Below are 57,671 nucleotides of genomic sequence, written 5' to 3'. Positions count from 1 at the left end.
ACCACAAACATCACCGGATTGCGCACTTGCAAGCGTGGATCGAACTTGAGTACGGCGGCTTTGAGCGCTGGCCCAACAATCGCCCGATCAAACAACGAGCGGTTTTTAGGAAGTGTATGATTCATCGTTCTTGCCTTATAAACTCATCAATAAATGTTCAACGATCGGGCCAAGCGCCAAGGCGGGAATAAACGTCAGCGCTCCAACAATCAACACCACGCCAATCAACAAGCCAACAAACAAGGGCGTATGGGTTGGCAAGGTGCCAGCGCTTTGCGGAATCAGCTTTTTATTGGCCAACCCACCAGCAATCGCCAAGGTCGGCACAATCAGCCAGAAGCGCGAGACGAGCATAGCGATGCCAAGCCATGTGTTGTAGAACGGCGTGTTTGCTCCCAGGCCTGCGAAGGCGCTGCCATTGTTGTTGGCGGCAGAAGTTGCGGCATACAGCACTTCGCTAAATCCATGCGCGCCGCTATTGAACACAGTAGCTTTGCCAGCATCGCTGCTCACGGCAATCGCGGTTATCAACAAAGTTGTGACACACGGAATTAAGATAATCAGCGCGGCCATTTTCATCTCAAAGGCTTCGATTTTCTTGCCCAAATATTCAGGCGTGCGGCCAACCATCAAGCCAGCCACAAACACCGTGATGATTGCAAAAATCAGCATGCCATACAGGCCAGAGCCAACCCCGCCAAAAACCACCTCGCCAAGCTGCATCAAAACCATTGGCGCTAAACCACCAAGCGGCGTGTACGAATCGTGCATCGAATTGACCGAGCCATTGGAGGCGGCGGTAGTGACGGTCGCCCACAAGGCCGAATTGACGATGCCAAAGCGAGTTTCTTTGCCTTCCATATTGCCGCCCGCTTGCAGCGCCGAAGCGTTGTCGTCAACGCCGAGCTTTTGATAGAGCGGATTGCCAGCTTGTTCAGCGCCAACAGCCAGCGCCGTAAACCCAAGCAAAATAATCGTCATGGTGGCGAGAATTGCCCAGCCTTGGCGTTTATCGCCAACCATAATGCCGAAGGTGTAACAGAGCGCCGCTGGAATCAAAACAATGCTCAACAGTTCGAACAAGTTGCTGAGCGGCGTAGGATTTTCCAAGGGATGCGCCGAATTAACATTGAAAAAGCCACCGCCATTCGTGCCAAGTTGTTTGATGGCAATTTGCGAAGCGGCTGGGCCAAGCGCAATCGTTTGTTGGCTGATGGTTTGGCCATCGGCGTTGACAATTGGCTGAAGCAACTCAACCGTTTGCGAAGCATTGAACGTTTGAACCACGCCTTGCGACACCAAAACCAGCGAGAGCGTCAGCGCTAATGGCAACAAAATATAGAGCGTTGATCGCGTCAAATCGACCCAGAAATTGCCAATCGTGCTGCTCGAACGGCGCGTAATGCCACGAATCATGCCAATCAACACGGCCATGCCAGTGGCTGCTGAAACAAAATTCTGCACCGTCAGGCCCAGCATTTGGGTCAAATAACTCATCGTCATTTCGCCAGCATAGCCCTGCCAATTGGTGTTGCTCACAAAACTGGCAGCAGTATTGAAGGCCGAATCGGCGCTAATTGCTGGCAGTTGTTGCGGATTGAGCGGCAGCCAAGCTTGTATGCGTTGCAAGCCATAGAGCAGCAGCAAGCCTAATCCATTGAATCCGAGCAAGGCCACGGCGTAGTGTTTCCAGTTCATTTCGGTTTTTGCGTCGATGCCCAAGAGCCGATAGATCAAGCGCTCGATTGGGCCAAAAAACCGTTGCATAGGCGGCGTTTCGCCGTAAACCTTGGCCATATAGCGGCCCAATGGGATGACACAAGCCAAAAGCACCAGCAAAAAGCTGCCAATTTGAATGATGATATTGCTGATCATTAAAACACCTCGGGCTGCATCAACGCCCAAAAGAGATACATTACTAAACCAAGCGTTACGAGAGCCGCAATTAAATACAAGGTGCTCATTGCTTACTCCCCAAGGCGGCACACAGCCGCACAATTGCCCATGTCAAGAGCACAAATACTCCAATTAATCCCAGAAACCAAACATCCATAATGAACCTCAATCAAACGTGATTAACCTAGAACTATTCAACCAGAAAAGACCTCAAGCAGGCATCAAGATTGATCAAAACCAGATCAAGAAAGTATCAAGATGAATTCAAAAGGCAGAAGGCAAAAATCAGAAGGATGAAGGATGAATGTAAAAGGCAGAAGGCAAAAAGAACAAAGAGCATAGAACATAACCAAATTATGAAGGATGAGGGATGAAGGATGAAGGATGAAATCAAAAGGCAAAAGGATGAAGGCAAAAGAACAAAGAGCATAGAACATAACCAAATTATGAAGGATGAGGGATGAAGGATGAATGGCAAAAGTCAGAAGGAGAAATCAAAAGCAAAGGCAAAAGGAACTAGATTTTAACGCAGCGGCGCAGAGACCATGTGGCTATGGGCTATGTTTAATGGTTCATTAGGTTAACCACGGCTTGATCCCCTCACCCCAACCCCTCTCCCACGTGGCGGGCGAGGGGCTTTCATCCTGTGGTTCTGCCGCATGGCGTGGTGCACATGGGTGCTCCCCCCCCGCTCCCCACGTGGCGGGCGAGGGACTTTCATCCTGTGGTTCTGCCGCACGGCGTGGTGCACATGGGTGCTCCCCCTCGCCCGCGTTCTCGTGGGAGAGGGGGCTGGGGGGTGAGGGGACACGGTTGCCAATCCAATCAACCAGTACAGCTCTGGGCTATCGGAACATGCTTCGTGGAATTCGTGGCTAAAAAGCTTTATCGTTGCAAGCTTTGGCGAAAATCAATCTTCGCGATTCCCATCCTTCGTGCGCTTCGTGCCCTTCGTGGATAAACCAATGGGCTTGGTGTTTTCAGCACTGAGATTTTCGGGTATCATGGCAGCAGTTGAACCAACGAGGTATCCCCATGGCTGTTGTCAGTGTCAATGCTCAATCCAAAACTCAACGTAAATGGCTCCTGTTTTTCGCTCCGATAATTGGCATTATTGGGCTATGGCTGGCAAGCGGTTGGCTTGTGCCCAGCAATTTAGCCCCATTAACCAATAAACTGCAAGGCTTGGTTACGACCTTCCAAGGGATTTTTATTGAAGCCTTGCCCTTTTTGAGCGCAGGCGTGATTGTCTCGGTGTTAATTGGCGAGTTTGTGAAGCCCCAGCATTTGGCCAGTTTTGTGCCGCAAAATGCCTTTGGCGCTTCAATTTTTGGCTCGCTCTTGGGCTTACTGTTTCCGGTCTGCGAGTGTGGTGCGATTCCGACCAGTCGGCGCTTGTTGCGCAAAGGCGCACCGGCCCCGATGGGCATTGCCTTTGCCTTGGCGGCTCCGGTCGTCAATCCAGTTGTATTGATCTCAACCTCAATTGCCTTTGGCGATGTGCGCTGGGCCTTGGCTCGGGTTGGCTTTACGATTGTGATTGCCTTGACGATTGGCTTGATTATCGGCGCGGGAATTAAACGCGAGTCGATTCTCACGCCACTTTCGCTGACTGCCGACGATGATCACGACCATAGCCATTGCGATCACGATCATGGCACATGCGACCACACCCACGACCAACCAAAAGGCCGTTTGGCGGGCTTGATTGCCCATGGCAGCACCGAGTTTTTCGAGATGGCGCAATATTTGGTGATTGGCTCGTTGCTGGCGGCCACCATGCAAACCTTCATCCCCCAATCAGCATTATTAACCTTGAACGATAGTAGCATTGGCTTTTTTGCACCATTGGTCGGGATTGTGGTGCTGATGTTGGTGGCAGTGCTGCTTTCAGTTTGTTCAACCGTCGATGCCTTTTTGGCGCTTTCGTTCCTTGGCTTGTTCCATCCTGGCGCGGTCATGGCCTTCTTGGTCTTCGGCCCGATGATCGATATTAAAAGCACGTTGATGCTGACCTCAACCTTCCGGCGCTCGGCGGTGGTGGCGATGGTCGTGCTGGCAGCGTTATTTGCAATTATTGCTGGCTTGATCAGCTATGTTGTTTTGGTGTGAGGTGTTGAATGCAACGTCAAGTGCTTGAGCGTTGGCTCTCGATTGCGGTAATGTTTGGCTTGGGAGCCATGATTATTTTCAAATGGCAAACCAACCGCTTGAATTTGTATATTCATCCGCGCTATACTAGCTTGTTGGTAGCGACGGCAATTGTGTTGCTGCTGGCGGCGCTGGGCATGGCCCTGACCAAAGCGCCTGCTATACCCAAACGCATGTTGGCCTTGTTGACGATTCCGGTGGCCTTTGCCTTGTTGGTGCCTGCTCGTCCATTGGGGGCAAATTTAGTCTCTGGGAAGGCCTTAAATGCCAATTCAAGCGATAATTTGCTCGCCCGCTGGAAAACCAATTTATCCGATGATAGCAAAAGCTGGACGTTGCTTGAGTGGACGACCGCCGTGCGTCAGAGCGACCTTGCGGTGTTGCGCGATAAGCAAGCAGCCTTCGAGGGCTTTGTCTATCGCACTCCCGACTTGCCCGCCGATGAAGTGCTGGTTGGGCGCTACGTTGTTACCTGCTGCACCGCCGATGGCACCGCCTTGTCGTTGCGGGTGAAGGCCAGCAACGGCGCGGATTTTGCCAACGATCAATGGGTGCGAGTTGAAGGAACATTCGTGCCAGCTGAAATTAATGGCTCGATAGTACCCCAAATTGCAGGAACCCTAGTATCAATTGAGATGCCAAGTTCACCTTATTTATATCCATAAATTGCTGAGGAGTTTACGATGAAACCATGGCTTCGCCGAACGATCATTTTTTCAGGGATTAGCCTGTTGTTGGGCGCAATTTTCAAGGAATTTTCACAGCCACGCGGTTTGCGGGTTGGTGAAGGCAAAGTTTTGGGCGTTCCCTACAGCCTGCGCCTGCCAAACAGTAGCGATTTGCGCCAACGCTATTGGAATGCAGACGGCAGCCCAGTTGCTCCACCACTGCTTGGGGTTGGCTTTTATCCTAATATTCCAGCCTTGTTGCGCAAGTTGCAAAAGTAGGGGTTGGGGATAAGAACATAGAGCATAGAACATAGAGCATAGGAACTGGGGATTGGCCATCAGAATTGGTTGTTTAACGCAGAGGCGCAGAGGATGGCTATAGGCTTTGGGCTATTGGCTAGCGGAAGATTTTTCGTGCAATTCGCGGAATTCGTGGCGAAAAAAGCTTCGTGTGCTTCGCGGTTTCATACCTTCGTGCCCTTCGTGGATCAATTTTTGGAGATCGGTAGTTATGACCAGTGTTGCGATTATTGCCAATCCAGCCTCAAGTAAAGATATTCGGCGGGTGGTCAGCCATGCGTCAAGTGTCTCGAACAACGAAAAAACTAGCATTGTGCGGCGGGTGCTGCAAGGCTTGGCAGCTACGCCAATTGATGAAGTTTGGTATTTGCCCGACCATGCTGGAATTGTGCGCAACGCTGCAGAACGCCAACAATTGCCATTTGGCTTGCTGCCGTTCGAGGGCCAATGGCATGATCACGCCGATGATACAACCTTGGCTGCGCGCTTAGCCGAACAGCAAGGCATTGATTGTTTGATCACGCTTGGTGGCGATGGCACAGCTCGAGCTGCAATCAAAGGCGCGCGCTCGATCCCGATTTTGGCGCTTTCGACCGGCACCAACAATGCCTTTCCCCAAACAATTGAGCCAACCTTGGCTGGCTTGGCTGCTGGCAGCGTGGCATGTTTTGCACCTGATGCCATCAATCGCCATGCCTTGCTCGAAATTTATCGCAACCACGAATTGCTTGACATAGCGTTGGTTGATGTGGCCAGCGTTGCCGATAGTCTTGGCGGGCGGGCGGTGTGGGAAATTAGCAAAGTGCAACAGGTGGTTACCACGCGCTTAACCCCGGGCACGGTTGGGCTTTCGGCGATTGGTGGCCATGCTGGCATTGCGCCTGCCGAGGCTCAAGCGGTGCATGTGCTGCTTGGTGCTGGCCGCAGCATCAACGTGCCAATCGCGCCAGGGATGATTACGCCAGTGCCGATTGCTGAGCACAGCTATTTGCCCGCTGGGCAACGGATTGCGCTGCGTAGTGGCGCGATTGCGCTTGATGGCGAGCGCGAATGGATGGCGCGGGCTGGCGAAGATTGGCAGGTTGGGGTCATTGCCGAAGGCGTGATAACCGTTGATCTTGCTGCCGCCTTGGCTGCATTTGCCAAGCAGCAAGCGAGGTAAATTGTGGCCCGTTTAGATTTAGCCCTTGACGACATTGTGCAATTGCGCAAGCCCCATCCATGTGGCGGGTATCGCTGGCGAGTCACGCGTTTGGGAGCCGATATTGGCTTGCGCTGCATGACCTGTGAGCATAAAGTGATGTTGCCGCGTGCCACTGTCGAGCAACGCACCAAAGCCCATTTCGATGCCGAAGGTCAGCCCAAACCTGCACCAAGCACCGACAATGCCCCATAAATGTATGGGGCATTTATTTATTCTCGACCATAATATGTTTTTCGACTGGCTCATTGCCACAGGCAATAAATCCTTCTACTCCAAGCATTGGGATTCCTTTAATTTGCAGGATATGTAAGCCGTTTGTAATCGTTGTTGTATCCCAATCCCACATAAAGCCATGGGTTGGTAGATCAGGCTCGTGATTCAACCCATACTGTGCATTCCCCATATGTTTGCCATCAACCCACATTTCAACCCGTTCAATCATATTAGTATCATTAACTGTCATCCAACCACCAACTGGAAAAACTCCGCGAATTGTATCGCCATGTAATGGCCCATCGGTGCACCCAAACGGTGCTGGTAAAAGATATTCGCGAGTTGCTGCTTGCTCAACATTCAGGCCATTGGTTGACATATTACGGGTTACTAGATAGCTATATAAAGGAATTGTGCTGGTATGCGGTTGCTCCGAATCGAAAATCGCAATGCCGATCAAAATTTGGTCTTGGGGGGTAACATCTGGTGCAATCGTGTAGCTTTGGCACTGATTAGTCAGCTGAACGCTATAATCGCGAATTGGCTTTGGATTTGGGGCAATTTCAGCAGCTTCGATGTAGTAAGCCAAGGGTTTCTGTGGGTCGGTAGCACAAATTCTGGCAATAATTCGTCCATAGATAAATTTATTATTCTCGATAGAATCAGTCCACTCAAATGATAGATTTGTTCTGTCTAGAGCTACAGTAATTGGCGGCGGTGGAGTGATAGTTGGTTGGATGGTTGGCTGAATATGTTGCTCAAGCACATTAACTAGCCCTGCTTGACTATTATCGCCTTGAATAATATTGATGCCCGGCAACATGATGATCATTAATGGAAATACGATCGCGATTAGACTAATGACTGCAATACTTTGGTGGAAACGCTTACGATGGGGCTTGATTGGGCTATCAACGATGGTATTTGATGGTTGAATTGAAATATGTTGGCTATTGGTCGTGGTAGTTGTATTGAATTGATTTGATTCTGCTGTATTCTCAATAACTTCAATTTCCTCCTCAATGATGGTTGGGTTGGCCGTTGTTTGTTGTAACAATTGATTGATATGAGCCTGAACCTCGTTTGGTCGATGCTTAGCTTTTTGGCCTGCGCTCAACAACAATGCTGAGGTTTCGATTTCGGTTAATTTAAGCCATTTGGCAATCTTTAAAATGACCTCCTCTTCGTTTGGTGTATGCTCACCTCTGATCCATTTATAAAAGGTTGCTTTACTAATCTCTAGATTTGTATAGAAGGCCTTGTTTGATTTGCCACGCCAATAATGATTAAACAAGAGATTAAAAACCGTTGCAAAATCCTGATCCAAGAGCGAACTTGACCCCATGCGACCTCCTACGAGCCTCTAGACCACTATTGAGCCATTGCTAGACTTGATCTTAGACCAATGTTTAGACCTTTGTCAAAGCCAGATTTGATATAGATTGCATATACTTTTGCTTGATCGATCACGACTGGATTGCAGTCATTGCGCAATGACATCTTAGGAATTTAAGGAGATGTCAGATGGCTCGTTTTGCTGGGAGTATGCTTCGGAAGATCCTAACATATTGGGTATTTCAATGTATTTGGAAACACAATTGGGTATTGCAAACCCAACTGGGATTAATGCTGATTGGTTTATCGTTGCGCTTGTTGCGAATCAATACCAATGGGTTGCCAATTTCCGATCGCGAGTTGGAGGTTTTAGAACAAGTTTGGTATGAAAAAACTGATGAGGAGATTGCGGCAACCCTTGTCATTTCAGTCGCTACAGTGAAGCTCCATATCCATAATATTCTTACCAAGCTTGAGCGGCAAAGCCGTTATCAGGCGGCAATTATGGCCTATAAGCAAGGCTGGATTCCGCTGCACAAATCCAAAGATATATCCTGAGATTATTTTTTGAGCTGTAATTGTCTGTTAGACTGCGACTATCTTGAATCATACTTTAGACCTATGTACCTTCTATGCTGAGGAAAGGGGGGGCTTATTTCAATGTAATAATTTGTATTTTAACGAGAGTTTAATCTAGCGCATAATCGTTACCTAAGGAGGAATAGTAATGAAGTTTTTTAAGAACCGATCTTTATACTGGATTTTAGTAGTATTAATATTGATTCAATCGAATACTGTTAATCTTAACAATGCTGCAGCAAGAGATAAAAACACTATTGATATAGTACAGGATAACTATCAATTCAAATCTAATACGGACGCACCCATAGATAAGATCGTTGGTGGATCACCAGCCAACGCTGGTGAATTTCCATGGCAGGCACGCATTGCCCTAAATAATAATTTATATTGTGGAGGTTCCTTAATCTCTGTAGAATGGGTTATTACTGCTGCTCATTGCGTAAGCGAAAGCCAAAAACCATTCCTTAAAGTTGTTGTAGGTGATCATAATTGGCTAGTAGATGAAGGAAGTGAACAAATTCGATCAATTGACCAGATTATAATTCATCCAAACTATAATAAAACAAGCCATGATAGCGATGTTGCTTTGTTGAAACTAGCTAGTGCAATAAACCTTAATAGTCGTGTTGGGTTAATTCCAATTGTAAGGCCGATTGATGCAGATTTATACAACCCTGATGTTGTTGCAACTGTTACTGGTTGGGGAAGATTGTCTCAGGGAGGACTATTGCCTGATGTTCTTCATAAAGTTCAGGTACCAATCGTATCTAATGACATTTGTAATTCTCAAGACTCGTATAATAATGAAATTACTGTAAACATGGTTTGTGCTGGATATGCAACCGGTGGAAAGGATTCATGTCAGGGAGATAGCGGAGGCCCACTGATCGCTCAAAGGATGGGCATCTGGAAATTAACTGGTATTGTAAGTTGGGGGAATGGGTGTGCAAAGCCTAATAAATATGGTGTATATACACGCCTTCTGAATTATACAGATTGGATTAAGACTAATGCTGTGATAGTAGAGGGCTATATCGATGGGCCAGCCCCCAATGCCCAACTGACCAATCGGATTAAAATCAATGGTTGGGCCAAAAGTACCAATTCTACGATCAAGGAAGTCAATATCTATGGGCGTTTGGCTGGATCGAACCATTCATTTGTGCCATTGGCCAAAGCCAATTATGGCGAATATCGGCCTGATCCTGGGTTGACTGGGCCGTATGGCTGGTCGTGGGAGTGGGATACGACCCGTTATGGCAATGGCAACTATGAGTTAAAAGTTAAAGCAACCTCGCTTGATGGCAGCAGTACATGGTTGCTTGATTCAGCCAATCATTCAGAAACCCTGAGGGTAAGTGTTCAAAATAGCACCCATGCATGCCTTAAACCGCTGTATCGCTATTTCAATAGCTCAGTTTTACGTCATTTCTATACCCAACATTGGAGTGAGCTAGGCTTGGGCGATGTGAATTGGCGCTATGAACAAATTACTGGATTTGTTGCAGCTAGCGGCTGTTCGTTGCCAAGTGGCACGCCGCTCTATCGTTTGGCTCACAACACGCTGACCCCTAAACACATGTATGCCACCCAATACGAGCGTGATGTCTTGGTTTCGAGTGGGGAATATCACGACGAGGGTCGTGTTGGCTTAATCGCTCAACAGCCCCAAAGCCAATATGTGATGGCTTCGTTGCAACGCTTGTATCACTCGGGCCGCAATGATCATTTCTTTACAACCGATCAAACCGAGGTTAATTTAGCGCGTAATGAAGGCTATCAACTTGAAAACCCGGTTGGTCAGATTGTTACCGTGGCAAATGTTTATCCCAATCCGCCAACAGGCCTGAGTCCAAGCGGGACTACATTAAATAGCCTGAACGTGCAACTAACATGGAATGATGCTGGTGATCCTGATAATCACCCACGAGCCTCCCGTGATTATGTGGTAGAAATTCGGGCTACCAATAACTCGTGGTCGCAAAGCCGCTCATGGAATAGTGCGACAAACTGGTCGGTGGCAGTTCCTCAACCTGGAACGTATGCATGGAAGGTGCGTGCTGGTGATGGGCTTAGCCCAAGTGCTTGGTCGGCAGAACGTCAATTTACCGTGAGTAACAATGCGCAGGCAGGGCTGATGGTCAATCCTAATCCAATTCCTGCCTCAGCTTCATCATCAAGTGCCACAATTACGTGGGGTACTGGCAATAGCAATCAAGGACAATTATTTGTGTCGGAAAATGGTGGGCCTGATCGCTTGATGGCGCAAGGTCATTATGGTGTGGATAGCCCAGGGTGGTTTGCGCCTGGCTCTGAGTATCGCTTTCGTTTATATTCAGGCCTCAATCGTGAAACGCTGTTGCGCGAAGTTACGGTGCGCCGCGAACGAAGCTTGATTGCGAATCCAAGTAGTATTCCGGCGGGCGCGCAAGGGTTGCAACAAATTATGCTCTATTGGAGCACTGGCGATGGTAGTGAAGCTCAAGTCTATGTTTCAAAAGATGGTGGCGAAGATCGATTAATGTCGCAAGGCCCATATGGTAAGGCCGATCCTGCATGGATTGTACCTGGCTCGGTCTATCGTTTCCGTTTATATGCTGGCTTTAATCGGGCTACCTTATTGCGTGAAATTACTGTGCGCTAACGATTAAGAGTCTCCGAATCCTATGCCTCGTCAGCAATCAATTGCTGACGAGGCATAGGATTTTAAATTGGCTTAAATACTCATCAACCCCCAACATTGGATTGCCAGATTTCTAGTACAATAGTACCACCTGTGAAGGAGGTGGCGTATGCTTGAACGACCTTGTTGGCAGTGCCAAACTGGCAATAACCTCGATCAAACTCATTGCGTTGGCTGTGGGGCCGATTTGACGCAACCAACCGCAACAACCAGCCTTGCAACCAAGGCTCCAACCAGCTTAACCTCGCGCTTGCGTCAATCACCAATTTTGCGCAGCCCTGTGGCGAAGTCGGTCGCGCTTGGCTTGGCAGCATTGGCGGTCGATCTTGGCTCGAACTTGCTGAGCAAGCGCCAAAAGCCTGCTGCACCAACCACGGCCTTGGCAACTCGGCCATCAGCTGCACAGCGGGTCTTTTTGCGTCAACGCGAGTGGCAGGAGTTTGATGAACAGGGAACCTTGCGTCGCCATGTTGTGGAGCGTCTGATCATTCGCGATGAATAAGCCAATCTTTATCAAACTTGGCGGCTCGATGTTGACCGATAAAACCAGTGCCGAACGCTTGGCCGACCAAACGCTCAAGCAGGTTGTGACCGATTTATCTGCTTGGCGACAGGCCCATCCTACCCAGCCGATTTTGCTTGGCCATGGTGGTGGCTCGTTTGGCCATTATTGGGCTGAACGCTATCGCACGGCGCAAGGCATTATCGACGACCAAAGCTGGTGGGGCGTGGCTCGGGTGGCCGATGCGATGGCTAGGCTCAATCGGGCGGTGGTCGGCGCATGCCTTGATGCTGAATTGCCAGCGATTGGCATCCAGCCGATGGCCTCGGGCTTTGCCAATGCTGGCGAAATTCAAACGCTCGGTACGCAGCAAATCGCAACCCTGTTGGCTGCGGGAACGATTCCAGTGGTCTATGGTGATGTTTTGCTCGATAGCGTTCAAGGCTGTACAATCGCTTCGACCGAACGGATTTTTAGTGCCTTGGTGGGCACACTCCAACCAAGCCGAATCATTTTACTTGGCGAACAGGCCGTCTACGATGCCGATCCCCGCCAAAACGCCGCTGCCCAACCAATTTCTTTGATTAATCAGACAAACTACGCTACCATTATTGCTCGTCTCGGTGGCTCGCATGGCGTTGATGTCACCGGAGGTATGCGCAATAAGGTTGAAGCAATGTGGCAATTAGTCCAACACGCACCACAGCTCGAAATTTGGATTTGTGGTCCTCAACAGTTGCACTCTGCGTTATCAGGACAATTAAACGGCCCTGGCACAATCATCAAGCTCGATTAATGCCCTGCGTGCTGATCGCTATGATTTGCTATGCCTTTGGAGGTTTTTATGCAACGGCTTAAATTATTCACATGGTGTCTGTTTTTATTGGTTGGCTGTGGCCAAATTGCGGTCGAACCCAAGCCAGCTCCACCAGAATCGATCACCAGTGATGATTATGATGTTGCGGTGGTAAGCGTCGATTTCGACCCTGCCTTGCAAGGTTCGCGCTTGCCAATTAGCGATAAATATGCGGTTTTGGTTGCCTTGGAAAATCGCGGCCTGCTAACCGCCTATAATGTCAAAGTTAATGCGCGTTTGCGCCGCACGAGTGATGATATACTTATGCTGAGTGGTAGTAGAAGCGTCAATGAGTTGGCTCCTGGCCAAATCGTGGTCGTGCGGATCGAGCCTGAGGGAGCGATACCAGCCAATGCCGATGTCTATAGCCTGATTGTGCGCGCTGAACCACTTAGCCAAGAAACCCTTACCAGCAATAACACGCGCGAATTTACCATCCGCGTTGAGCCATAGCCCTGCGGGAGCACCTATGCGTCAACTATTACCCCAAAACCGTGCCATTTTGTCGCTGTTCGCTTTGCTTTTCGGTGGGTTGTTTGTCGGCATGCTGATGTCGGTCAAGCCCCAAGTGGCACTTTCGAGTAGTAGTAGTTCGCGCAATAGCTCGGCTAGCCTTAGTGTCGATCGCATTGGCACGCTGCGCGAGCATCAGCAAGAATTAAATGCTGAGCTTAGCCGCCTGCGCGATGAACAAGCAGATTTGCAAAAGCAATCGACCTCCAGCCAAAGCAACTTCGAGGAAATTCGCACTCAAATCGATCAGCAACAACAGCTTGCGGCCTTAGTTGCCATGCGCGGGCCTGGAGTTGTTGTAACCCTGAATGATAGCAATGCCAATTCGTTGCCTGATGAAGTTGCTGACGTGAATCGCTATATCATTCATCAGCAACAGCTCGTTACCTTGGTTGGCGTGCTCTGGAGCAATGGTGCTGAAGCGATTGCAATCAACGATCAACGGATCACGGATCAAACCTCAATTTACTGCGTTGGTTCAACAATTCTGATCAACCAAGAGTTGATGGCTCCGCCGTTTACGATTCGGGCCATTGGCGACCCCGCGAGTCTCGCCAATGCAGCCAGCAATTCTTCATTGCTCACCGATTTGTGGAGCCGCCAGCGCGAATATGGGATTGGCGTGGATGTCAAGCAAAAAGCCCAAGTCCAAGTGCCAGCCTACACCGGCCCCTTGGCCAACCGCCATATGGAGGTTGCGCCATGAAGTCGCTGCGGATTCGGCGCGGGATTTTGCGCCAAAGCCTGCTGACCTTGATGTGTATGTTGATTGGCTTTGCAGTCGTAACCCAACTCCGTACCTATGAAAATATTGCTAACGATGTGGTGAAGCTTTCGCCTGAGCAACGCGCCGAATTGATGATTAGCCTGATCGACCGCAATGCGGCGACCGAGCGCGAAATCAATGGCTTGCGCCAACAAAACGACGAGTATCGCCGCACCCAATCGAATGGTACCAGCACGCTCGATCAATTGGCTGGCGATTTAAATCGCTATAAATTGCATACTGGCGCGGTGCAAGTCCAAGGCGCTGGGGTCACCATTACGATTAATTATCCCTTGCGTGCTGCCGATGTGATTGCCTTGACCAACGAAGTGCGCAATGCCAGCGCTGAAGCAATTGCCATCAACGGACGGCGAATTATCGCCCGTACCCGCATCGAAGAAGATGATAACGCCGAATTGTATATTGATGGTGAAATTCAGCACACACCCTACACGATTCAAGCGATTGGTGACAAAGAAACCTTGATGGGCGCATTAAATCGGGTTGGTGGCCTGATTCGGATTTGGAACGAGATCGATGGCGTTGATATTATGATCGAGCAAACCAACGTGATTACCATGCCGCGCGTGAGCAACCAGCCTGAATTTCGCTATGCCCAACCAGCACCCAAAGACGGCCAATAGTTGGGCCATTTTGGGCCAAAATGAACTGCCATAGCCGCACATCCTTTGGTACAATAGTGCAAACATCATTGCACATCAAAGGAGATCGTTCGGAATGGTTCACCAAGCACAGGTCGTAATTATTGGGGCAGGCATCATTGGGGCTTCCGTTGCCTACCATCTTGCTGCGCGGGGCTGTACCGAGGTAGTGGTGTTAGAAAAAGAGTCGGTTGAGGTTACTGGCTCAACTGCTCGTTCTGCGGCTGGGGTTCGCCATCAGTTCTCATCACGCACCAATATCTTACTTTCCCAATATAGTATCGAACGCTACAAACATTTTACCGAAGAAATTGGCGGCCATGCCGAATTGCATCAACATGGCTATCTCTTTTTGTTTAATGATCATGCCGCATGGCAAGCCTATCAAGCAGTGATCGAGTTGCAACAGAGCCTCAATGTGCCCGTCGAGGTGCTGACACCAGAACAAGCGGCAGGCTACATTCCCGAATTAAACATTAGCGATCTTGTTGGCGCAACCTATTGCGCCGAAGATGGCTTTGTCGATCCGCATGGGATTGCCATGGGCTACTTGAATAAAGCCCGCGCCTTGGGCGTGAAGGTGCTGCGCGATGCACCAGCGCTCGGCTTTGAATTTGCCGATGATCAGGTCGTGGCGGTGCAAACTCCGCAAGGAACCATTCGCTGCAACTATGTCGTCAATGCTGCTGGCCCGTATGCTGGCGAAGTTGGCAAAACCGCTGGCTTTGAGATTCCGATCAAGCCCTATCGCCGCTGTATCTACGTTTCCGATCCATTTCCTGCCTTGCCCAAAGATATTCCGCTGACAATTGATGTTGGCACGGGAGCATACATTCGCAAAGAGCAAGATACGGTTTTGATGGGCTTGAGCAATCATAACGAGCCATCATCGCACGATACCACAGTTGATTGGGATTGGCTGGATACGGTCTTGGAAGCAATGCTTAATCGCTTTCCAATTTTGGAGCGCGCTGGTCTCTCCGAGCGCCAATCGTGGGCTGGCTCGTATGAAATTACGCCCGACCACCTGCCAATTCTCGGACGCATGCCCAATTGCCCCAACTGGCTGAATGCCGCTGGATTTAGCGGCCATGGCGTGATGCATGCTCCGGCAACGGGCTTGCTGATTGCCGAGGAAATTCTTGATGGCCGCGCTCACTCTATTGACATTGATGAGTTGCGGATCGAACGCTTTGCTGCTGGCGAATTGCACGCCGAACGCAATGTGATCTAGGGGTGTTTCAAGCCTGCGTCGTGCGTAGCGAGCGGCGCAGGCTTGCTGGAGTGGTGAGCAACGCCTATGCAGAGCATCGACAAACTTTTTGTAAACCGCGAGAAACAAACTGCTGGCTTTATTAAAATGCTCCAAGGCCAAACCCCCAAACGGATCATGATGATTGAGGCCAGCGGGGGGTTGGGCAAATCGTGGACTGTCGAATTTATGCGGGCTGAATGCCAACGGCAGGGCATTCCGAATGCTGAAATTGATTTTGCCGATAGTATCGTCTTTGATTTTTTGGCGTTGTTGCGGCGGGCACGCGATGGCTTCGGGGTTGCAGCCTTCAATCTCTTTACTCAGGCAATTAACGAGGTAACTCAGCCAACGGTGCGGATTGAAACTGGAGTTGCTAATACCAATGCAATTAATAATTTGCTTGGCCAAAGTAACACCTTCTCCGGCTCGAATGTGAATGTTGGCGAAGTTGTTGCTGGTAATGTAATCAAAGATAATTCGTTTGTGATTAATGCTGATAATGCGGTTGTGCGCCAAGCCTTGCAAGATCGTTTGAGCGGGGCTTTTTTTGAATGTTTGGCGGCGCTGACCAGCCAAGGCCCGCTCTGTTTTTTCTTCGATACCTACGATAAAGTGACGGTCGAAGCCGAGGCTTGGCTGATGGGCCAACTGCTGCCGCAGATTCGCGATGGCTTGATTAAAAACGTGGTCGTGGTAATCGCTGGGCGTTCAGTGCCAAAATTAGATAGTCAATGGGATCACTTGATTGCCCGAACTGGGTTAGATTTATTATCCGAGCCGCATGTGAAGGAATATTTGGTGCAGCGGCGTGGTCTCAGCGATGATCCAAATGTGATCAAAGCCTTGTTTCAAGGTAGCACTGGCCAACCCCAATTGCTCGCGATGTTAGCCGATAATATTCTGCGATCGCAAGCGAGCGGAGGCGACGATGACTGGCTCTGAACCCCATCAATGCCCCAGTTGCGAACAGCTTTTGCGGCCAACCAGCCTGTTTTGCCCACGCTGTGGCACGCCGACTATGCCAACCTTTAGCAATGCATTGCAACTCTCGATTACCCAAATTCTGGCCAGCATGAAGCCCGGCCAAGCAGAAGTGATGCGCCGCTGTGCGATTCCGCGCTGGTTTGATGCAGAAATTTTGGCGGTGCTGCGCGATCGTGACGATGGCAACAACGCTAATATTCTGCAACAAGTAGCCGAATATAGTTTTGTGCGCCAAATTGGTGAGGGTCGCTATGCTTTTATCGACGATGTGCGCCACTATTTGCTGGGCGATTGGCGCTTGCGCCCCGATGAATTGCGCCACATCCATGAACGCTTGTATAAATATTTTAAGCAGCGGGTGGAGTCAACCGTTGTCGAAAACCGTGCGACATGGCGACGTGAATTTGTATCCTATGATTTGATGCTGGCCTCGGCTATAACTACAAACCAGCACGATCCATCTGATAATGAGTCGGCTCTCGCTAAATATGTAAAAGCGCTTAAAAGTTTTCGTGATTTATTCGAAGAAGCATTCAATGCTCATCGCATGGCCGAAGCTGAGGCAATTTTGCTTGCTGCCGAGGAGCAAAGTAGCGTCCTAACTCCGTTGGTGCGCGATTGGCTGCTCTATTATCGTGGCAAGATGAATTTTGCCATGGTGCGGCTTGATGAGGCGATCGAGTGTTTTGAAATTTTGTTGAAGCGCGATGATCTCGATCCTGAGCTGCAAGTCTTGCTGGCGAATAGCTTGGGCGATGTGCAGGTTGAGGCTGGGCAGTGGTCGGCCTCAATTTTATCGTATCAAAAGGCCTTGGCAACGCCAAAAATCGCGCTAGCTCAACAGGCCGAAGCCCACCTTGGGATTGCCGATGCCTACAATGAAATTGCGGTCAGTGCTGGTGGTTGGCATCAACCACAGATTCAGAAATATCCGATTGCGCGCGCCTTGGCCAAGGTTTTTCAATCGATTGCGATTATTCCAATGTTTATTTTGGTCAGCATTTTGCGGCGTTTGGGGGCGGCTGTGCCTAAGCCATTGATTTTGCTGCGCTACCAAAATTGGTTGTTGGCGCGCATTTTTCGGGCTTCGCGCGAACAAACCATGGCCGCCTATGCTATCTTCCGTCAACAGGAAGATCAAGTGAACATGATTCGCTGTGAGATGCGCTTGATCGATATTGATGTGCTGTTTGGCAGCGTCGATGAAGCAATTGAATTGGCCAAGCAAAGCCTCGAACGGCCCGGCTGTGAAGAACCCTATCGCAAGGCGCGAGTGCAAGTGACGCTGGCGCGAGCCTTGATTGCGAAACACGATTTTGCGCAAGCAATCGCTATGCTTAATCAAGCCTTGACGGTGTTTCGGGCGGTTGATGATGGCCGTTGGGAGGCACGGGCGCTGACGACGCTTGGCCGAGCCTTGCAGGAAGCTGGTCAGCCAGATGAAGCGCTTAAAACCTATCAAGCAGGCTTGGCGCGAGCGCGAGGCATTGGCTCGGTGCTGAGTCGCGAACGCATTTTATACGAGCTGCGCACCTGGCGACGCTCGCAATTAACCTACCCCAGCGAAATTAGCACGATCTTGCGTGATGAGCCAACCCAACGCTTTGTGGCGCGCTTTCCGCGCTTTCTGCTGCCCTATTTGCAAGTTGGCCAAACTTTGCTGATTCCCTTGATTTTGGTCTTTGCGGCGATTGTCGCGCCCACGGTTGGCAATCAAACGATTGTCCAAGCGAGCAGTAATTTGGTCTTGCCTGCTGCTGATGTCTATATTTTTCCATGGTATCGGCTGATTATCTCGCCGTTGATTATGCTGGTGGCGACGGGCGTTGGCTATAGCGTGTTGGGCTTGATTGTGCTTTGGTATATGCCAATGACTCAGTTGCGCAATAATCAGCCAACCGTACACACGTTCACGCCCGATGAATTGATTCACTCCGATTCGTTTGGCCATGAATCGCATCGGATTAAATGGGCTGATGTGACCGAAATTATCACCGCTGATCGGCGGGTTTGGAAACGCCCATTGATGGTATTTTCGCGGAGTTTTGTGCGCTCGACGATGCAGCCATTGCTACGGGTTGATGGCATTACGGGCTGGTATAACAGCGTGATCTATTTGATTGAGAAACGTGCGCGGGAAGCTGGGGCACAAATTAGCTATCTAAGCGCCGATATTAGCTTGTTGCGCAGCGCTTGGGGCGTGGTGATTGGGCTTGGCACGCTGTTGTTGGGCCTGATCATTGCCAGTGTTAATGGCTGGATTCCGAATCTTGCAGAATTTTTGCCAGCAAGCTTCTACTCAATTCTTCAATTGCTTGGCTTTAGCGGGGTTTTGCTGATTGGCCCAACCATCTTCTGGACAGTGATTCGCCCGTTGCGGCTGGATAATGAATTTGCCTTGGATGAGCGCTTGCCAAGTTTGGCGGCGATGATTGGCTTGATCGTGATGGTGCTGTTTATCATCACCGATGGCGCGATTGTGCGGGTGCCAATTTTTAGCGTTTCGCTGTTTATTGCTGGGGTCTATGTCTTTAGCGAAGGCATTTACCAGCTTGGGGTACGGCGCGGCAAGGATCGGCGCTGGCGCACGGGGGTAACGATTGTTGGTTTTGGCTTGTGGCTGGGCGCAATGCTGATTGTACGCGAAACGGTGTGGCGCGAGTTTTATCATGCTCGTTCATATGCCTACGCCATTCAGGGCAACGAGGCGGCGGCGGCTGATGATCGCTTGCGTGAAGTGGCCCAAACCACAATTCTGTTTGAGCGGCCTATGGCTATAGAAGAAGCAGTGCTGGCTAGCCAAAGCAGCGATTGGGAGCAAGCCGACCAGCAATACACGGCAATTGTTAATAACCGCGACTACGATGCGCGAACGCAGGCCTTGGCCTACCACAACTGGGCCTTGACCGAGCTTGCCCGCTGCAAAAAAAATAGCTGTAACGAAGCAGAATTGGCACGCATTGCCCAGTTTGAGGCCACAGCAATTGAATTAATTGATCAAGCAATCACTCATCACAATGCGAATCCCGAAGAGCGGGCGGTGTTGCTTGAGGCCCAAGGCGCTGCTTATATCGAGGTTGGCCAAATTCCGGCGGCGATTCAAAAATTAACCGAGGCCTTGGCTAGCACCCGTGAACCCCAAGCCCAGCAACGTATTCGCGAGCTGTTGAATTCGCTGCAACGCTAAATTACTCAATTGCCAAGCGATAGCCAACCCCAGGTTCGGTCAATAAATAGCGTGGGCGAGCGGCATCAGCCTCCAGTTTATGCCGCAATTGGCCCATATACACCCGTAGATAATGGTTTTCTTCGGTATAGGCTGGCCCCCAAACCTCGCGTAAAAGCTGGCGATGGGTCAGTACTTTGCCTGCATGCTGTACCAACGTGGTCAGCAATTTATATTCGTTGGGTGTGAGATGGACTTCTTCTTCGGCCACAAACACCTGCCGCCGCACCAAATCGACGCGCAAGCTGCCAACCTGAAAGATTGGCTCACTTTTTTCGCCAGTTTGGTGGTGCAAATGGCGCAAGGCAACCCGTAAGCGCGCCAACAATTCGCCCATGCCAAACGGCTTGGTCAGGTAATCGTCAGCACCTGCATCGAGCGCGGCAATTTTATCGTCCTCGCGACCGCGTGCTGAAAGCACAATAATCGGCGTATTCGTCCATTCGCGCAAGCGCTTGGTGACCTGCAATCCATCCATATCGGGCAGGCCCAAATCTAAAATGATGATTGCTGGGCGTTGCATAGCCGCTTGCAATAAACCATCCTCGCCATTTTCCGCCTCGATCAGCGTGTAACCATGGCTTGGCAGCGAGGCGCGCAGAAAACGCCGAATTGGCGCTTCATCTTCAATCACTAAAACACTGATTGCGTTTGACATCAACCTTATTCCTCATGGATTTGCGGCGGTTGGCCGTCGATTGGCAGGGTGAAGGCGAAGATTGTGCCGCCTGCTGGGCGATTTTCAGCCCAAATTGTACCACCATGGGCTTCGATAATGCCGCGACAGATCGTTAGCCCCAGCCCAACCCCGCTGCTTGCTGAACGATTGGTTTGCAAGCGAACAAACTTTTCGAAGATCGTTTCCAGGGCACTGGCTGGAATTCCAGGCCCATGATCAGCAATCTGCACCTCGATCATCGCCACTTGTTGAATCGCTCGAATCTCGATTGGGCTACTGCTCGGAGTATATTTGAGGCAATTTTCGAGCAAATTGACCAACACTTGCTCGATTAACACGCTATCAAACGGTACAAAGGTTTGTTCTGGCACATCGATGCTAAGTGCACGTTGATCGATCTGCGGGCTTAAGCGCGCAAGGGCTGTGCCAATCACTTCTTCGAGCGCTTGCCATTCTTTATGCACCTGCACTGCGCCTGCTTCCAAACGCGTCATATCGAGTAAATTGCTGAGTAAGCGGTTGAGCCGTTCGCCTTCGTCGGCAATCATCTGAATGAGTTCGTGCTGCACTTGCTGATCAAACTGATTATTCTGATCAAGCAAGGTGCTGGCTGCGCCGCTAATTGCCGCCAATGGCGTGCGCAGATCGTGGGAAACTGAGCTGAGCAGTGAGTTGCGCATGCGCTCAGTTTCAATTTGCACGCTGGCGGCTTGCGCTTCTTCGGCAAGGTGAGCGCGTTCGATTGCGACGGTGGTTTGGTTGGCAAAGGTTTCGAGCAAATGGCCATGGCTTGGGTCGAGCAAACGGCGTGGTTGTTCTGGTTGCAAGGCTAATACGCCGACAATGCCGCGCGTGGCAACCAAGGGCAGATACATGGCTTGGGCGCTGGGCAAGGTGTCGCTGTGCATGCCCGCTTTTTGCTGATGATCATACACCCATTGGGCGGTGATGAGTTCGCGTTGGTCGTTGATAAAGCCCGCTTGTTGACCGACAATCGCCCGTACTTGGCCCTTGGCATTGGGCAGCAAAATCGCTGCTTGGCCTTCAAAGACGCTGCTAATATGCTGAACCGCAGTTTGCAGCAAATTATCCAAGCCGCGAATACTGGCAAATTCACGGGTCATGGCATACAGCGCGGCGGTGCGGCGCTCGCGTTGGCGGGCGGTTTCGGCCTGCGCCTGAATTTGCACCGTCAGCGTGCTAATGGTTAAGGCGACGACCAACATCACCAGAAAGGTCAACAGATATTGAACATCGGAGACGGCGAAGGTCAGATAGGGCTGTACAAAGAAAAAATCGAATGCTGCCACACTTAAAAGCGATGCACAGATCGCTGGCCCACGTCCGTAGCGCGCCGCCACCCAGGTTACACCCAGCAGATAGAGCATAATCAAATTCGATAATTCGAGATGCGGAAAAATACCCTGAGCTACGATCGTACACAGGCCAATAATGCCGATTGATTTGACATAATTTATTTTTGCTGGTTTCGATTGTTGGCTGGGCTGAGCTTGAGCACTATAGGTGTCGTCGTGTTCGCCGCTAATCACATAGACATCAATTTCACCGCTTTGGCGAATCAATTGATCGACGATTGAGCCAAACAGCAATTCGCGCCAACGCGGCTGAGCTGGCTTGCCAACGACGATTTTTGAAACATTGCGTTGACGCGCATAGCGTAGTATTTCCTCGCCCGGGTTGATGCCGCCAAGGGTCACAATTTGCGCACCCAAACTTTCGGCTAAGCGCAGGGTTGCGGTCACGCGGTCGCGATCGGCCTCACTTAGCCGCAGCTGTTTGGGCGTTTCAACGTAGGCCACAATCCACTCGGCGCGCAGATCGGTGGCCATGCGACGGGTTGCGCGCACCAAACGCTCGGAAAGCGGGCTTGGCCCAACTCCAACCAACAAGCGTTCACGAGTTGGCCAGGTTGTCGGAATCGCATGATCCGAGCGATAGCGCTGCATTTGGGCATCAACTCGATCCGCAGTGCGGCGTAGGGCCAGTTCACGCAGCGCAATTAAATTGCCTTTGCGAAAAAAATTGCGCGCCGCTTGGGCTGCTTGGCTGGCGATGTAAATTTTGCCTTCATTCAAGCGCCCAAGCAATTCATCAGGCGGCAGATCGATTAACTCAACTTCATCGGCGGATTCAAGCACTGCATCGGGCACAGTTTCGCGCACAATCACGCCAGTAACTTGGGCCACAAGATCGTTGAGGCTGGCCAGATGCTGCACATTGACGGTGGTATAGACATCAATCCCCGCATGCAACAGCTCGTCAATATCCTGCCAGCGTTTGGCATGACGCGAATTAGGCGGGTTGCTATGGGCCAATTCATCGACCAAAATCAAGCTTGGCTTGCGCGCCAAAGCCGCATCAAGATCAAATTCGCGCAGGGTTGTGCCGCGATATTCAACTTGCAAGGCTGGCAGCTGAGGCAAACCAACCAAGAGCGCATCGGTTTCGGCGCGGCCATGGGTTTCGATATAGCCAACCAGCACCTCAATCCCTTCGGCGTGGCGTTGTTGAGCGGCTTGAAGCATGGCATAGGTTTTACCAACGCCTGCTGCTGCCCCAAAAAAGACTTTTAACCGCCCACGTTGCGCTTGTTGGCTAGTATGTTGAATTCGTTCAAGCAGACGATCAGGGTTTGGGCGTTGATGTTCCATCGAAAAAAAGCCTTCGCTGTTGGTAGAAAATGTCAAGTTTTAAACGTTGGTTTGCGCTAAGCTGCCTCCATTGGTTTGATGATTTGATCAATCATCAAACCAATGGAGGTATGTGATGGATGGACTGAATAAACCACATTCACGCCGCAGGTTTCTCGCCAGTAGCTGCTTGGCAGCTGTTGCCGCAAGTAGCTTGTTGGGTAATCAAGCCCAAGCTGCGGCGGCCTCAAGTGCTAGCCCAACCATGCTTGAGCAAATGGTGTTGCCACCAAGCTCCAACATTAGCATTCGTTGTCTGCGTGCGCTGACCCTGCTCACGATGAGCGCTAAACTGGCAGATCAGGCATTTAGCGCCGAAGTCTATGCCATTGGCATCAAAGATTTTACAACCAATTTGCAAGCCTTGGTTGGTCGGGGCACAAGCGACCTTATGAGCTATCGGCCAAATCCTGACGAGAGCCTGCGAGCACGGCCACGGTGGTGTCCCAAGCGGCGTTTGCGGCTCTATGCTGGCAAATTCCAAGCCATGAGCCAATTCCTGAGGCTGGCGGCTTGCTCTTGGATCTGCTGCGTAGCCTCGACAGTTATAACATCGCTTTTTATTCCGATCAGCTTGAATTTTCCGAACTAAGCCAACAGTTGGCCTTGGCTGAATTGCAAACCCAAGCCCAACGCCTCGTTGATGGCCAAAGCATGGCTGGATTATACCCAGGCGATAATATTTGCCCGTGGTGGCCAATTCCAAGCCCAAATTGGTGGGTCGATTTGGCCGAGAATGGCTTGGCCGTGCCACCGATTCCTATTCCACCATGCGATGTACGCGAGCTTGCAATGAATCCGCAACGCGGCTTGCTGCAACTGGCGGTTGCCGAGCGTCATAGCGATAGCGAGCGTGGAGCCTTTCGGCTTGATACGTTGCGCCCATTCATTCATGATCAAGCCAACCAACTTGCTGCCTATGCTGGCACGCTGGCGGCTGGCGGAAGATATGGTTGATCTCCCGCCACCGTTGCCTTATTTTGAAACCGATAATCTGCTTGACGAGCTTGATGGCTTGGTCGATCGCCCACCACCGCAGCCCTATCGCTTGCAACTTGCCGACCAACCAGGCCATGCATATCGTTGGCGTGGCTTGTCATATTCGCAATCAGCAGCTGGCGGGGCGTTTACAGGCTGCCGCACTTAATCAAATCAACGATCTAGCCTACCAGATCTAAATTGTGATTCCTCAAGCCAAGCATGGCAGGTTTCAACGAAGCGCTGGGCCATGCTTGGGTTGGCGAGCCAATGCAGATGAATATAACTTGCCAGCAAATTGCCCGCCTGATAGCCCTCGTGGTGCTGGGCTTTGCCATCAGGCGCAATCACGCGATAGGCGGCCTTGCTTGGCTCGGGATTTTCCCAACGCGAATAATGAAATTCATGGCCGCGCACGTGGTTATTTGCACTAAACAAGGTATTATCGTGGCAGCTGCTGACGTTGCGATAGCCCAAACTAACTCGTTGTTGCATGCTGCTTGCGCCTGGCAATAAGCCAACCATCGGCCAGCATTCGCCTGCGTGGTCAACAATCGCTTCGGTCAAATACATTAACCCACCACACTCTGCATAAATTGGCATGTTGCTTGCATGAGCTTGACGTAATGCATCAAGCATCGCCTGATTTGTGCTCAACTCGGCAGCATACAGCTCAGGATAGCCACCGCTCAAAATAATTCCTGCACAACCAGCAGGCAATTGTTGATCGGTAATCGGGCTAAATAAGGCCACTTCGGCTCCCGCCGCTTGCAAACATTCGTGCAGCTCAGGGTAGATAAAACTAAACGCTGCATCATAGGCCACTGCAATCACTGGCCGCTGTGAATATTCAATTGTGGGCGTTGCTAATGGTTCAAGCTCGATTGCTGGCGCAGTGTGAGCCAATGCAAGCAAGCGATCAAGCTGGCAGGTGCTGCTTAATGTTGTCGCAACTGATTCAAGTGTTACCAAAATAGTCTGCTTAGCAGAATCAGCAGTAACGAGGCCAAGATGACGTTCAGGTAGCTTGAATTGGGCTTGACGCGGCAAATAGCCCAAGCATGGAATTCCAGTGTGTTGCTCAATCGCGCTGGCGCATAAATCGGCGTGGCGCGCGCTGCCAACTTTGTTCAACAACACCGCACCTATCTGCACCTGGGGATCGAAGTGCTGAAAGCCAGCGACTAAGGCTGCCGCACTGCGGGCCATGCCACCAGCATCAACCACTAAAACCACAGGTGCTTGCAACAAACGGGCAATATGCGCGGTGCTGCCTGTATCATCCAAGGCTCCATAGCCGTCGAACAGGCCCATCACGCCTTCAATAACCGCGAGATCGGCGTTGGCTGCGATGTGGCAAAAGTGGCGTTGCAATTGCTCAGCGCTGAATAACCACGCATCTAAATTGCGGCATTGGCGTTGAGCAACGAGGCTATGATGGCCTGGATCAATATAATCGGGGCCGCATTTGAAGGGCTGAATGCTTAAGCCACGCTGGCGCAGCGCCCCAATCAAGCCAGCAGTTAACAAAGTTTTGCCGCTGCCACTATGGGCGGCAGCAATAATCACACGCGCAGTCACACGCTGCTCCTATCCACAAAAAAACCAAGCATCAGCCAATGATGCTTGGTTGAACCAATGAATCGAATGGCTTTAGCTATGGGTTGCGGCTGCTTCCTCAGGCAATTGATTGCCAGCATCGTGAATCGCCTTGGTGGTGTTGGTCAAAAAGAGAATCACAATCCCACCAACAAACAAGACAATTAACGAGAGAATCGCTTGGCGATACGAGCCTGTTTCAGCCACCACCCGTGCAAAAATAAACGGCCCAATCCACGATGTGCCCCGCTCGGAGATTTCGTAAATGCCATAGAAGCCAGCTTCGCGGCCATGCGGAATCATACGCGAGAACAAAGCGCGCGAGAGTGATTGCGATCCACCAAGCACCAAGGCGATGGCAGCACCCATAAACCAAGCTTGCAGCACACTATCAAGCAAGGCATAGGCATAGACAATCACGCCTGTCCAAATAAACAGCGAGATCAAAATCGCCGTTTTGGTGCCGACTTTACGTGAAATACGCTCAAAGCCCAACGCGCCGCCAAAAGCTACAAACTGAATCATCAGCACCAAGCCAAGCAAGAACGATTGTGAATCATCCTCTGGTAAGCCTTTGGCTTTGAAGAGTTCGTTGGACAGAAACACCGCTGACATGCCGATGACCGTTTGAATGCCATCGTTGTAGAGCAAATAGGCAATTAAGAAGCGCAAGGTTTGGGGCAAGCGCTTAAGTTCGCGAAAGGTCGTCCAGAGTTCGCGCATACTGACGGTCAGATAATGCTGGCCTTCTGGCACTTTGCGGCTGGCAGCGCGGTTTTTGAGCCGCTTGATGCCAAAGTAGCCAAAAATACCCCACCACAAACCAGCAGACGCTAAGGATATGCGCACCGCCATAGCGGTTGTCAGGCCAATTTTCTCAGCAAATGTTACCAACGCAAGGTTGATGGCCAACAGCACCCCTCCGCCAATATAGCCAAAGGCAAAGCCTTGACTCGAAACCTTATCGCGCATGTCCTCGGTGGTAATTTCGTTGAGAAAGGCATTGTAGAAGACGATTGAAGCACCGAAACTTAAATTGGCCACCACAAAGGCCAGCGCCGCGAAAAGATAGGTTGCGGGCGTGGCAATAAACAATACCGTTGTGGCCGCAGCGCCCAACAGACAAAAGAACATCAATAATTGTTTTTTGATATTGGTGTAGTCGGCCAATGCGCCCAACAAGGGCAAAAAGAGAAATTGGAGCAACACCGATAACGAAACTGCATCGGGGTAGAGCGATTCGGCAGTGATTTTGTAGAAACCCAAACTGAGCACCGTGCCCTCATCGCCAACCGCCTCTTTGGCCAAAGCCGCTAAAAATGGCCCAAATAAGGCAGCAATCACAGTTGTGGTGAAACCTGAGTTTGCCCAGTCGTAAAGCCGCCAACCTGCGATCTCCCGTCGATCATTAACTGGATGTTCTGAAGCTGTGCTAGGAACTAAATCGGCCACTGGTGGTCTCCTTGTGCCATGCAAGAGGAATGAATGGGTGTTCCGTGGGTGTGCGCCTTAGTATAGCCGATTGTGGCATTTTTCGGATACACCGAAGGGTACAGCCCGAGGATGATGCTTTGCTAAAGCACAGGTTAAACATTAACCTGATAGTGCAGCTGCCATTGCTGGGGCTGGTTGCAATAAGTGTGATATTGGATAAAGCCGATATTGCCTGCTAAAAGCCTAGCTTAATCATATTTTTTCGTGTATTGATGGGCACAATTGTAGCGCACACTCCCTGCTTAGAGTAATGGAAGCGCTACCAACATTTAATCTTGGCCGTTCTGGGACACAATTGCATTGTATACTAGCGAGCGATAGGCAAAAAACCAATTAAAATCAGCATTATTGATCGACGCTGAAGCCAAATTAATCATATTGATGAGCTTGGATTATTCACACATCAGCAGCGTTGCTTGTTGATGGTGGTTTGAGCAATGGTGCTAGAAAGTGAGTTTGCTATGAATCAGCATGATCGTGATCGCGCTGCTGAACAGGAGGTGTTAGAGCGTTTAGCAACGCTGAGTACAATGCAATTTGATGATGTTGATCGGGCAATCCAAACCTATCTGGCAGTTGCATGTGAGGTGGCTGGCACCAAAACTGCGCTAATTGGCGATCTTAATCAGACCCATCAATATATTCGGGCAATTTACCCAGCCTCGACGGGAAATCTGGCTGCTGGCAGTATTTTGGCGCGTGAAGATACCTTTTGTCAGTATATTGATGTGACGGCTCAGCCACTGGTTGTGGGCGATACAACAACCGATCAGCGGGTGCAACCCCTGCTTTCGCGGCTTGAAACCCCAATTCGCGCCTACTTGGGCGTGCCGATTCCTGCCTCGACCGCAGCGCTGACCCCAACTTTGTGTACCTTTGATCCACATGCCCATCGCTTTACGCCAGTTCATGTGGCAGCGCTTAAGTTATTAGCTCATCAGATTGCACGCTGGATGCCGGAGTTGCGCGCTCCCGCCACCGATGAACCGCCCGTTGCCTTGGCCAATATGAGCGTGGCAGAACTGAATCAGATTGTCGCTCATGATATTCGTAATCCGCTGCATTTTTTGCAAGGCACGCTCGAATTATTGCAAAGCGAGCCTGCGCTGATTCCTGATCCTACATTGGGCAGTTTGTTGCCTCAAGCCTATGGCTCGGTGCTGCACATTCAACGGCTGGTGCGCGATTTGGTTGATGCCACGACATTAATGACCGGATCGCTCTCATTTGTGCGTCATACAATTGAACTTGGTTCATTAATTGAGGAGATTGTAGCGGTCGCCAAAACTACGCTCAACCCCCACTGTAGCTTAGCAGTTGCAATTGAGCCAGATTTGCCAACCCTGATTAGCGATCGCGATCGGGTTTGGCAGGTATTGCACAATTTGATCAGCAATGCTGTGCGCTACACCGAAACAGGCACAATTACGGTGCGGGCGCGAGCCAACAATCAGCAAACCATCCGCATTGAAATTGAAGATACTGGGCCTGGCATTCATCCTGTTGATATTGAGCGAATTTGGGAGCGTCATTCACGGGCCAGCAGCGTTGCCCATGGTTGGGGCTTGGGTTTGGCGATTGTGCGTTCGCTCGTGTTGGCCTTGGGCGGCCAAGTTGGGGTCGAAAGCACGGTTGGCGAGGGCAGCTGCTTTTGGGTGGTGTTGCCAGTGGTTCGCACAGAGCCAGCCTTGGTCGATTATCAGCCGTGGCGTGCGTAGCAATGACATGGGTATAGCGAATTGGGCTGTGTCCCCTTACCCCATCTTTCAAGGGTAGGTTTAAAAAAAAGCGTGGTGGTTAAGTATTCCCTCACCCCCCAGCCCCCTCTCCCACGAAAACGCGGGCGAGGGGGAGCACCCGTTTTTACCAAGGATTTTTGCACCAACCACGGTGTTAAAGCCCCTCGCCCGCCTGACGGGCGAGGGGTTGGGCTGAGGGGATCATACTTTAGTGCATAAATGTTGCTTCACCGGTTGTTTCGCCTGTGCGGCGCAGAAAGAGCGCCAAGAGCAAGCCAACCACGGCCAAGCCTGCCGCGACCGCAAAGGCCTGTTGGATGCCCGTGTTTAACGCTGCTATAGGATCAGCTGAGATCGTTTTTACATGGCGGGCCTGCCCAGCACTCATAATCGTGATCAACAAGGCGGTGCCAATTGCTCCGGCAACTTGCTGCAGCGTGTTGGAGATTGCGGTGCCATGCGAGTGCAAGGCTTGGGGCAATTGATTAAGCCCCGTCGTGAGCACTGGCGTGAACAAGCAGGCAAGCCCCAAGCTGAAGATGATGTGTAAGCCTAAGAGCCAAATGACTGATGTGCTTGGATTGAGCGATGTCCATTGCCAAAGCGCGAGCACAACCAGCAGCATGCCGCCAATAACCAGCACACGTGGGCCAGAACGATCGAAAATCCGCCCAACAAATAGTCCACTCAAGCCCATCAAGGCCCCACCAGGCAGCAAAAATAGCCCAGTTTGCAGCGTATTGAAATGGCGAATTTCTTGGAAATAGAAGGGCAACAAAATCGCCGAGGCAAAGAGCGTCACCATCACAACCATCATCATCACAACGCTCAGGGTAAACATTGGAAAGCGAAAGACCCGCAGATCAAGCAATGGGCTAGCCAAGCGGGTTTGTCGCCAAGCAAAGAGCGCAATGCCAAGCACGCCAATTCCAATCAAACCCAATACCAGCGGATCGCTGATGCTGCTGCCTGGTTCGCCTGCGCGGCTAAAGCCATAGACTAGCCCGCCAAAGCCAACAGCAGCAATCACGATTGAGGCAATATCAAGGCTAGCTGGCTGGAGCTTGCCAACATTAACCAAGCGCAAATAGCCATAGGCCAGCACGCCAAGCGCAATCGGAACGACGAAAATAAACATAAAGCGCCATGAAAGGGCTTGCATAATCAGGCCTGAGATGGCTGGGCCGATTGCTGGCGCGACCGAAATTACCATGCTGGCGGTGCTCATCATGGCTCCCCGCCGCTCCATTGGCACAAGCACCAAAATCACGGTCATCAGCAAAGGCAACATAAGCGCTGTGCCCGATGCCTGAAAAATTCGCCCAACTAAGAGCACTTCAAAGCCTTGGGCGGCAGCAGCGGTTATCGTGCCAAAGCTAAATAAACTCATCGCCGTCAGAAAGAGTGTTCTGGTGCTAAAGCGCTGAATCAAAAAGCCCGTGGTGGGAATCAACACCGCCATCACCAAAAGATAGGCCGTGGTTAGCCATTGCACGGTACTGGCCTCAACTTGGAATTCGGTTTGTAAGCGTGGTAGGGCCACACCCATAATAGTTTCATTGAGAATCACCACAAAGGTAGCGATTAATAAGGTCAAAATAATGCCTTTTTCGCTGGTAGCGTTGCTTGAGGCATGTGAGTTCGGGGTAGTCTCTACGCGCATAACATTCCTTTAAATATTCGACCTCAACCAAGAAGCTGGTTGGTACAATTGTTAGCTATCCAGCGCAGCCATTTACGCTTCAATTGACATGCTTGCTACAATCAGCCTGATCAGCGAGCCATAACTGGAGTGATAGCATGAGTGATCAAGTAGAACAAAACAAACAGAACGTCCAAGCATTTTACGATTTAATGTTTAACCAGTGTCAGCCAGCAGCAGCGATCGAGCGCTATGTTGGCGACCAGTATATTCAACATAATCCGGCGGTGGCCGATGGCAAAGCAGCGTTCATTGCCTATTTTGAGCGGATGGCAGCAGAGTATCCTGGCAAACATGTTACGTTCAAACGAGTGATTGCCGAAGGATCGTATGTGGTGCTCCACTGCTACCAAACATGGCCCGGCGATCGCGATTGGGCCGGCATCGATATTTTTCGCCTCGATGAGGCTGGCAAGATTGTTGAACATTGGGATGTGCTCCAGCCAATTCCTGCTGATTCGGCCAATGACAACACGATGTTCTAGAGTTTAGCGCCAGCGTTGCAGTGCGCCATGAAAACAATGATGCATGGTTAACTCCTGTTACAGAACAGCTTACAAGGCTTGAAAGTAGCGGGCAATTGGCATGATCTGAAAGCCTTGTTTGGCGTAGGTTTGGCGCGCAGGCTCATGGCCAGGGTCGCCACCAGTTTCAACCATGGCTACCCTCATGCCAGCATTGCGAAAGTGTTCGAGCGCAAACTTAGTCAGCGCTGCGCCAACTCCCCGTTGCTGGTAGCTTGGCTCAACTGCGAGCATCACAATTTCGCCCATGCTACTTGCTTGATGCAGGGTTGTAGCCACAAAGCCAGCTAGCTGCTGATCAAGCAAGGCAACCCAAACTTGGTTGCTTTCGGCGGCACAAACATCTGCAACCGCTTTGCGCTGGTTTTGTTGCCAGTCGGGATAAAAATGGCCGAATACCGCTGCATCCATTGCTGCTGCCAGCGAAGCAAACACTGGTGCCCAAGCCCGAATCGAAAGCTCGCCAACCGCCGCGCGATCCTCAGCGGTATAGCGCCAAATCGTGACCGCCATAGAACCTCCATAAAGAGAGCCGTAGACCACATTCTACGGCTCCGTTGATCCTACCACGGCTGGTCGCTTCAACCCTCCATCGCGAGACTGAACATTGCGAATAAATGAGTTGTGAAATTGAGATTATAATCTGCGTAACAAACAAAGATCTTATTATTAGCAATATGCTTAAATGTTGCACATACTTTTACAACTAAGCATGCGTAACCTAATTGACATTCGGCTAGAGCATTTCGATCGTGCCTGTGCTGCCATTGAGCCGAATTCGTTGGCCATCGTGGATGCGCTTGGTTGCATCAGCAACGCCAACGACTGCTGGCAAGCCATATTCGCGGGCGATCACCGCGCCATGGGTCATCAACCCTCCAACCTCGGTTACAAGGCCGTGAATTGCCACAAACAATGGAGTCCAGCTGGGGTCGGTAAAGCGAGTGACCAAAATATCGCCTGCTTCAAGCGTTGCCGCTTCCATTTGCAACATAACCCGTGCCCGACCTTCGATGATGCCCGCCGACACTGGCAAGCCCACCAGCGCTCCAGCTGGCACGTCGCTACGTTGATAGCTGCCATTCAACAGCTCGCCATCAGAGGTCAGCACGCGCGGCGGCGTGAGTTTTTGAAACTGCGCATGCTCAGCTTTACGCTGCTCAATCAGCTGCTCATCAAGCTGTTGGCTACGCAGAACTTCGTGCAATTCAGCAAAGGTGAGATAGGCTATATCGCTTTGGTCGCGCAAGATATTGGCTTGCACCAAAACCTCGGCTGCCTGCAATAATGCCTGTTTATAGACAAAATAGCGACTAACAATGTGATATTTGGGATACTCACGATAGCCAATAAAGCTGCGAATCAGATCGATGACACGTTTGGTGGCCGCGGCTTTGGCCACTCCATCGGGCAATTGCTGCAAGCGCTCCAAGAGTTCATGCTCTTTGGTTAGGGCTATTTGGCGGCCATGAGCAAATTTTTGTTGGCTGGCTCCAGGGGCAAAGCTTTTAATATTATGCAGAATTAATGGCAGTAAGGTTGCTGGATTTTCGCTCCAACGAGTGCGCGTAATATCAATTTCGCCAGCGCAGCGCATGCCATATTTGGCCAGATAGGTCTCGATTGCCTGCCGCGCTAGGCTGCCACCAGCAAATTGCTCCAATGTAGCCAAAAAATTCGGTTCGTTAGTTTGGGCTAAATAATCAATGACTGCGGGATAGGGGCGAATTGCATCGGCCACATCCAACAATGCTAAGCCCATTGCCGACGTGATATTGTGATCGACCGATTGCGAAATGCTATCAGTAGCGTTTTTCTCGCCCAACCACTCGTCCATGCGCTCGTTGAGCCAGTTCGAAGCATTGATCGCGCTCATAATCACCCCAAAGCTTTGGGGGTTTGCAAGGCTTTGCTTGAGCTGTTGGATATCGTGCAGAATGGAGTCGCAGAGTTCAGCGCCAGATTTTGTCGCAATCGTTTGTTTTAAAGTGGCCAAATCGCGCTCGCTTTGGGCGATCAACGCAGGAACAATCGTTGGATCGTTTTCAACTGTGGGCTGAAAGTCAAGCGAATCGGCGCTTGGAGGCTTGAATTTATCCAGCATTGAGTCTGCTGGCTGAGGGGGTGCTGCTGGAATAATATCGCCGCGCTCGATCAACGTGGTCAAGGCAGAGCGAATCAGCGGATCGGATTTACCCAAAACATCGACTATGATTGCACGGCGAGCTGGCACAGCCAGATCATCAATTATATCGACAAATAAGCGTCCTCCAGCATGGACCATTGGGCGGCCAGCAGTTAATTGCCAAATCGCCAAGCCCAAGGGTTTCATCGCATCGGTCATCATTTGTTGGTGACCAACCGAAATATAGATGTGATGTTTGTTATCATTGGCTGCTGGAATTGGGTACAGCGTGGTGATTGGGCGGCTCTGAACGATATAAAATTGCCCGTCGGCTAAGCACCATTCAATATCTTGGGGCTGGCCAAAATGCTGTTCGATGGTTCTGCCGATGGCTTCCAGCCTTGGTTGGATATATGGCAAGTTGCTTGGTTGCGATAGTTGCGCTCACAACCTCGCCATTGCGTAGCCGATAGCTATCTGGATTGACGCGACCAGCAACCAAGGCCTCGCCCAAGCCAAAACTGGCTTCAATTGCCAACAGTTTGCGATTGGCCGTAATCGGATCGACAGTAAACATAACGCCTGAAACGTTGGCAAAAACCATGGTCTGCACAATCACTGCCAAGCTAACGCTGCGCTGATCAAAGCCCTGTTGCAGCCGATAGATCATCGCCCGTTCACTGAACAGCGAGGCCCAGCATGCTTTGATCTGCTGCATGATTGCTGCTTCGCCAACGCTATTCAAATAGCTATCGTGCTGGCCAGCAAACGAGGCGCTTGGCGAATCTTCAGCAGTTGCGCTTGAGCGAATCGCATAGGCCTTGGTTGGGTCAAATTGGGCCAGCAGCTGGCTGATTGCTGCATGAATATCGTCCGGCATGGGGCTTGATTCAATCATTTGGCGCAGCGTTGCGCTTAATTCGGCAATCGTTGCCCGATCATCGAAACGCAACAGGGCTGCTTGATCAAGCAATTCGCTGATCGCTGGAGTTAGTTCAAGCATGCGCTGAAAAGTGGCGGTCGAAACACAAAAGCCAGTTGGCACATGAATGCTTGGAATCTGGGCGAGTTTAGCCAAATTAGCAGCTTTGCCGCCCACGAGTGTGCTATTGGTTGGATTAATTTCATGAAATTCAAACACATAGCCATTCATCAATTGCCCCCTTTGTTGGTGTTGGATGGCGCTTGGTTAGCCGAATGTTGAAGATTGTAGCTGAGCGGCGAGCGAAAAAGAATCGGCGTTAGACCGTTTTGTGGCCTAGACAGCCATGCTATACTCAGGCTGAGCAAAGCACGAAAACCAAGCGACCATGTTGGTCGTTTTTTATTTAATTTCAGCTATAAATCTGTTTTTTTATTGACATAATTATTTAGAGGGATTGGAAATGGCAAAGTATGCGCTCCCAGCAATTGTGCAGCCAACCAGCCAGCTTTTGATTCTTGGCACGCTGCCCGGCGACCAATCGCTGGCTGCTCAGTTCTACTATATGCATCCGCGCAATCAATTTTGGCGGATTATGCAGGCATTATTTGAGGCTGAACCTGGCACGACTAGCGCAGAACGAACTGACTTTTTAGCGCGTCATGGGATTGCGCTTTGGGATGTATTGCATGCTGCTGAGCGTGACGGTAGCCTTGATACGGCCATTACTCAACCCATCCCCAATGATTTTGCAACGTTTTTAGGCAACTATCCCACGATTCGCACAATTGGCTTGAATGGGATCAAAGCTCAGCAACTGTTTGAGCGGCTGGTCTGGCCAACGCTGAGTGCTGAATTGCAAGCGCGATTAACGCTGCATGCGCTGCCATCGACCAGCCCCGCCAACACCCAAGCCTTTGCCGCGAAACTCCAAGCATGGGCCGTGATCGTGCAGCATAAGCAGCAAGGTTAGCGGTTGGCAAAATCCCGACGTACAAACAAGACCGAGGCACGCTGAAATTTCAGCGTGCCTCAATGCTATCTGAATCCTGATTGTGGATTTGCGGTCTCGGTTTACTTTTCGCGCACCACCAATGGTAGCCATAGCTTGAATTGGGGAGTCGGCAGCGTTGCACTCGCAGTCGCGGTTGCGGTTTGGCTTGGCGTAAGCGTGATGGTTGGCGTGTTGGTTGCAGTTGCCGTCGCGGTTGCGGTTTGGCTTGGGGTAAGCGTGACGGTTGGCGTGTTGGTCGCAGTTGCCGTCGCGGTTGCGGTTTGGCTTGGGGTAAGCGTGACGGTTGGCGTGTTGGTCGCAGTCAGGGTCGGTGTGATAGTTGGCGTTGCGGTCAGCGTTGGCGTGTTGGTTGCGGTTGCGGTCGCGGTTTGGCTTGGCGTAAGCGTAACAGTTGGTGTGTTGGTCGCGGTCGCAGTCAGAGTTGGGGTTGTGGTCAGGGTCGGGGTTACAGTCGCGGTTGCAGTCACGATTGGTGTGACAGTTGGTGTGCTCAAAACAGTACAAGCAGCAGTCGTGTTTTGGGGATTGCTGCCTGTAACATAGCTAAAATCAGCCTGATTATTATCAGTATCAATCCCATTGCCAGCGCTGCCACCTGGTTTGCGTTCGTAGCTCTGATTGAGATTACTGGTGGTTGGAGCAAGTGACGTGCCCTCTTTGTAGGCTGAACCAGTGCTCATGCCTACCATATCAATGATAACGTTATTTGGATCGAGTAGGGCAAATCCGCCATCATCGGCAACGCCGGTTGTATAGTTAAGGTTGCTGTTAGTAGACCCGCTATAGCCCGATGAATTGACCACAAGGTAGCGACAGCCAGCAAGCAGTACTGTATTGTTGGGAATGGTCGCCCGCGTTGAAACTGTGCCACTATTACTAGAGCCATTGAGTTTCCAGCCGCCAATGCTGACTGGCTCAGCAGAAAGATTATACAGTTCAACAAACTCATCGGCAGCCCCATTTGAGCCACGGGTGCGAAATTCGCTAATAACCAAGGTTGTGCTCAGCCTTGGCTGATTGACCAACGTCGGCTGATTGTTTGTGGCGCGGGCAGTTGTGCGCTGAATGAGCATGGCTCCAAGCATCATGGTACTGATTGTGCCAAGCAGGATCAATCGATAGAACGTCGGTTTGCGCATAGAATCCTTCCTTATCGTGGCTAATACTCCTCGCTGGCTGCATCCCGCGTTCTGAAAAGCAGCTTGCATACCATCCTGCCCGCGCACAATTGGGCTAGTATGCTCATTATTCTTCAATCGCCCCGCCAATTTGGCGCAAATGCTGGCGAAAGGTTAGGCTAGGATCTCGCTCACGTTGGGCGATATAGGCATGAAACTGGACTTGTTCGCGCAATGAGTGGCCTGTTTGGATGGCATGGGCTTGCTGGCGTTCACGCTCTGCGATCTGTTGGGCGGTTGCCAAAACCTCAGCGGCATGCTCAGCAGCCACAAATAATACACCATCTGCATCGGCAAACACCCAATCAGCTTTAGTGACGCGACAACTGCCGATTTGAGCGTTATTCAGGGCTTCTGCTTGCCATGGGTCAAGCCGCTGTGGCCCAGCAGCACACCGCCCAGCGCTAAAAACTGGCATGCCAATTCGTAGCAGATCCTTGGTATCGCGATGTAAGCCCCAAACGATAATTGCTGCCAAACCAGCTGCTTGTGCCTCAAGCACAATCAGATCGCCAATACAGGCTTCATCGGTTCGGCCTGCATTATCAATGACTAAAACATCGCCTGCTTGGGCAGTTTCGAGCACAGCGAGGAAAATATCAACACTGCCATAATGCCGAACAGGCAGTGCTCGGCCAACACAATGGCTATTTGGCAACAAGGCTTGAATTTGTGTTGGCGCAGCGCGCAGCGGTAAGTTGAGGCGAAGACAGGCATCGGCAATTAACGGGGTCGAAAGCGCCGCAAATTGATTGGTATAAGCAATATAATCCATTGCATCCTCCTGCATCGAGGTCTAATCAACGTTGATGGTTGTATGATACAAGCGGGTACAAGTGACATTATTGGCATGCAGGAAGGACAATCTGCTTGGGGCTGGCGCGATGAGTTGATCATCGCGCCAACGAGAGGCTTAATGTTGCTTGCTTATACTTAGTTCATAACCAACGTTGCAATAAAGGCTAGATAGGTGAGACCTGCCAAGGTTCCTAGTAAGTTGGCAAGGGTTACAGCACCAACGCTGCGCAATAGAATAAAGCCTGCAATTAACAGCCACACCAGCGTATGGCCCCAGCGCAAAATCAAATAGCGAATGCTGGTGGTATCGCCTGGCACTTTATCGCTTGGCCAAACATAGACGAAGATTGCTGCAATAACCAGCGCCAACAGCGACCAAACGACTGCCGGAATGCCTAAAAAACGTGTACTCACTTGAACTCCTTCACACACACTACGAGAATTAGCGGTTCCTGGTATAACTGATCCCTCAACATGCTTTCTCCTCCCTTCCGTCCCTCCGATTTAAACGTTCCCTCACCCCCAGCCCCTCTCCCTTCAAGGGTCGGTTGTGAAGATCCCCTCACCCCAACCCCTCTCCCGTGGCGCGGGAGAGGGGCTTTACCATCGTGGTTCTCTCCCAATTCCTTAGTGAACCACGGATGCTCCCCCTCGCCCGCGTTTTCGTGGGAGAGGGGGCTGGGGGGTGAGGGGACATGGTTGCCAACCGAATGAACCAGTACACCTATAGCCTTCGTGATCTTCGCGGTTTCCATCGCTCAATCTCCTAGCCCTCATCCTTCATCCTTCGTTCTTCATCCTTCATCCTTCACCCCTAGCCCTTTTGCCAAAAGACCGAATCTTCGTCAATGGGCTGCATGGTGACGGTTTCGCCAATTGATTCGAGATAATCATGGACGGCGTTGTAGCACTCTTCGAAGGTGGCGTAATCGTCAACAATTACGTAGCCACCTTGGGAAACTTTGGGATACAACGCTTCCAACGCATCGTAGGTTGAATCGTATAAATCGCCATCTAGGCGTAAGAGAGCCAAATTATCGATTGGCGCTTGATGCAGGGTATGGCAAAACCAACCCTTGAGAAACTTAACTTGATCATCAAGCAGGCCATATTGCTCGAAATGTTTGCGCACTTCCTCGTAGGACGTGCCTTTCCACAGCAGGTCGAGAATATCTTGGATTGGCTTGGGCGGTGGGCCATTTTGCTCTTGGGGCAGGCCAGGCGATTCGGTTTCGCCGAGTAGGCCTTCAGCTTCATTTTTGGGAAAGCCTTGGAATGAATCGGCGACCCAAACTGTGCGATCGCTGCAATTGTAGGCCTTGAGAATGCCGCGCATAAAGATCGTGGCTCCGCCGCGCCAAACGCCAGTTTCAATTAAATCGCCAGGAATTTGCTTTTCGAGAATATCGGTAACCACGGTTTGAATATTGTTGAGCCGATGCATACTCAGCATCGTATGCGCTTGACTTGGCCATTCATGGCCATTCAGCCGTTTTTCGCGATCAAAGGTGCTGTAGGGGCCGGTGTAGGGTGCGTTGATGCTAAATGGCTCGTACACAATATTGCGTAATGGCTGATCTTCATAGACCAAGCCCATAATACAGCGCTTCAGCAGGTCGAGATAGAGTTGTGCTTCGACATTCGCCATTGGTTGTTGGTCTCCCATGTAAAAATTGCTCGCTGGATATTAATTCGTTGGCGCTGGCAACGAGCGTTGTTGTGCCAGCTTGGTTAATAGCTCAATCACCCGCTCGGGGCCTGGTAGCTCGCGAATTTCGGCTTGAAAGCGTTGGGCGTTGCTGCGATAGCGGGGACTTTGCAATAGCTCGCGCACACTGGCCCGAATCGATTCAACCGAAAACTCAGGAACCCATTGATCGAAAAATTCTTTGGGTTGGTTGGGCAAGCGCAAAACTTTGCCCAACCCAAGCTCTGCCGCCCGCATTGCGCCCGCTGGCTCTTCGCCTGCCACAGGAATCATCAGCAACGGCATGCCATGGCTAATTGCTGACATAATTGTGGCAAATGGGCAGTGGGTGATGAACAGATCGCAATGCGGAAACAGCAAGGCTTGGGGAATGTATTGCTCGATATACACATTGGCTGGCTGTGGCCCAAATTGGGCTGGATCTTGTTTGGTGCCAACCGTCAAAATCAAATTAATTGGCTCATCGCGCAGCGCCTCAAGAATCATCGGGAAGATCGTTGGCGTATCAAAGACTGAACTCATTGAGGCATACACGGTTGGCCGATCAGGCAATTGCTCAACCCAAGCTGGCAGTTCGCCATCGCTAAACCGCGTAAAGCGCAATGGCCGCAATGATTCCATGGTCGGAATTTCCTTGGGCTGAAACGAGGGTGGCGCGAAAGCTAAATATAATGCTGGATAGAGCATATCCATGGTTGGGTAGGGCGCTAAGCCATAGGTGCTGCGCAAATAGGCTAGTTCCTCGCCAATTAACGATTCAAGTGCATTCGCCGAGAGAAAATAGCTAATGCTAATGGTTGCTTGGGGAATGCCCAAAATTTCGGCGGCAACACAACTGCCAAACTCAAAATCGTTGCGCACAATAATATCTGGTTGCCAGGTTTTGCAGAGGTTAAGCAGGTCGGCAACCATCGCATGCGCGGCAGCATCAGCAAAAATGCTGCCCAAAATTGCCTGCCCTTGCTCAGCAAACGGCAGTTCGAAAATCTCGGGAAAGGTTTGGGCCATTTCTGAGGAAAGCCACGCTAAGCCAGCAGGAAAGCCATCAAACCCCTTGGCGATGATGCTTGGGATCATTTTTGCCGATACTGCAAAGGCCACGTCATGCCCAGCCTCTTGCAAGACTTGGGCAACTGGCAACATCGGGTTTAAGTGGCCAATACCAGGATTCAGGACAAATAAGGCACGCATTGAACAATCTAATCCTTTCGGGCTGTGAGGCGGGCTAGCCGCTGTGAACAATGTTCTTGGGCTAACATGCTAGGCTAGCGATGTGACCGACCTGACCAACGCTTGGATGTGTTGATTGACATGCTTGGTTAGCTCGTGCTGCGATGGGTTATGCAGATAGAAATGATCGCCAGGCATAAGCTCAATCTCGCATGCATTGCTGGTATGACTGCGCCACAATTCAAGCTCAGCAGCAGCAACACTTGGGTCATCGAGGCCACCATAGACCACCATTGGGCAATCTAGCACAATCGTATTGGTGTAGCCGAAGGTTTCGCAGACCGCAAAATCGGCGCGCAAAATTGGGGTCAACAATTCGACTAACTCTGGATGCTGCAAAATGTCTTTGGGTGTGCCATTCAATTGCAGCAAGCGATCCCAAAATTGCTGGTGTGGCAACTGGTGAATCACGCTTTGGCGTGGGATATGCGGCGCTGCATGGCCCGAAACGAACAGCATTTGGGGCCGCAGTTGATGCTCATGTTGCAAGCGCCGACTGAGTTCGTAGCTGACCAACGCACCCATGCTATGGCCAAAAAACACGAACGGCTTTTCCTCAAGCAAGGGTTTAATCACCGGAATCAAATCGTTGAGCAATTGCTCCAAATTGGTATAAGCAGGCTCCATGAAGCGTTTGCCTCGGCCTGGCAATTCAATGGCACACAGCTCGACATCTTGGTCAAGCTGTTTGGCCCATTGATGGGCGCGCTGCGCCGTGCCCCCTGCGTAGTGAAAACAAAAGAGTCGTAGCGCAGCATTTGGTTGCTTGCGCAACCATTCAATCCATAATTGTGATTTCATGTGATCCTTCATGGTGTGATGTTGCTGGTCTTAATGTAGCATCAGCGACGTTATTCAACGCCACCGCCAAGTGGCGCGCCAAAATTGGCAGGGCTGGCTCGCTCAGCAGGGTGTTGTGCGTACCTGGAATGGTCTGGATGTGAATCTCACCAGTCACAAATTTGCCCCAACCCAAATCGGACATCTGATACGCAGCTTGGAGTTGATCGTCGTGTTGGCCAGCCAAATCGGCAGCCCGTAAAATCAACACCTCGTTGGGATAGGTCGCTGGTTGATAGTTCCAAACTGCTTGCGAATGAGTGCGAAAGGTTGCTACAAGGTGGCGCAAACGCACCAACGTGTAGCTATCGGGCAAGCCAAGATGCTGCTTGATAATCTCCAAGATTTGATTCCACATCGCTACATCTGGCTCAGCCTTGGGATCGTCAATGCCCAAAATGCTGGCATCTACGCCCAGCATCGCAATCAACAGCTCCAAATCGGTCAGTTGTTCAGGCGATGTGCCAGTCAAAGTAGCGGGAGTATCGATTAGCGCCAACAGGCCAACAGTTTCGCCTTGGGATACTAAGTGGCTGGCAATTTCAAAGGCAATCGAGCCACCCATCGACCAGCCACCAAGCAGATATGGTCCTTGCGGCTGAACCTTGCGTATATCGCTAAGATAGCGTTGTGCCATCACTTTGACATCGTTCAGTGGCGTTTCGGGATGTTCCAAGCCAAAGGCTTGAATACCATAGAATGGGCGTTGCGTGCCAAGCAATTGGGCCAAGCCTGCATAAACATTGGCCATCCCGCTCATTGGGTGAATGCAGAAGAACGGTGCTGCTTGGCCTTGCGGCTGCAAACGCACCAATGACGATTGCTGATCGGCTTGCGGCGCGGTTTGGGCTTCGATGAGTTGCGCCAATTCGGCAATCGTTGGCGCTTCGAATAGGCTGCGTACCCCTAGATTGGTGTGGACTTTTTCTGCAAGGTGGGTGGCGACTTGCAAGGCCAACAGTGAATCGCCGCCCAATTCAAAGAAATTATCGTGGATGCCAATCATTGGTACACCCAAAACCGCGCCCCACAATGCACTAATGGTTTGTTCAAGGCTGCTGCTTGGCGCAACATACTCGCTTGTGAGCTGGGGCCGCTCGTAGTTATTGCCTGTATCGCTTTGCTCAGCCGGCTCTTGGTTGTTGGCGGCTTGCGTGGTTTCAGGCACATTTGCGGCTTCGGCGGTATTGATAAATTGCTCGACCCAATAGCGTTTGCGTTCAAATGGATAGGTTGGCAGGGCAATGCGGCGCGGTTTGCTTACAACCCGTTGCTGCCAATCGATTGCAACTCCGGCGATCCACAAACGGCCCAGCGCATTCAACAAACATTGGCTATCAGTTTGCTGATCTTGCGGGTGGCGCATCGATTGCACCACAACCCGCTCCGCGCCAAAGCTGGCTTGAGCACGAGTTAAGGTTGTCAAGGTTTGGCCCGGCCCAACTTCAAGAAAGACATGGGCTGGGTTTTGCAAAAGTTGACTCATTCCAGCGCTAAATCGGACAGTTGAGCGCAAATGTTCAACCCAATAAGTTGGATTTGACCATTGCTCATGGCTCATCCAATCGCCTGTCACATTCGAAATATAGGGAATCTTGGCAGGCTGCATGCTGATAGTTTGGGTAAAAGCGGCAAATTCGGCCTCGATTGGCTTGAGCATGCTCGAATGGGCCGCTACGCGAATTGGCAAGCGACGATATTTGATTTCGCTGCTTAGTAGCTGCTGCTCAAGGGCATCAATCGCAGGAATTGGCCCGGCGACGACCGAATGCTCAGGGCTATTGAGCGCAGCCAGCGAAAGTTGGTCGCCAAGCAGTGGCAAGACCTCAGCTTCGGGCAAAGCAAGATTAATCATTGCCCCGTCTTCAATCCGATCCATTAATCGGCCACGGAACTCGACCAAGCTAAGCACTGCTTCCAGCGAGATTGAGCCAGCCAAATGCGCCGCCGTATATTCGCCCAAGCTATGGCCGATTAAGGCGACTGGTTGAATGCCCCATGCCAGCCACAATTGGGCCAAGGCATATTCGGTGATGAAAATTGCCAACAAACTGTAGTGCATGCTGGCAAGTTGTTGTTCATCGACATTCGCATTTGGCGTATAGACCAATTGACGTAAATTGGCGCTGGTTTCGGGTTTGAGCAAACTCAAACAGCGCTCAACTGCTTGACGAAAGTTTGGTTGGGTTTGGTAGAGTTCTTGGCCCATGCTTGGGTGTTGCACGCCGCTGCCGGGGAACATAAACACCACTGCTGGAGTCGTGGCATTGATCTGGCCACTGACCATGCGTTTATCGCGCTGGCGCAAAATTTGGCTCGCCTCGGCGATTGATTGGCAAACCACAACCCGCCGATGATTGAAGGCTTGGCGACCTACTTGCAAGGTATAGGCAACATTGGCCAAGTTGAGCTGGGGATTGGCTTCAAGATGGTCGGCTAGATTTTTGGTTGCCGCGTTGAGAGTCGCACGATTGCGCCCAGAGATCACGAGCATCTGCAAGCTGTCGGTTTGCGCGCTTGGTTCTAGTGCTGGCGCTTGCTCCAACACAACATGGGCGTTCGTGCCGCCAATGCCAAATGAACTCACGCCCGCCCTCCGCACAGGCTGATCTGCTGGCCAATCGCTTAATTTTGTATTGACATAAAATGGCGAGGTTTCCAGCGCCAGCTGGGGATTTGGGTTTTGATAATGCAGGCTGGCAGGAATTTTATTGTGGTGGAGCGCCAGCACGGTTTTGATCAAGCCAGTTACGCCTGCGGCTGTATCGAGATGGCCGTAATTGGATTTAACCGAGCCAAGCATACAGAACTGGGTTTTCGCGGTTTGCTGGCGAAAGGCCTTGGTGAGTGCCGCAACCTCAATTGGGTCGCCAAGAATCGTCGCCGTGCCATGGGCCTCGATATAGGAAATTGTGGCTGGATCAACATCGGCAACTTCTTGGGCAGCGCGAATCACCGCAGCTTGACCATCGATGCTGGGCGCAGTGTAGCCAATTTTGAGTGCCCCGTCGTTATTGACCGCCGAGCCTTTGATCAAGGCATAAATCGTATCACCATCGGCGATTGCATCGTCAAGCCGTTTGAGCACGACAATGCCCGCCCCATTGCTATTGACAGTGCCTTGGGCTTGGGCATCGAAGGGCCGACAGTGGCCATCGGGCGAGAGAATGCTGCCTTCTTGGGCATGATAGCCTTGCTGTTGCGGCACGCTGATCGAAATCCCGCCTGCAAGCGCCATATCACATTGAAAACTCAGCAGGCTTTGGCATGCCAAGTGGGTTGCAACCAACGAGGTCGAACATGCGCTCTGGACGCTAAAGCTCGGTCCACGCAGATTGAGCTTATAACTGACTCTGGTGGGCAAAAAGTCTTTGTCATTGCCCATGATCAATTGGGCCAGATCGGGTATTGTGCCCCGCCCTTGTTGGCTAACGAGGTTGCGCAGCAAGTAGGTATTTAAGCTTGAACCAGCAAACACACCGATCAAGCCTGGATAGGCTGAGGCATTGTAGCCAGCATGCTCTAAAGCTTGCCACGCACATTCCAAGAAAATCCGTTGCTGGGGATCGATCAATTCTGCATCGCGTGGCGAATAGCCGAAAAAGCCTGCATCGAAAAGCTCGATGCCTTCGAGAACCGAACCAGCCTTCACATAGCGTGGATGGGCCAATTGCTCAGGCGTAACGCCTGCGGCCTGCAATTCAGCAGCATCAAAAAACGTAATGCCTTCGGCTCCAGCACAAAGCTGTTGCCAAAAACTATCAACATCGGGCGCTTTGGCCCAGCGCCCAGCTAAGCCCACTACGGCAATATCAAGGCTGCCATCGTTGGCAAAGGTTTCATCATGACTCATCGTCGGTATCCTATCTTTGTTAACGGCGGCGACGTTGGCGTTGCAACGCTTGGCGCTGTTGTTGGGCACGATTATCGTGATCAACAAAGGTTGAGGCTTGGGTCGATTGCTCGCTGCTCAGGTAGGCGGCGAGGGTCTGAATGGTTGGATACTTGAATAAATCCAAGAGCACAAGTTCGCGGCCCAAAAGCTCTTGCAGCCGACTATGCACTTGCACCATTGCCAGCGAGTTCCCGCCAAGATCGAAGAAATTGGCTTGGGTGCTAATTGGCGCTTGTTGCAAAATCTCTTGCCAAAGGCTGGTGATGGTTTGTTCAAGGTTGTTTTGTGGCTCAAGCGTTTGGCCGCTGGCTTGATTGTGGCTCGGCGCTTGTTGGGCTAGGCTGCGATAATCGATCTTGCCATTGGGTGTAAGCGGCATTGTTGGCACGACCACAAAGGCGGCTGGCACGGCAAAGGCTGGCAACTGCTGTTTTGCATAGGCCTGTAAATCGGTAGCCAGATCGTATGGCGCTGGGTTCTGATTGCTGCCAACTGCCTGTTGTCGCGTGCTCGCTGCATCGACGACAGCTGGATTGGCCATAACATAGGCAATCAGCCGTGCCGCGCTGCTGGCTTGATCGTGAAGCAGCACCACGCTTTGCTCAACCGCTGGATGGGCATTCACAATGCTGCTGATCTCGCCAAGTTCAATGCGATGGCCGCGCAATTTAATTTGCTGATCGATCCGTCCGATAAATTCAATTTGGCCATCAGCCCGATAGCGCCCAAGATCGCCAGTGCGATACAAGCGCTGGCCTGGCGTTGCACTAAATTGGTCGGGCACAAAGCGCTCAGCAGTCAGATCAGGGCGGTTGCGATAGCCGCGGGCTACGCCAACCCCGCCAACATAGATTTCGCCAATCACGCCAATTGGCACGATCTGCTGGTGCTGATCGAGCAAATAGATTTGCAGATTGGCCAGCGGGCGGCCAATCGGCGGCGTGGTTGTGAGGTTCGGCTCAAGCTGGGTCAAACTGGCACAAACGGTTATTTCGGTTGGCCCATAGGCATTGATCATGCGGCGATCAACTGCCCAGCGTTGCACAAGCTCGCTGCTTGAAGCTTCGCCAGCAGTAATTAGCGTGGTTAAGCTTGGGGCTTGATCGGCTGGTAAGACCGCCAACAACGATGGCGGCAAGGTTGCCACACTCACGCTGTGCTGACGAATAAAGCCGAGTACGTCGGTGCCTGCGGCCAAACCGCCTGCTGGCATCAGCACCAAACTTGCCCCAGCCAACAAGGCCATGCCAATTTCTGAAATTGCTGCATCGAAACTCAATGAGGCAAATTGCAGCACCCGGCTTTGCGCAGTTACGCCAAAACCAGCAATCTGGGCTGTCACAAGGTTGGTTAGGCCCTGATGGCTGACCATGACCGCTTTCGGCTTGCCAGTCGAACCTGAGGTATAGATCAGATAGGCCAAATTGGCTGGCTGAACCGTGCTTGGTCGATTATCGGTTGGCTCGCTGCCATCACAAATCGTAGCAAGGTCGAGGATGGTTACTCCGCTCTGCTTGAGCGCTGGTACCTTTTCGAGCACATGGCGTTGGCTCAAAACCAGGCCTAGCTTGGAATCGTTGAGCATCCATGTCAAGCGCTCGCTTGGGTAGGCTGGATCGAGCGGTAGATAGGCCGCGCCTGCTTTGAGGATTGCCAACAAGCCTATAACCATCGCAAGCGAGCGATCGCAACAGATGCCAACCAAACTCTCTGGGCCAATGCCTTGAGCTTGCAAGCGATAGGCCAATTGATTCGCTCGTTGATTCAGTTCGTGATAGCTGAGCGCTTGATCTTCGCCAATCATGGCGATTGCGGTTGGCGTTTTGGCGACTTGGGCCTCAAAAAGCTGCTGAAACAGCTGTTGATCGGGGTCGGCTTGGCTGCTGGTATTCCAATCTTTGATGATTTGGGTTTGCTCGGCGGGTGTGAGCATTGCCAATTGCGAGAGCTTGGTTTGGGGTTGCTGGGTGATGCTGCTCAACAGAGTGACATAATGCTGACCCATGCGCTCAATCGTGCTGGCATCAAACAGGTCAACATTATATTCAATCGTGGCGCGCAGGCCATTATCAAATTCAACCAGCGACAGCGTGAGGTCGAATTTTGAAGGGCTAGCCACATCTTCCAAAATATCTAAGCCTGAATGACTACCACCGATGGCAACATTTTGCAGCACAAACAAGACTTGGAACAAAGCCGAACGACTGAGATCGCGGGTTGGTTGCACGGCATCGACCAACATTTCAAACGGCAAATCTTGATGCGCATAGGCTCCAAGTGCCACTTCGCGCACCTGCGCCAGTAATTCGAGAAATGTTGGGTCATTAGCAGGTTTGACCCGCATCACCAAGGTATTGACGAAGAATCCAATTAGATCTTCAAGTTCGCGGCGATTGCGGTTGGCAATTGGCGAACCGACGATAATATCGTTTTGGCCAGTGTAGCGCTGCAACAAAGCGACCCACGCCCCGAGCAGTAGCATAAATAAGGTTGCTTGTTGCTGCTGACTGAGTTGATTGAGCTGATTGTTAAGCTCGCTGCTGATCCAAAAGGTGTGCCGCCCACCTTTGAAGGTTTGGATTGCAGGCCGTGGCCGATCGGTTGGCAAGGCCAGCACCGGTAATTCTCCAGCTAGCTGGGTTTTCCAATAGCTGAGTTGCTGGTCGAGCGTTGCACCTTGCAGCCATTCTCGTTGCCACGCAGCAAAATCTGCATACTGCAAGGCCAATGGTGCGAGCTGTGGTAGTGGCTGCTGGTTTTCCAAGGCGCTAAAAATCGCCTCAAACTCTTGGATAAAGATTTTGGCCGACCATGCATCAAAGGCAATGTGATGGATGGTCAGCAATAAAATGTGCTCAGTCTCGCTAACCCGCAGCAATTTGGCCCGAAATAGCTGATCGTGACGCAAATCAAATGGCTGCTCGGTTTCGGTTTGGATCGCTTGGTGGAGGGCTGCTTCGCGTTCGCTAGCATTTAATTGACTAAAATCACTGAGCGCTATATCGATATGTTCCAACGGCTTAATTGCTTGCTGCGGCATGCCATCGATCATGCTGAAGCTGGCGCGCAATGGCTCATGGCGCTGAACAATCGCGGTGAGAGTTTGGCTTAGGATGCTTGGTAAATTGGCATAGCTCCCGCGAATTTGCATGGGAATTGAAATGTTATACAGCGCTGCATTGGGCTGAAGTTGCTCAATCAACCAGAGCCGTTGTTGGGCAAACGACAACGGATAGCTAGCTTGATCGCGTCGTGGCGGAATTTGCTGGGCTGGTTTATTGCCCTTGGCTTGAACTTTTTGCAACAGTAGGGCGCGTTTGGCTGGCGAAAGTGCCGCTAAACGCTCAGAATAATCATTCACAATCAAACCTCATGGCACACATAAAAACGACTATCAATCCCCTGTGGCCCCTCACCCCCAACCCCTCTCCCGTACACGGGAGAGGGGCTTCTTCGTTCTGTGGTTTTATGCTGAATCGCGGCGAAAACAGCGATTGTTGGTTTTGTAGTTTCCCCTTGCCACAGAGCGGGCGAGGAGGTAAGGGAACAGCCTTACAACCCAGCTTGAATCTCCTCTTCCGATAAGCCTTCAAGCTCGGCCAGCAGTGCTTCCATATCGGCTGCGTCGATTTGTTCAAGTTGTAAGTTCTCAATCGTCGTTGCTAGCTCGGCAATGGTTGGCGCGGCAAAAAGTTGATAGAGCCGTACTTCGAGCTGAAAGCTATCACGCAAGCGCGAGACAAGCTGAGTTGCCAGCAGCGAATGGCCACCCAAGGCAAAAAAGTTGTCGTGAATCCCAATTTTGGGCTTGTCGAGAATCTCCTGCCAAATGCTCACCAACTGGCTTTCAATGTTCGTGGTTGGTTGATCAACCACGGCATGCTGGTTTGCTGTGCCAATTTGGCTGAGCGCAGCATGATCAATCGCGCCGCTGCTCGTGCGTGGCAAGGCATCAACCTGATACCATTCGAGGCTGGCTGGGCCAAAATAGCTCTGCGCAAGTTGGCGATAGCGATCGTGGCTGAGCGTGCCATGCTGATTAGTGGTGTAGAGATTGAGCTGTTGTTGCAATGGCTGATTAGTTGCGATATAAGGCCGCAAAGCTGGGCTATCGCCGTTTAAGCCAATCATCAACAGCGGATATTGCTGCTGGCTGATGCCTGCGAGTAGCGATTGCAAGCCTTGACGCACGCCGATTAGGCTATAGCCGCGTTCTGCGGAAAGGCCGCGAATTTGCTGGGGATTGTTGTGACTCATACCAATGTTGTCCCATTGCGTCCAGTTCAAACAAAGTGCCTTGGGATGCGAGGTTTGGCGTTGATGCAGCATAAAGCTATCGAGGAAGCTATTAGCTGCCGAGTAGGCGCTAAATGTTGCGCCGCCAAAGAAGCTATTAATCGACGACATGGCGATGATTGGCAGCTCAGGGCGCTTGATCAATGCTTGTTGCAAGGCCCACGTTGCATACACTTTGGGCGCAAACATCATTTCAAAGGTCGCAAGGCTTTCGTTGGCGATCCAGTGGCGCTCCATCACCGTCCAGTGATAGGCCAAATTGCCAGCCCCAGCAAAGTGGAAAACCCCAGCCAATGGCTGATTCCAGCGCGCTTCGGCAGTGTTAATCAGAGCTGTGATCTGCGCAGGATCAGTCAGATCAAGTGCTTGATACAACACATCGGTGCTGAGATCGCTCAAATCTTTATAGGCGCGGATCCGTTTGGCTAGGCTACTATCGGCATTCAAATGCTTGGCCCAATCGCTTGCCAACGGCAACTCAGTCGAGCCAGTAATTACCAGCCGCGCGTTGTAGGTTTGCAGCAACCAACGGGCAAATTGGCTGCCAATGCCACCAAGGCCACCAGTAATCAGATACAGGCCACCCTTGATCAGCGGCGATTCAATTGGCGCTGCTTGCTCGATTTCGGCCTGAACGAGTGCTGGGACTAAGCGTTGACCTGCCCGATAGGCAACTTCTGCTGTTGGCTTGGGCTGAGCCAGTTCATGGCAAATCTGCTGGCTATTGGTCGTTGCTGGCGCAGCATCGAGATCAAGATGTTGGCAACTGAGCCAATCAAGCTCTAAGGGAATTGTTTTGAGCAAGCCATGGATTGGCGCTGCCGCATACACAACCTGATCGTTTGGATTGATCGCATGACTTTGCTGCGAAACCACGGTTAAGTGTGCGTTGGCAAGCTTTTGTTCAGCCAGAGCTTGGGTCAGGAACAGAATGCTATACGCTCCCCGATATTGGGATGCTGCCAGCTCGCTTGCTTGGGTGATCTGGCTTGGTAAATCAGCGCTATACAGGTGAATATAATCATGAATATTGGCTGCGCTCAGCGCTGCGACAAGCTGTTGATAGTGCTCGCGATCGTTGAGATTAATTGTGTAATGGCGCTCGTGCTGGCTGAATGTTTCGCCAGCGCTGACCAAAATCCACTCCCGTTGCTGCTGTTCAAGCACGTCGATCAAGGCGCGGGCGAGCGCAGTATCATCGCTGAAAATGGCATAGCTTGGCTTGAGCAAGGCTGAATTGCTGCGCTGGCTGGTTGGTTGCCATTGCTTGCTATAAAACCAGCGTGGCAGCGTTTGCTCGTTGGCCAAGGCCAGATCGATGCGCTTGCTGATCGCGCTAAAATCGCCAGCAACGTAGCGTTGGCTCAATTGCGAACGCTGAATTTTGCCAATTGCCGTTTTGGGAATATCGGTTTTGGCGACTGGCAGTACAGCGCTGGGATTAATGCCAATTTTCTGGACGACAACTTTGCGAATCTGCTGAATCTGCTCAAGCTGCTCGGTAAAGTCGGGCAATTTCGAATTGTAGAAAATAACCAGCGATTCGGTGCCACCTGCATGTTTGCTGGGCACGCTACAGGCTGCGCTATACGAAACCTCAACGCCTGCAATCGTTTCAACCAAGGCTTCGATTTCGTGGTTATGATAATTAATTCCATTGATGATGATGACATCTTTTTCGCGGCCAGCAATTGTTAAGCGGCCTTGGTGCAAAAAGGCCAAATCGCCAGTTGTAAACCAGCCATCGCTGGTAAAAACTTCTTGGTTGAGTTCAGGGTTGCGATAGTAGCCAGCGGTAATCGTCGGGCCCTTAATTTGCAAGCGGCCAATCATATCTTCGCCAAGGATTTGATCATCGGCGTTGACGATGCGCAAGCTAACCCCGGGCAACGGTGCGCCAACCTCGACGAACGCGACTCCAATGCTGTCGGAAGTTGCTGGTTGAATGACGCTTTGCAACGAAGCTTGATCGAGTTCGTGAAAACCGCTGTTCGCGCCAAACACCAATTGATCCGATGAGCTAATGCCTGATGAGGTTTCCGACATGCCATAAGCAGGATGCATCGCGCTGGCTGGCAGGCCATGAGCTTGTAGCAAGCCAAGGAAATTGAGCGCAGTTTGTTTGTTGATGCCCTCGCCGCCATTCAAAATAAAGCGCAAGGCCGAAAGATCGCGCTGTCGGCTATTAACTCGCTCGTGCTGATCGTTGATCAGGGCATAGGCAAAGTTGGGTGCCCAAGTAATCGTTGCTCGCTCCTGCTCAAGCAGATCAAGCCAACGCACCGGATCTTGCAAAATATACTCGGTTTTGGCCTGAATTTGGCGACAGCCCAAGCAGAGATCATGAATGTGGAACATAACGATGCCACCAACATGATCAAGCGGCATCCAATTTAATGAAACATCATTGTGATCAAAATGATTGTGTTGCGCGCTGGCCTTGGAGCGGCTGATGATATTGTGATGGCTCAGCTCAACGCCTTTGGGCAGGCCGGTGCTGCCCGAGGTAAACAGCACCAATGCTGCATCTTGTGGCGCAAGCTGCTGGTGCTGCTGATCGGGCTGGTGCTGGCGTAACTGTTCTACGATTTGAATTGCAACGTTGGCAACGCCCAAGCCATTGAACATGCGCTGCATATGACTTAAGCTGGCTTGTTCGCAGACAATCAATGGTTGTTGCAAGGTTTGCCAAGTATTGTAGAGTTTGCTCACCGCTGGATTATGTGGATCGCTGCTAGTGGGCACTGCCAGCGGCACTGCAACAAAACCGCCAAGCATACAGGCCCAAAAACTCACCACAAACGGCTCGTTATTGGTGCATTGCAACACCACATGCTGGCCTTTTTGCAAGCCTGCTGCCCGCAAACCAGCCAAAACCGCCTTAGCAGCGGCCAACAACGCCGCATACGATTGAACCAAAACCGTGCCATCGGCCTCGATATAGCTGATGCCATGCTCAGGATAGAGCTTGGCGGCTTGCACCAAGGCCTCGGCCAAGGTAAACGGCGCTTGATCGGCCTTGATTAATGGCTTACCAACGGCCAAAGCTGGTTTGTCGCTGACTGCTAATGGTTCTGCTGGCTGCGCGCTCATGCTGCGCTGGGCTGGGCCAACATGTCCCATTTCAAGCACTGGCAAAATATCGTCGAGATGCAGCGGGGTTGCTGCTGGCACGATTGATTGGGCAACCAGCGCGACTTCTGCGCCATTGGCGGCTTGTTGCAGTTGGGTTTGTAAATCGGCCAATTGGCGCGAATCAAGCGCGCTGGTTTGGGCTAATTGCTGGCGATCAGGCTGACCGTCGGCCATGCGCGGCAGGCGATCGATTTGCATCAAGCCAAGGGTTGGCAATTGGCAACCAAGCTGAGTTTCAAGGTAACTGAGCACATCGCTTGGCTCAATCTTGTGGTTAGCAACCACAAAGCCCGTTAATGCTTCTGCCTGATTGAGCGTAGTGCGGCGCACCACACAGCTTGCTATAATTGCCGGATGGGTTTCGAGCAGGCTTTCTAGTTCTTGCAACAATAATGGCGCACCAGCCACCTCAAGCATTGAATCAAGGCTGCCAATGAGGTTAATGCGGCCATCATCGTGCCAGCGTGCGAGGTAGCGGGTTTGATACAGCTGGGTATCAGCGGCAAATGGGCTAGCAATAAAGCGCTCTGCATTCAATTGCGCCTGATCAAAGCCAGCAAAAACGCCTGCGCCAGTAACATACAATTCGCCAGTTAAGCCAATCGGCGCGAGTTGCTTGTGCTGATCGAGAATGAAGGCTTGGGTGTGGGGCACGGGCTTGCCGCTATGAATGTGGCCTACTTGGCTGTGCTCGCCAACCACCGTCAGCAATTGCAAGGCTGGAAAGCCATAGTAGTTGTGCCAAGCAGTTTGTTGCTGTTTGAGCTGTTGCTTTAGCGCCTCGCCAGCAAGCAAGCCTTCGCCGCTGCTGAGAATATGCCGAACTTTGGGCAAACCAAGGCTGGATTGTTGCAGCTGGCCCAAGCTTGCGAGGCTCAAGCCTAATGTCTGGGCTTGCTCGGCATTGTCCTGTTGATGCAGCGCTTCAAGCGTGCTAAAGCGTAGCGTGCCGCCACTTGCGAGGGTTGCCAAACTGATGAATGCCGCAAAATCGGTAAATTCTGCGCCAAGCCAAAGGCTTTGCTGAAAGCTGACTTTGGCTTTGTTCAAGTTGAAATCGATAAAACTCAGCAAATTGGCTTGGGTGAGCTGTCCTGCTTGCAGCAAGCCGCTGGGATGCGAGGAATAGCTCAAGGCAATAATGCTTTCGGCAGTTGCCGCAGCTGGCTCGATTGTAAGCGAATCGCTGCGCAGCAGCTGCTCAAATTCGATGCTTGGAGCTAGATCGGCGACCAACGCCAGCGTCTCAGTTGTGCCGACCACCAATTGTTGGCGGGCAAGGCTGCTGCGCAAACGAAAGCCAGCCAAATTGGGGCTGAGCAAGCTATAGCGCGCGCCCAATAGCAGTGTTGCCAGCAGCGTGCTACAAACATCAATTGGCTTGGTCAGCAACATTGCCACATTACTGCCAGCGCCAATCTGCTTGGCAGCTAAACCAGCCGCAAGCCGTTGGGCGCGCGTCGCCAGCTCGCCATAGCTCAACACCTGATCGCCATCGATGAGCGCTACATGGCTCGCGTGCTGTTCAACGCTCGTTGTAAAACGTCGCTGGATACTCTGAAAATCCATGTCCATTTCACCCTTTGCAGCGTAGCCAAGGGCTAGATTTGATGCTAGCCCTTGGAGATTCGATCGATTTAGAACAAATCGTAGTCGTCGTCGTTCGCTTGGACCCAGCCGCCGAGCAAGCGTTCTTTTTCCGCCGTGCTCAACAATGAGACTTCGCTGATCTTCTGCTGTGGATTGGCGACCATGCTTGCCAGCAATTGTAAAAATTGCTCGGTCATGCGCTTGATTGTTGTGGCTTTAAACAGGTCGCTGTTATATTCAAGCCAGCCATCGATGCTTGAGCCATGGTCATAGAGCACCAAGCTCAATTCAAATTTGGCCGATTTGGTCTCGACGCTGCGCGGCACAATCTGCACCTCAGGCAAATCGAGGCTGGTGCGTGAAGCGTTTTGCAACACCAACATGGCTTGGAAGATCGGCGAACGATTGCTTTGGCGTTCAGGCAAAATCTCGCTCACCAACAAATCAAAAGGCAGATCTTGGTGGCTGTAGGCATTGAGCGCAGTTTCGCGAATGCGCTGGAGAACCGTTTGCAGGCTTGGATCGTCGCTCAAATTGCTGCGAATTGCCAAGGTATTGGCAAAGAACCCAATAATGCTCTCAAGCTCTTGGCGATTGCGGTTGGCAACCGGCGTGCCGACCACAATATCGCTTTGGTTGGTATAGCGATTGAGCAGCACGACCCACGCGGTCATCAGCAGCATAAACATGGTTGCTTCGTTATCCCGGGCCAATTGATTGAGCTGGCGATAGAGTTCTGGCTCGATGCTCAGCGTTTCGTGGCCACCATTGAAGGTTTGGACGCTTGGCCGTGGATAATCCAGCGGCATTTCGAGCGTCGGCAATTTGCCATGCAATTGTTGTTTCCAGAAATCGAGTTGGCTTTGCAATACGTCGCCTTGCAACCAATGGCGTTGCCAAGCGGCAAAATCGGGATATTGCAGGGCCAATTCTGGCAATGGCGAGGCTTGATTGCTGGCAAATGCTTGGTAAAGCTGGGTCATTTCGCCAAATAAAATGCCCTGCGACCAATCATCAAAGGCAATATGATGAATGCTTAATGCCAACACATGCTGCTGTTCGGCAAGTTTGATCAACCGCCCACGCAACAATTGGTCGCAATCAAGCTGGAATGGTTGATTAACTTCTTGTTGCAGGCGTTGCTCAAGCGCCGTTGTTTGTTCTTCGCCAGCCAAATCACTCAGATCGTGAATCGCGAGGGTTAAGGGTTGGGCTGGCTGCACTTGCTGAATTGTTTGGCCTTCGTGGCTCACAAAGCGGGTGCGCAAGCTATGATGACGCTCAACAAGTTCATTCAGCGTGCGTTCCAAGGCCGCAAGGTTCAATGTGCCATTAATTTCGAGCACAACTGGCACCGTGTAGAAGCTGCTGTTAGGGTCCATTTGGGCCAAGAACCAGATCCGTTGTTGAGCATAGGAGAGCGGCAAACGCGCCTGTGGATCAGCTTTGTGAATGGCAATAATGCTGCTTTGGGCTGGCGTTTGGTTTGCTTGCTCGATAATGCTGGCCAAGCCTTTGATCGTTGGGCTGAGAAAGAAATCACGCAGGTTGAGGCTGACATTAAAGACCTCACGAATACGCGAAATCACTTGGGTTGCCAGCAACGAGTGGCCACCTAAATCAAAGAAATTATCCTGAATGCCAACCTGTGCAACGCCCAGCAAACTCGTCCAAATTGCCATCAGCGATTGCTCGGTCACACTGGTTGGGGCGGTAATCGGAACCGTGCGCTCAACAGGTTTGGCTTGCTGTTGACTTGGCAAAGCCCGATAATCAACTTTGCCGTTGGCCGTCAGCGGAATCGCATCAAGCATAATAAAGGCGTTTGGCAGCATATACTCGGGCAGCCGTTGCTTGAGAAAGCTGCGCAGCTGGCTAAATCGGGGCGCTTGATTGGGCAGCGTCACCAGGTAGGCGACCAAGCGCTGATCATCAGCAGAGATCGTGTTGACCGTTACGATTGCATCAGTAATCGCTGGATGCGCCATCAGCGTGGCTTGAATTTCGCCTAACTCGATGCGGAAGCCGCGAATTTTAACCTGATTATCGCGTCGCCCAAGGTATTCGATCTCATTATTGGCCAAGCGCCGCACCAAATCGCCAGTTTTATACAGCCGACCAGTGGCGGCAAACGGGTGTTGAATAAAGCGCTCGTTGGTAAGTTCTGGCCGATTCCAATAGCCGCGCGCCAAGCCTGCCCCGCCAACATACAATTCGCCTGCAATCCCAACGGGCACTGGCTGACAGTGGTCGTCAAGCACATACAAATCCAAGTCGGGAATTGGCGCGCCAATCGGGCTAGTTTGCGGGTTTTGCGCGTCGTGCAGCGTAAGTGGGCGGTAGGTCACATGGACGGTGGTTTCGGTGATGCCATACATATTGACCAACTGAGGCCGCGCATCGCCATGGCGCTCAAACCATGGCTGCAATGCGCCAACATTCAGCGCTTCGCCCCCAAAGATGACATACCGTAAAGCCAGCCGCGAGGGCGGCGCTTGCTCTGCATCGTTGATGATTAATTGGCGGAAGGCCGATGGGGTTTGGTTTAAGACCGTCACGCCCTCATCACAGAGCAATTGATAAAACGCTGCTGGATTGCGAGTTGTCATAAATGGCACGACCACCAGTCGCCCGCCATACAGCAACGCGCCCCAGATTTCCCAGACCGAAAAATCAAAGGCAAATGAATGAAATAGACTCCAAACATCGTGCTGATTGAAGCCAAACCAGTGCTCGGTTGAGCTAAATAAGCGCGCAACATTGCGATGGGTAATCAGCGCACCTTTGGGCGTTCCGGTCGAGCCAGAGGTATAAATGACGTAAGCCAAGTTATCGAGCTGGGCGCTGGCTGGGAGATTGGTCGTGGGCTGGTTGCTAAGCTCTGAATCAACCGCGTCGAGCATCAGTAATTGCAATCCAGCTTGCGGCAGTTTATTGCTACAACGCGTTTGGGTCACAACCAGCCCAACTTTGGCATCTGCCAAGAGCCAAACAATCCGCTCTTGCGGATACGATGGATCGATTGGTAGATACGCGCCGCCAGCCTTGAGAATCGCCAAAATTCCAATAATCGTATCCAGCGATGGCTCAACACACAACCCAACCAAACTATCTGGCCCAACATTGAGCGTTTTGAGTTGATGCGCTAATTGATTGGCGCGGCTGTTCAGCTCTGCATAACTCAGTTGCGTTTGCTCAAAGCGCACAGCAATCGCCTGTGGATTGGCTTGGGCTTGCTGTTCAAACCGCTCGTGCAGTGGCAACAAGTTTGGTTGGGCGCTTGGCTTTGTTTGCGGCAGCAATTGCTGAAGCTCGCTTTTGCTCAGCAATGGCAAGCGTGAAACTTCCAGCTCGGGCGTGGATAATGCTGCTTCAAGCAAGATTTGGTAATGTTGGGCCAAGCGTTCAATCGTTGCCCGATCAAAAAGGTCGGTTTTATATTCAAAACTCAGGTTAATTTGCTGATCAAGCGAGATTGCCTCAAGGCTCAAGGCAAATTTGGCCGTGCCGGTTTCAATGGGGAATGGCTCAACTGCCAGTTCTGGCGTTTGGAAGCTGTTAAGCGTATCGCGCTGAAACACAAACAAGCTTTGGAAAATTGGCGTATGCGCCAGATTGCGTTCAGGTTGCAAGGCCTCGACGAGCTGCTCAAACGGCAGATCTTGATGATCTTGAGCCGCCAAATTGGCAGTGCGCACTTGATCCAAAAAGCTGCGA

Annotated in this window: 41 protein-coding genes and 2 pseudogenes (2 of these 43 only partly in view); 22 read left to right on the top strand and 21 right to left on the bottom strand. The window is 51.3% G+C overall.

Translation table 11 applies throughout. The features are described from left to right. The 3 genes in view from kdpB to kdpF are tightly spaced (at most 10 nt apart) and all read right to left on the bottom strand, a layout consistent with a single transcriptional unit that may run on beyond the window. Positions 1-125: the 5' portion of a potassium-transporting ATPase subunit KdpB gene (gene kdpB, locus ACFMKP_RS23280; RefSeq protein ID WP_382295817.1), read on the bottom strand. It extends 1,969 nt beyond the left edge of the window; 125 of the gene's 2,094 nt are visible here — the first part of the coding sequence; the start codon lies at positions 123-125; its stop codon lies off the left edge, out of view. Between the two features lie 10 nt (positions 126-135). Next, entirely contained in the window at positions 136-1,875 is a 1,740-nt protein-coding gene (kdpA, locus tag ACFMKP_RS23275) for a potassium-transporting ATPase subunit KdpA (protein WP_382295814.1), read from the bottom strand. Further along, positions 1,875-1,964: a K(+)-transporting ATPase subunit F gene (gene kdpF, locus ACFMKP_RS23270; protein ID WP_382295810.1), complete on the bottom strand. Its 90-nt coding sequence runs from the start codon at positions 1,962-1,964 to the stop codon at positions 1,875-1,877. Before kdpF ends, kdpA begins: the two co-directional genes overlap by 1 nt. Positions 1,965-2,931: 967 nt before the next feature. On the opposite strand from kdpF, the gene ACFMKP_RS23265 reads away from it, so the two are divergent. From ACFMKP_RS23265 to ACFMKP_RS23245, 5 genes are all read left to right on the top strand, one after another. Next, entirely contained in the window at positions 2,932-4,008 is a 1,077-nt protein-coding gene (locus tag ACFMKP_RS23265) for a permease (RefSeq protein WP_382295807.1), read from the top strand. 8 nt (positions 4,009-4,016) lie between these two features. Continuing rightward, positions 4,017-4,712: a TIGR03943 family putative permease subunit gene (locus tag ACFMKP_RS23260; protein ID WP_054532710.1), complete on the top strand. Its 696-nt coding sequence runs from the start codon at positions 4,017-4,019 to the stop codon at positions 4,710-4,712. An 18-nt stretch (positions 4,713-4,730) separates the two neighbouring features. Then, the gene (locus tag ACFMKP_RS23255; RefSeq protein ID WP_382295804.1) at positions 4,731-4,994 is read left to right on the top strand and encodes a hypothetical protein; all 264 of its coding nucleotides are present in this window, start codon (positions 4,731-4,733) and stop codon (positions 4,992-4,994) included. 232 nt (positions 4,995-5,226) lie between these two features. Beyond that, positions 5,227-6,177: an NAD(+)/NADH kinase gene (locus ACFMKP_RS23250; protein WP_382295801.1), complete on the top strand. Its 951-nt coding sequence runs from the start codon at positions 5,227-5,229 to the stop codon at positions 6,175-6,177. Positions 6,178-6,180: 3 nt separating this feature from the next. Then, complete coding sequence (locus tag ACFMKP_RS23245) at positions 6,181-6,411, top strand: DUF951 domain-containing protein (protein WP_382295798.1); 231 nt, start codon at positions 6,181-6,183, stop codon at positions 6,409-6,411. 13 nt (positions 6,412-6,424) lie between these two features. On the opposite strand, the gene ACFMKP_RS23240 is transcribed toward ACFMKP_RS23245, so the two are convergent. Further along, a complete protein-coding gene (locus tag ACFMKP_RS23240) occupies positions 6,425-7,777 on the bottom strand; it encodes a hypothetical protein (protein ID WP_382295796.1) in 1,353 nt (450 codons plus the stop codon). A gap of 179 nt (positions 7,778-7,956) precedes the next feature. Here ACFMKP_RS23240 and ACFMKP_RS23235 point away from each other — a divergent pair, with 179 nt between their 5' ends. The 11 genes and pseudogenes from ACFMKP_RS23235 to ACFMKP_RS23185 all read left to right on the top strand — a co-directional run bounded on the left by ACFMKP_RS23235 (position 7,957) and on the right by ACFMKP_RS23185 (position 19,757). Beyond that, on the top strand, positions 7,957-8,325 hold the full coding sequence (locus ACFMKP_RS23235) for a response regulator transcription factor (RefSeq protein ID WP_382295793.1): 369 nt from the start codon (positions 7,957-7,959) through the stop codon (positions 8,323-8,325). 169 nt (positions 8,326-8,494) lie between these two features. After that, positions 8,495-9,340, top strand: a pseudogene (locus ACFMKP_RS23230) (serine protease); the annotation flags it as partial. A gap of 24 nt (positions 9,341-9,364) precedes the next feature. Next, positions 9,365-10,993: a hypothetical protein gene (locus ACFMKP_RS23225; RefSeq protein ID WP_382295871.1), complete on the top strand. Its 1,629-nt coding sequence runs from the start codon at positions 9,365-9,367 to the stop codon at positions 10,991-10,993. Between the two features lie 148 nt (positions 10,994-11,141). Continuing rightward, on the top strand, positions 11,142-11,534 hold the full coding sequence (locus tag ACFMKP_RS23220; RefSeq protein WP_382295791.1) for a hypothetical protein: 393 nt from the start codon (positions 11,142-11,144) through the stop codon (positions 11,532-11,534). Then, positions 11,527-12,330 (top strand): isopentenyl phosphate kinase, encoded by an 804-nt coding sequence (locus tag ACFMKP_RS23215; protein ID WP_382295788.1) that lies wholly within the window; start codon positions 11,527-11,529, stop codon positions 12,328-12,330. Before ACFMKP_RS23220 ends, ACFMKP_RS23215 begins: the two co-directional genes overlap by 8 nt. A 48-nt stretch (positions 12,331-12,378) precedes the next feature. Continuing rightward, positions 12,379-12,843: a hypothetical protein gene (locus tag ACFMKP_RS23210; RefSeq protein ID WP_382295785.1), complete on the top strand. Its 465-nt coding sequence runs from the start codon at positions 12,379-12,381 to the stop codon at positions 12,841-12,843. Positions 12,844-12,859: 16 nt separating this feature from the next. Further along, positions 12,860-13,609, top strand: a complete 750-nt coding sequence (locus ACFMKP_RS23205; RefSeq protein WP_382295782.1) for a DUF881 domain-containing protein — start codon at positions 12,860-12,862, stop codon at positions 13,607-13,609. Next, complete coding sequence (locus ACFMKP_RS23200; protein ID WP_382295780.1) at positions 13,606-14,313, top strand: DUF881 domain-containing protein; 708 nt, start codon at positions 13,606-13,608, stop codon at positions 14,311-14,313. The genes ACFMKP_RS23205 and ACFMKP_RS23200 overlap by 4 nt, the downstream gene beginning before the upstream one ends. A gap of 40 nt (positions 14,314-14,353) precedes the next feature. Further along, positions 14,354-15,565 (top strand): NAD(P)/FAD-dependent oxidoreductase, encoded by a 1,212-nt coding sequence (locus tag ACFMKP_RS23195; protein WP_382295868.1) that lies wholly within the window; start codon positions 14,354-14,356, stop codon positions 15,563-15,565. Positions 15,566-15,631: 66 nt separating this feature from the next. Next, positions 15,632-16,528 (top strand): hypothetical protein, encoded by an 897-nt coding sequence (locus ACFMKP_RS23190; protein WP_382295778.1) that lies wholly within the window; start codon positions 15,632-15,634, stop codon positions 16,526-16,528. Continuing rightward, positions 16,515-19,757 (top strand): tetratricopeptide repeat protein, encoded by a 3,243-nt coding sequence (locus ACFMKP_RS23185; RefSeq protein ID WP_382295775.1) that lies wholly within the window; start codon positions 16,515-16,517, stop codon positions 19,755-19,757. The genes ACFMKP_RS23190 and ACFMKP_RS23185 overlap by 14 nt, the downstream gene beginning before the upstream one ends. Before the next feature lies 1 nt (position 19,758). Here the strand turns inward: ACFMKP_RS23185 and ACFMKP_RS23180 are convergent, their stop codons facing one another. Together ACFMKP_RS23180 and ACFMKP_RS23175 are read right to left on the bottom strand one after the other, a co-directional pair. Next, positions 19,759-20,454, bottom strand: coding sequence for a response regulator (locus tag ACFMKP_RS23180; protein ID WP_382295772.1), 696 nt, complete (start codon positions 20,452-20,454; stop codon positions 19,759-19,761). 5 nt (positions 20,455-20,459) lie between these two features. Then, a complete protein-coding gene (locus ACFMKP_RS23175) occupies positions 20,460-23,147 on the bottom strand; it encodes a DUF4118 domain-containing protein (RefSeq protein WP_382295769.1) in 2,688 nt (895 codons plus the stop codon). Positions 23,148-23,262: 115 nt separating this feature from the next. On the opposite strand from ACFMKP_RS23175, the gene ACFMKP_RS23170 reads away from it, so the two are divergent. From ACFMKP_RS23170 to ACFMKP_RS23160, 3 genes are read left to right on the top strand one after another with little or no spacing between them, the layout of a single operon-like run. Next, on the top strand, positions 23,263-23,778 hold the full coding sequence (locus ACFMKP_RS23170) for a hypothetical protein (RefSeq protein ID WP_382295766.1): 516 nt from the start codon (positions 23,263-23,265) through the stop codon (positions 23,776-23,778). Continuing rightward, positions 23,706-24,143, top strand: coding sequence for a hypothetical protein (locus ACFMKP_RS23165; protein ID WP_382295763.1), 438 nt, complete (start codon positions 23,706-23,708; stop codon positions 24,141-24,143). The genes ACFMKP_RS23170 and ACFMKP_RS23165 overlap by 73 nt, the downstream gene beginning before the upstream one ends. Further along, the gene (locus tag ACFMKP_RS23160; protein ID WP_382295760.1) at positions 24,136-24,333 is read left to right on the top strand and encodes a hypothetical protein; all 198 of its coding nucleotides are present in this window, start codon (positions 24,136-24,138) and stop codon (positions 24,331-24,333) included. The genes ACFMKP_RS23165 and ACFMKP_RS23160 overlap by 8 nt, the downstream gene beginning before the upstream one ends. A 5-nt stretch (positions 24,334-24,338) precedes the next feature. Here the strand turns inward: ACFMKP_RS23160 and ACFMKP_RS23155 are convergent, their stop codons facing one another. After that, positions 24,339-25,745, bottom strand: coding sequence for a cobyrinate a,c-diamide synthase (locus tag ACFMKP_RS23155; RefSeq protein ID WP_382295757.1), 1,407 nt, complete (start codon positions 25,743-25,745; stop codon positions 24,339-24,341). Between the two features lie 72 nt (positions 25,746-25,817). Continuing rightward, complete coding sequence (locus tag ACFMKP_RS23150) at positions 25,818-27,215, bottom strand: MFS transporter (RefSeq protein WP_382295754.1); 1,398 nt, start codon at positions 27,213-27,215, stop codon at positions 25,818-25,820. Positions 27,216-27,718: 503 nt separating this feature from the next. Here ACFMKP_RS23150 and ACFMKP_RS23145 point away from each other — a divergent pair. After that, entirely contained in the window at positions 27,719-28,975 is a 1,257-nt protein-coding gene (locus tag ACFMKP_RS23145) for an ATP-binding protein (protein ID WP_382295752.1), read from the top strand. Between the two features lie 229 nt (positions 28,976-29,204). Here the strand turns inward: ACFMKP_RS23145 and ACFMKP_RS23140 are convergent, their stop codons facing one another. Next, positions 29,205-30,659: an MDR family MFS transporter gene (locus ACFMKP_RS23140; protein WP_382295749.1), complete on the bottom strand. Its 1,455-nt coding sequence runs from the start codon at positions 30,657-30,659 to the stop codon at positions 29,205-29,207. 137 nt (positions 30,660-30,796) lie between these two features. Between ACFMKP_RS23140 and ACFMKP_RS23135 the strand changes: the two genes are divergently transcribed. After that, complete coding sequence (locus ACFMKP_RS23135) at positions 30,797-31,183, top strand: nuclear transport factor 2 family protein (RefSeq protein ID WP_382295746.1); 387 nt, start codon at positions 30,797-30,799, stop codon at positions 31,181-31,183. 69 nt (positions 31,184-31,252) lie between these two features. On the opposite strand, the gene ACFMKP_RS23130 is transcribed toward ACFMKP_RS23135, so the two are convergent. After that, positions 31,253-31,735 carry a GNAT family N-acetyltransferase gene (locus ACFMKP_RS23130; RefSeq protein ID WP_382295743.1) on the bottom strand — a complete coding sequence of 161 codons (483 nt, stop codon included), beginning with the start codon at positions 31,733-31,735 and terminating at the stop codon, positions 31,253-31,255. A 223-nt stretch (positions 31,736-31,958) separates the two neighbouring features. Then, positions 31,959-34,500 (bottom strand): annotated as a pseudogene (locus tag ACFMKP_RS23125) (phosphoenolpyruvate synthase). Positions 34,501-34,732: 232 nt separating this feature from the next. Between ACFMKP_RS23125 and ACFMKP_RS23120 the strand changes: the two are divergent. Continuing rightward, a complete protein-coding gene (locus ACFMKP_RS23120) occupies positions 34,733-35,242 on the top strand; it encodes a DNA-deoxyinosine glycosylase (protein ID WP_382295741.1) in 510 nt (169 codons plus the stop codon). 101 nt (positions 35,243-35,343) lie between these two features. On the opposite strand, the gene ACFMKP_RS23115 is transcribed toward ACFMKP_RS23120, so the two are convergent. The 10 genes from ACFMKP_RS23115 to ACFMKP_RS23070 form a co-directional block, all read right to left on the bottom strand. Then, positions 35,344-36,423: a lamin tail domain-containing protein gene (locus ACFMKP_RS23115; protein ID WP_382295738.1), complete on the bottom strand. Its 1,080-nt coding sequence runs from the start codon at positions 36,421-36,423 to the stop codon at positions 35,344-35,346. A 106-nt stretch (positions 36,424-36,529) separates the two neighbouring features. Next, positions 36,530-37,237 carry an RraA family protein gene (locus ACFMKP_RS23110; protein WP_382295736.1) on the bottom strand — a complete coding sequence of 236 codons (708 nt, stop codon included), beginning with the start codon at positions 37,235-37,237 and terminating at the stop codon, positions 36,530-36,532. A gap of 158 nt (positions 37,238-37,395) precedes the next feature. Further along, on the bottom strand, positions 37,396-37,674 hold the full coding sequence (locus ACFMKP_RS23105; RefSeq protein ID WP_382295733.1) for a hypothetical protein: 279 nt from the start codon (positions 37,672-37,674) through the stop codon (positions 37,396-37,398). Positions 37,675-38,074: 400 nt separating this feature from the next. Then, entirely contained in the window at positions 38,075-38,926 is an 852-nt protein-coding gene (locus ACFMKP_RS23100; protein WP_382295730.1) for a TylF/MycF family methyltransferase, read from the bottom strand. A 21-nt stretch (positions 38,927-38,947) separates the two neighbouring features. Next, the gene (locus tag ACFMKP_RS23095; protein ID WP_382295727.1) at positions 38,948-40,159 is read right to left on the bottom strand and encodes a glycosyltransferase; all 1,212 of its coding nucleotides are present in this window, start codon (positions 40,157-40,159) and stop codon (positions 38,948-38,950) included. A gap of 69 nt (positions 40,160-40,228) precedes the next feature. Then, positions 40,229-40,999 (bottom strand): thioesterase II family protein, encoded by a 771-nt coding sequence (locus ACFMKP_RS23090; protein WP_382295725.1) that lies wholly within the window; start codon positions 40,997-40,999, stop codon positions 40,229-40,231. Further along, positions 40,977-44,891, bottom strand: a complete 3,915-nt coding sequence (locus tag ACFMKP_RS23085; RefSeq protein ID WP_382295722.1) for a type I polyketide synthase — start codon at positions 44,889-44,891, stop codon at positions 40,977-40,979. Before ACFMKP_RS23085 ends, ACFMKP_RS23090 begins: the two co-directional genes overlap by 23 nt. Before the next feature lie 19 nt (positions 44,892-44,910). Then, complete coding sequence (locus ACFMKP_RS23080; RefSeq protein WP_382295720.1) at positions 44,911-48,294, bottom strand: amino acid adenylation domain-containing protein; 3,384 nt, start codon at positions 48,292-48,294, stop codon at positions 44,911-44,913. A 191-nt stretch (positions 48,295-48,485) separates the two neighbouring features. Further along, positions 48,486-53,933 (bottom strand): SDR family NAD(P)-dependent oxidoreductase, encoded by a 5,448-nt coding sequence (locus ACFMKP_RS23075; protein ID WP_382295717.1) that lies wholly within the window; start codon positions 53,931-53,933, stop codon positions 48,486-48,488. Between the two features lie 68 nt (positions 53,934-54,001). Continuing rightward, positions 54,002-57,671, bottom strand: the 3' portion of a protein-coding gene (locus ACFMKP_RS23070) for an amino acid adenylation domain-containing protein (protein WP_382295714.1). It continues 1,040 nt past the right edge of the window; only the last 3,670 of its 4,710 coding nucleotides appear in the window; the start codon falls outside the window, past its right edge; it ends in the stop codon at positions 54,002-54,004.

This window comes from Herpetosiphon sp. NSE202 (genome assembly GCF_042688385.1).
Taxonomy (GTDB): Bacteria; Chloroflexota; Chloroflexia; order Chloroflexales; family Herpetosiphonaceae; genus Herpetosiphon.
Note: the sequence above shows the minus strand (reverse complement) of the source record. Positions and strands in the feature narration are given on the sequence as shown.

Bases quoted from the DNA above. Each gene is read 5' to 3' on its own strand.
- kdpA (WP_382295814.1), bottom strand. From the start codon at position 1,875: ATGATCAGCAATATCATCATTCAAATTGGCAGCTTTTTGCTGGTGCTT.
- kdpF (WP_382295810.1), bottom strand. From the start codon at position 1,964: ATGAGCACCTTGTATTTAATTGCGGCTCTCGTAACGCTTGGTTTAGTA.
- ACFMKP_RS23265 (WP_382295807.1), top strand. From the start codon at position 2,932: ATGGCTGTTGTCAGTGTCAATGCTCAATCCAAAACTCAACGTAAATGG.
- ACFMKP_RS23260 (WP_054532710.1), top strand. From the start codon at position 4,017: ATGCAACGTCAAGTGCTTGAGCGTTGGCTCTCGATTGCGGTAATGTTT.
- ACFMKP_RS23255 (WP_382295804.1), top strand. From the start codon at position 4,731: ATGAAACCATGGCTTCGCCGAACGATCATTTTTTCAGGGATTAGCCTG.
- ACFMKP_RS23250 (WP_382295801.1), top strand. From the start codon at position 5,227: ATGACCAGTGTTGCGATTATTGCCAATCCAGCCTCAAGTAAAGATATT.
- ACFMKP_RS23240 (WP_382295796.1), bottom strand. From the start codon at position 7,777: ATGGGGTCAAGTTCGCTCTTGGATCAGGATTTTGCAACGGTTTTTAAT.
- ACFMKP_RS23235 (WP_382295793.1), top strand. From the start codon at position 7,957: ATGGCTCGTTTTGCTGGGAGTATGCTTCGGAAGATCCTAACATATTGG.
- ACFMKP_RS23220 (WP_382295791.1), top strand. From the start codon at position 11,142: ATGCTTGAACGACCTTGTTGGCAGTGCCAAACTGGCAATAACCTCGAT.
- ACFMKP_RS23215 (WP_382295788.1), top strand. From the start codon at position 11,527: ATGAATAAGCCAATCTTTATCAAACTTGGCGGCTCGATGTTGACCGAT.
- ACFMKP_RS23210 (WP_382295785.1), top strand. From the start codon at position 12,379: ATGCAACGGCTTAAATTATTCACATGGTGTCTGTTTTTATTGGTTGGC.
- ACFMKP_RS23205 (WP_382295782.1), top strand. From the start codon at position 12,860: ATGCGTCAACTATTACCCCAAAACCGTGCCATTTTGTCGCTGTTCGCT.
- ACFMKP_RS23200 (WP_382295780.1), top strand. From the start codon at position 13,606: ATGAAGTCGCTGCGGATTCGGCGCGGGATTTTGCGCCAAAGCCTGCTG.
- ACFMKP_RS23190 (WP_382295778.1), top strand. From the start codon at position 15,632: ATGCAGAGCATCGACAAACTTTTTGTAAACCGCGAGAAACAAACTGCT.
- ACFMKP_RS23185 (WP_382295775.1), top strand. From the start codon at position 16,515: ATGACTGGCTCTGAACCCCATCAATGCCCCAGTTGCGAACAGCTTTTG.
- ACFMKP_RS23180 (WP_382295772.1), bottom strand. From the start codon at position 20,454: ATGTCAAACGCAATCAGTGTTTTAGTGATTGAAGATGAAGCGCCAATT.
- ACFMKP_RS23175 (WP_382295769.1), bottom strand. From the start codon at position 23,147: ATGGAACATCAACGCCCAAACCCTGATCGTCTGCTTGAACGAATTCAA.
- ACFMKP_RS23170 (WP_382295766.1), top strand. From the start codon at position 23,263: ATGGATGGACTGAATAAACCACATTCACGCCGCAGGTTTCTCGCCAGT.
- ACFMKP_RS23160 (WP_382295760.1), top strand. From the start codon at position 24,136: ATGGTTGATCTCCCGCCACCGTTGCCTTATTTTGAAACCGATAATCTG.
- ACFMKP_RS23145 (WP_382295752.1), top strand. From the start codon at position 27,719: ATGAATCAGCATGATCGTGATCGCGCTGCTGAACAGGAGGTGTTAGAG.
- ACFMKP_RS23140 (WP_382295749.1), bottom strand. From the start codon at position 30,659: ATGCGCGTAGAGACTACCCCGAACTCACATGCCTCAAGCAACGCTACC.
- ACFMKP_RS23135 (WP_382295746.1), top strand. From the start codon at position 30,797: ATGAGTGATCAAGTAGAACAAAACAAACAGAACGTCCAAGCATTTTAC.
- ACFMKP_RS23130 (WP_382295743.1), bottom strand. From the start codon at position 31,735: ATGGCGGTCACGATTTGGCGCTATACCGCTGAGGATCGCGCGGCGGTT.
- ACFMKP_RS23120 (WP_382295741.1), top strand. From the start codon at position 34,733: ATGGCAAAGTATGCGCTCCCAGCAATTGTGCAGCCAACCAGCCAGCTT.
- ACFMKP_RS23115 (WP_382295738.1), bottom strand. From the start codon at position 36,423: ATGCGCAAACCGACGTTCTATCGATTGATCCTGCTTGGCACAATCAGT.
- ACFMKP_RS23110 (WP_382295736.1), bottom strand. From the start codon at position 37,237: ATGGATTATATTGCTTATACCAATCAATTTGCGGCGCTTTCGACCCCG.
- ACFMKP_RS23100 (WP_382295730.1), bottom strand. From the start codon at position 38,926: ATGGGAGACCAACAACCAATGGCGAATGTCGAAGCACAACTCTATCTC.
- ACFMKP_RS23095 (WP_382295727.1), bottom strand. From the start codon at position 40,159: ATGCGTGCCTTATTTGTCCTGAATCCTGGTATTGGCCACTTAAACCCG.
- ACFMKP_RS23090 (WP_382295725.1), bottom strand. From the start codon at position 40,999: ATGAAATCACAATTATGGATTGAATGGTTGCGCAAGCAACCAAATGCT.
- ACFMKP_RS23085 (WP_382295722.1), bottom strand. From the start codon at position 44,891: ATGAGTCATGATGAAACCTTTGCCAACGATGGCAGCCTTGATATTGCC.
- ACFMKP_RS23075 (WP_382295717.1), bottom strand. From the start codon at position 53,933: ATGGATTTTCAGAGTATCCAGCGACGTTTTACAACGAGCGTTGAACAG.